Annotated in this window: 49 protein-coding genes and 4 tRNA genes (1 of these 53 running past the window's edge); 14 read left to right on the forward strand and 39 right to left on the reverse strand. The window is 39.4% G+C overall.

Annotated features, from left to right (window positions below; all coding sequences use genetic code 11):
* Window positions 1-351, forward strand: the final stretch of a protein-coding gene (gene rnb / locus INP95_RS08785; RefSeq protein ID WP_197560556.1) for an exoribonuclease II. The gene continues 1,629 nt to the left of window position 1, outside the view; only the last 351 of its 1,980 coding nucleotides appear in the window; its start codon lies beyond the left edge, outside the window; the stop codon is at window positions 349-351.
* 210 nt (window positions 352-561) lie between these two features.
* Here the strand turns inward: rnb and INP95_RS08790 are convergent, their stop codons facing one another.
* The 4 genes from INP95_RS08790 to malQ are packed head-to-tail and all read right to left on the reverse strand — an operon-like array spanning window position 562 to window position 6,811.
* Entirely contained in the window at window positions 562-2,226 is a 1,665-nt protein-coding gene (locus INP95_RS08790) for a PTS transporter subunit IIBC (protein WP_197560558.1), read from the reverse strand.
* Between the two features lie 10 nt (window positions 2,227-2,236).
* The gene (locus INP95_RS08795) at window positions 2,237-3,028 is read right to left on the reverse strand and encodes an endonuclease/exonuclease/phosphatase family protein (RefSeq protein ID WP_197560559.1); all 792 of its coding nucleotides are present in this window, start codon (window positions 3,026-3,028) and stop codon (window positions 2,237-2,239) included.
* 10 nt (window positions 3,029-3,038) lie between these two features.
* The gene (gene glgP, locus INP95_RS08800) at window positions 3,039-5,306 is read right to left on the reverse strand and encodes a glycogen/starch/alpha-glucan family phosphorylase (RefSeq protein WP_049374558.1); all 2,268 of its coding nucleotides are present in this window, start codon (window positions 5,304-5,306) and stop codon (window positions 3,039-3,041) included.
* The gene (gene malQ, locus INP95_RS08805; RefSeq protein ID WP_049374559.1) at window positions 5,306-6,811 is read right to left on the reverse strand and encodes a 4-alpha-glucanotransferase; all 1,506 of its coding nucleotides are present in this window, start codon (window positions 6,809-6,811) and stop codon (window positions 5,306-5,308) included. The genes glgP and malQ overlap by 1 nt, the downstream gene beginning before the upstream one ends.
* Before the next feature lie 195 nt (window positions 6,812-7,006).
* On the opposite strand from malQ, the gene INP95_RS08810 reads away from it, so the two are divergent.
* Window positions 7,007-7,720, forward strand: a complete 714-nt coding sequence (locus INP95_RS08810; protein ID WP_065243505.1) for a GntR family transcriptional regulator — start codon at window positions 7,007-7,009, stop codon at window positions 7,718-7,720.
* Window positions 7,721-7,798: 78 nt separating this feature from the next.
* Here INP95_RS08810 and tehA read toward each other — a convergent pair whose 3' ends face one another.
* A complete protein-coding gene (tehA, locus tag INP95_RS08815; RefSeq protein ID WP_049367403.1) occupies window positions 7,799-8,743 on the reverse strand; it encodes a dicarboxylate transporter/tellurite-resistance protein TehA in 945 nt (314 codons plus the stop codon).
* 157 nt (window positions 8,744-8,900) lie between these two features.
* Complete coding sequence (gene serS / locus INP95_RS08820; RefSeq protein ID WP_049374562.1) at window positions 8,901-10,190, reverse strand: serine--tRNA ligase; 1,290 nt, start codon at window positions 10,188-10,190, stop codon at window positions 8,901-8,903.
* A 238-nt stretch (window positions 10,191-10,428) separates the two neighbouring features.
* Between serS and INP95_RS08825 the strand changes: the two genes are divergently transcribed.
* A complete protein-coding gene (locus INP95_RS08825) occupies window positions 10,429-10,647 on the forward strand; it encodes an HP1242/YdcH family protein (RefSeq protein WP_111315434.1) in 219 nt (72 codons plus the stop codon).
* 51 nt (window positions 10,648-10,698) lie between these two features.
* Here INP95_RS08825 and INP95_RS08830 read toward each other — a convergent pair whose 3' ends face one another.
* Together INP95_RS08830 and INP95_RS08835 are read right to left on the reverse strand one after the other, a co-directional pair.
* On the reverse strand, window positions 10,699-11,577 hold the full coding sequence (locus tag INP95_RS08830) for a DMT family transporter (RefSeq protein ID WP_197560560.1): 879 nt from the start codon (window positions 11,575-11,577) through the stop codon (window positions 10,699-10,701).
* On the reverse strand, window positions 11,577-12,377 hold the full coding sequence (locus tag INP95_RS08835) for an HI_1241 family integral membrane domain (protein WP_197560561.1): 801 nt from the start codon (window positions 12,375-12,377) through the stop codon (window positions 11,577-11,579). The genes INP95_RS08830 and INP95_RS08835 overlap by 1 nt, the downstream gene beginning before the upstream one ends.
* 134 nt (window positions 12,378-12,511) lie before the next feature.
* Between INP95_RS08835 and INP95_RS08840 the strand changes: the two genes are divergently transcribed.
* Window positions 12,512-13,171, forward strand: a complete 660-nt coding sequence (locus INP95_RS08840) for a trimeric intracellular cation channel family protein (protein ID WP_197560563.1) — start codon at window positions 12,512-12,514, stop codon at window positions 13,169-13,171.
* A gap of 15 nt (window positions 13,172-13,186) precedes the next feature.
* Window positions 13,187-14,440 carry a glutamate-5-semialdehyde dehydrogenase gene (proA, locus tag INP95_RS08845; protein WP_197560565.1) on the forward strand — a complete coding sequence of 418 codons (1,254 nt, stop codon included), beginning with the start codon at window positions 13,187-13,189 and terminating at the stop codon, window positions 14,438-14,440.
* Between the two features lie 66 nt (window positions 14,441-14,506).
* Here proA and INP95_RS08850 read toward each other — a convergent pair whose 3' ends face one another.
* From INP95_RS08850 to seqA, 10 genes are all read right to left on the reverse strand, one after another.
* On the reverse strand, window positions 14,507-15,355 hold the full coding sequence (locus tag INP95_RS08850) for a DUF808 domain-containing protein (protein WP_197560567.1): 849 nt from the start codon (window positions 15,353-15,355) through the stop codon (window positions 14,507-14,509).
* Between the two features lie 40 nt (window positions 15,356-15,395).
* Window positions 15,396-17,555 carry a DNA polymerase III subunit gamma/tau gene (dnaX, locus tag INP95_RS08855; protein ID WP_197560568.1) on the reverse strand — a complete coding sequence of 720 codons (2,160 nt, stop codon included), beginning with the start codon at window positions 17,553-17,555 and terminating at the stop codon, window positions 15,396-15,398.
* A gap of 16 nt (window positions 17,556-17,571) precedes the next feature.
* Window positions 17,572-18,114 carry an adenine phosphoribosyltransferase gene (gene apt, locus INP95_RS08860; RefSeq protein WP_005698770.1) on the reverse strand — a complete coding sequence of 181 codons (543 nt, stop codon included), beginning with the start codon at window positions 18,112-18,114 and terminating at the stop codon, window positions 17,572-17,574.
* Between the two features lie 113 nt (window positions 18,115-18,227).
* Complete coding sequence (gene lpxM, locus INP95_RS08865) at window positions 18,228-19,187, reverse strand: lauroyl-Kdo(2)-lipid IV(A) myristoyltransferase (protein WP_197560569.1); 960 nt, start codon at window positions 19,185-19,187, stop codon at window positions 18,228-18,230.
* A 9-nt stretch (window positions 19,188-19,196) separates the two neighbouring features.
* Entirely contained in the window at window positions 19,197-19,964 is a 768-nt protein-coding gene (locus INP95_RS08870; protein ID WP_197560570.1) for a TSUP family transporter, read from the reverse strand.
* 10 nt (window positions 19,965-19,974) lie between these two features.
* On the reverse strand, window positions 19,975-20,847 hold the full coding sequence (gene mepA, locus INP95_RS08875; protein WP_197560571.1) for a penicillin-insensitive murein endopeptidase: 873 nt from the start codon (window positions 20,845-20,847) through the stop codon (window positions 19,975-19,977).
* Window positions 20,848-20,911: 64 nt separating this feature from the next.
* Entirely contained in the window at window positions 20,912-21,985 is a 1,074-nt protein-coding gene (aroC, locus tag INP95_RS08880) for a chorismate synthase (protein ID WP_111386477.1), read from the reverse strand.
* A gap of 15 nt (window positions 21,986-22,000) precedes the next feature.
* On the reverse strand, window positions 22,001-25,342 hold the full coding sequence (mscK, locus tag INP95_RS08885; RefSeq protein WP_197560572.1) for a mechanosensitive channel MscK: 3,342 nt from the start codon (window positions 25,340-25,342) through the stop codon (window positions 22,001-22,003).
* Between the two features lie 13 nt (window positions 25,343-25,355).
* Window positions 25,356-26,708, reverse strand: coding sequence for an o-succinylbenzoate--CoA ligase (gene menE, locus INP95_RS08890; protein WP_197560573.1), 1,353 nt, complete (start codon window positions 26,706-26,708; stop codon window positions 25,356-25,358).
* 4 nt (window positions 26,709-26,712) lie between these two features.
* Window positions 26,713-27,354, reverse strand: coding sequence for a replication initiation negative regulator SeqA (gene seqA / locus INP95_RS08895; protein WP_070592367.1), 642 nt, complete (start codon window positions 27,352-27,354; stop codon window positions 26,713-26,715).
* Window positions 27,355-27,424: 70 nt separating this feature from the next.
* Between seqA and INP95_RS08900 the strand changes: the two genes are divergently transcribed.
* The 3 genes from INP95_RS08900 (at window position 27,425) to fur (ending at window position 29,328) form a co-directional block, all read left to right on the forward strand.
* Entirely contained in the window at window positions 27,425-28,210 is a 786-nt protein-coding gene (locus INP95_RS08900) for an alpha/beta fold hydrolase (RefSeq protein WP_197560574.1), read from the forward strand.
* 123 nt (window positions 28,211-28,333) lie between these two features.
* Window positions 28,334-28,858 (forward strand): flavodoxin FldA, encoded by a 525-nt coding sequence (fldA, locus tag INP95_RS08905; RefSeq protein ID WP_049357621.1) that lies wholly within the window; start codon window positions 28,334-28,336, stop codon window positions 28,856-28,858.
* Between the two features lie 35 nt (window positions 28,859-28,893).
* Window positions 28,894-29,328 (forward strand): ferric iron uptake transcriptional regulator, encoded by a 435-nt coding sequence (gene fur / locus INP95_RS08910; protein WP_197560575.1) that lies wholly within the window; start codon window positions 28,894-28,896, stop codon window positions 29,326-29,328.
* A 107-nt stretch (window positions 29,329-29,435) separates the two neighbouring features.
* On the opposite strand, the gene argG is transcribed toward fur, so the two are convergent.
* From argG to INP95_RS08925, 3 genes are all read right to left on the reverse strand, one after another.
* The gene (gene argG, locus INP95_RS08915; RefSeq protein ID WP_197560576.1) at window positions 29,436-30,770 is read right to left on the reverse strand and encodes an argininosuccinate synthase; all 1,335 of its coding nucleotides are present in this window, start codon (window positions 30,768-30,770) and stop codon (window positions 29,436-29,438) included.
* Window positions 30,771-30,821: 51 nt separating this feature from the next.
* Window positions 30,822-31,652, reverse strand: a complete 831-nt coding sequence (locus INP95_RS08920) for a Rossmann-fold NAD(P)-binding domain-containing protein (protein WP_197560577.1) — start codon at window positions 31,650-31,652, stop codon at window positions 30,822-30,824.
* A gap of 72 nt (window positions 31,653-31,724) precedes the next feature.
* A complete protein-coding gene (locus INP95_RS08925) occupies window positions 31,725-32,585 on the reverse strand; it encodes a phosphoribosylaminoimidazolesuccinocarboxamide synthase (protein ID WP_070775554.1) in 861 nt (286 codons plus the stop codon).
* A 218-nt stretch (window positions 32,586-32,803) separates the two neighbouring features.
* On the opposite strand from INP95_RS08925, the gene prfC reads away from it, so the two are divergent.
* Both prfC and INP95_RS08935 read left to right on the forward strand, forming a co-directional pair.
* A complete protein-coding gene (prfC, locus tag INP95_RS08930; RefSeq protein WP_070775555.1) occupies window positions 32,804-34,387 on the forward strand; it encodes a peptide chain release factor 3 in 1,584 nt (527 codons plus the stop codon).
* 34 nt (window positions 34,388-34,421) lie between these two features.
* Window positions 34,422-34,961, forward strand: coding sequence for a hypothetical protein (locus tag INP95_RS08935; protein WP_197560578.1), 540 nt, complete (start codon window positions 34,422-34,424; stop codon window positions 34,959-34,961).
* A gap of 142 nt (window positions 34,962-35,103) precedes the next feature.
* Here INP95_RS08935 and INP95_RS08940 read toward each other — a convergent pair.
* The 7 genes from INP95_RS08940 to gloB form a co-directional block, all read right to left on the reverse strand.
* A tRNA-Gln gene (locus tag INP95_RS08940) sits at window positions 35,104-35,178 on the reverse strand.
* 47 nt (window positions 35,179-35,225) lie between these two features.
* Window positions 35,226-35,300: transfer RNA gene (locus INP95_RS08945), tRNA-Gln, on the reverse strand.
* A 27-nt stretch (window positions 35,301-35,327) separates the two neighbouring features.
* A tRNA-Leu gene (locus tag INP95_RS08950) sits at window positions 35,328-35,412 on the reverse strand.
* Window positions 35,413-35,417: 5 nt separating this feature from the next.
* Window positions 35,418-35,494, reverse strand: a tRNA-Met gene (locus INP95_RS08955).
* A gap of 123 nt (window positions 35,495-35,617) precedes the next feature.
* A complete protein-coding gene (locus INP95_RS08960) occupies window positions 35,618-36,361 on the reverse strand; it encodes a phosphodiester glycosidase family protein (RefSeq protein ID WP_197560579.1) in 744 nt (247 codons plus the stop codon).
* Window positions 36,345-37,667 carry a glutamyl-tRNA reductase gene (hemA, locus tag INP95_RS08965; protein WP_197560580.1) on the reverse strand — a complete coding sequence of 441 codons (1,323 nt, stop codon included), beginning with the start codon at window positions 37,665-37,667 and terminating at the stop codon, window positions 36,345-36,347. The genes INP95_RS08960 and hemA overlap by 17 nt, the downstream gene beginning before the upstream one ends.
* A 135-nt stretch (window positions 37,668-37,802) precedes the next feature.
* A complete protein-coding gene (gloB, locus tag INP95_RS08970) occupies window positions 37,803-38,504 on the reverse strand; it encodes a hydroxyacylglutathione hydrolase (RefSeq protein ID WP_197560581.1) in 702 nt (233 codons plus the stop codon).
* Between the two features lie 10 nt (window positions 38,505-38,514).
* On the opposite strand from gloB, the gene INP95_RS08975 reads away from it, so the two are divergent.
* Entirely contained in the window at window positions 38,515-39,231 is a 717-nt protein-coding gene (locus INP95_RS08975; protein WP_197560582.1) for a class I SAM-dependent methyltransferase, read from the forward strand.
* On the opposite strand, the gene INP95_RS08980 is transcribed toward INP95_RS08975, so the two are convergent.
* Complete coding sequence (locus INP95_RS08980; RefSeq protein ID WP_049381360.1) at window positions 39,232-39,570, reverse strand: YegP family protein; 339 nt, start codon at window positions 39,568-39,570, stop codon at window positions 39,232-39,234.
* 179 nt (window positions 39,571-39,749) lie between these two features.
* Between INP95_RS08980 and ycaO the strand changes: the two genes are divergently transcribed.
* Window positions 39,750-41,507 (forward strand): 30S ribosomal protein S12 methylthiotransferase accessory factor YcaO, encoded by a 1,758-nt coding sequence (gene ycaO / locus INP95_RS08985; protein ID WP_197560583.1) that lies wholly within the window; start codon window positions 39,750-39,752, stop codon window positions 41,505-41,507.
* 159 nt (window positions 41,508-41,666) lie between these two features.
* Entirely contained in the window at window positions 41,667-44,312 is a 2,646-nt protein-coding gene (gene gyrA, locus INP95_RS08990; RefSeq protein ID WP_014065640.1) for a DNA topoisomerase (ATP-hydrolyzing) subunit A, read from the forward strand.
* A 98-nt stretch (window positions 44,313-44,410) separates the two neighbouring features.
* On the opposite strand, the gene INP95_RS08995 is transcribed toward gyrA, so the two are convergent.
* From INP95_RS08995 to sstT, 6 genes are read right to left on the reverse strand one after another with little or no spacing between them, the layout of a single operon-like run.
* Entirely contained in the window at window positions 44,411-44,968 is a 558-nt protein-coding gene (locus INP95_RS08995) for a TorD/DmsD family molecular chaperone (protein WP_197560584.1), read from the reverse strand.
* Between the two features lie 23 nt (window positions 44,969-44,991).
* Window positions 44,992-45,597, reverse strand: coding sequence for an NAD(P)H-dependent oxidoreductase (locus INP95_RS09000; protein WP_197560585.1), 606 nt, complete (start codon window positions 45,595-45,597; stop codon window positions 44,992-44,994).
* Entirely contained in the window at window positions 45,594-46,049 is a 456-nt protein-coding gene (locus INP95_RS09005; RefSeq protein ID WP_197560586.1) for an NfeD family protein, read from the reverse strand. Before INP95_RS09005 ends, INP95_RS09000 begins: the two co-directional genes overlap by 4 nt.
* 52 nt (window positions 46,050-46,101) lie before the next feature.
* Window positions 46,102-47,016 carry an SPFH domain-containing protein gene (locus INP95_RS09010; RefSeq protein ID WP_049366068.1) on the reverse strand — a complete coding sequence of 305 codons (915 nt, stop codon included), beginning with the start codon at window positions 47,014-47,016 and terminating at the stop codon, window positions 46,102-46,104.
* 45 nt (window positions 47,017-47,061) lie between these two features.
* The gene (gene modF / locus INP95_RS09015) at window positions 47,062-48,510 is read right to left on the reverse strand and encodes a molybdate ABC transporter ATP-binding protein ModF (protein WP_197560587.1); all 1,449 of its coding nucleotides are present in this window, start codon (window positions 48,508-48,510) and stop codon (window positions 47,062-47,064) included.
* A 57-nt stretch (window positions 48,511-48,567) separates the two neighbouring features.
* Window positions 48,568-49,809, reverse strand: a complete 1,242-nt coding sequence (gene sstT / locus INP95_RS09020) for a serine/threonine transporter SstT (protein WP_197560588.1) — start codon at window positions 49,807-49,809, stop codon at window positions 48,568-48,570.
* A 273-nt stretch (window positions 49,810-50,082) separates the two neighbouring features.
* Here sstT and INP95_RS09025 point away from each other — a divergent pair, with 273 nt between their 5' ends.
* The gene (locus INP95_RS09025) at window positions 50,083-50,532 is read left to right on the forward strand and encodes a LexA family protein (RefSeq protein ID WP_075875252.1); all 450 of its coding nucleotides are present in this window, start codon (window positions 50,083-50,085) and stop codon (window positions 50,530-50,532) included.
* A gap of 77 nt (window positions 50,533-50,609) precedes the next feature.
* On the opposite strand, the gene INP95_RS09030 is transcribed toward INP95_RS09025, so the two are convergent.
* From INP95_RS09030 to aceE, 4 genes are all read right to left on the reverse strand, one after another.
* Window positions 50,610-51,161, reverse strand: a complete 552-nt coding sequence (locus INP95_RS09030; protein WP_005695690.1) for an NlpC/P60 family protein — start codon at window positions 51,159-51,161, stop codon at window positions 50,610-50,612.
* Between the two features lie 163 nt (window positions 51,162-51,324).
* A complete protein-coding gene (lpdA, locus tag INP95_RS09035; protein WP_197560589.1) occupies window positions 51,325-52,749 on the reverse strand; it encodes a dihydrolipoyl dehydrogenase in 1,425 nt (474 codons plus the stop codon).
* A gap of 91 nt (window positions 52,750-52,840) precedes the next feature.
* Window positions 52,841-54,739, reverse strand: coding sequence for a pyruvate dehydrogenase complex dihydrolipoyllysine-residue acetyltransferase (gene aceF, locus INP95_RS09040; protein ID WP_197560590.1), 1,899 nt, complete (start codon window positions 54,737-54,739; stop codon window positions 52,841-52,843).
* An 88-nt stretch (window positions 54,740-54,827) separates the two neighbouring features.
* Entirely contained in the window at window positions 54,828-57,494 is a 2,667-nt protein-coding gene (gene aceE / locus INP95_RS09045) for a pyruvate dehydrogenase (acetyl-transferring), homodimeric type (RefSeq protein WP_049384471.1), read from the reverse strand.
* Window positions 57,495-57,671: the final 177 nt, after the last annotated feature.

Raw genomic sequence — 57,671 nt, forward strand, 5'->3', positions numbered from 1 at the left:
ACTCGCTTACAAGAAGCCCGTCGCCAAAATCGTTTGGTTGAGCGTGATATAGCAGACTGGTTATATTGTCGCTATCTTGCTGACAAAGTCGCTGAAAATGCTGAATTTGATGCAGAAGTGCAAGATGTGATGCGTGGCGGTTTACGTGTTCAATTATTAGAAAATGGTGCATCCATGTTCGTACCAGCTTCCACGTTGCATCCAAATAAAGATGAAATGCAAGTGAATGCTGATGAATTAGCACTGTATATTCAAGGGGAACGCCGTTACAAAATCGGTGATTTGGTGAAAGTGAAACTCACCGAAGTTCGAGAAGAAACTCGCAGTATTATCGGCCAATTAATCATTTAATGATCACTTCCCTTCTAACACTAGAAATACCGCTCGTTACATAACGGACGGTATTTTTTTATAGAGCTAAAATTGTGGAAATTTTTTCTACGTTGATAGTATCAAATAAAAAGATTTTTAGGGTAGATTGAAGATGAACAATATAGAAATGAGTTATTGATATAATATCCCCGCCTTCAAGGCGGGGATAAAATAGATATTTAGGTAGAATTACATTTTAGGAATTTCTACGCCCGATGAAAGCACGTCTTGAATATCGGATTTTAAGACATCTGCTTTTGGTCCATAAATCGCTTGGATACCAGAGCCTTTCACGATAAAGCCCATTGCACCTGCTTGTTTCCAACTTGCTTCATCACCCACTAACTCTGGATTATGTACGGTGATACGTAAACGTGTCATACAAGCATCAACATCTGCAATATTATTACGTCCACCAAGTAAGTTGATGATTTGAATAACTTGCGCACTAGCATCCGCCACTTTTGGTTCATTGCTAGAAGCTTCATCTGAACCTTTAGCATCATAGTTACCATTACGGCCTGCTGTCGCAAGGTTAAATTTCTTAATCATAAAGTTCGCGATAAAGAACATAGCCACTGCAAAGAGGATTGATACCCAAATAAAGTTGATCACATCCATACCGATACCGGCTTTAATCGCCATTGGTGTACGTGTTAAGAACTCAATGTTACCGAATGAATGCACACGTAAGTCAACAATATCTGCCATGGCGAAAGCACAACCTTGTACTAACGCATAAACAATATAAAGCGGTAATGCAACAAACATAAACATGTATTCGATTGGTTCGGTCACACCTGTTAAGAACACCGCTAGTGCAGAAGAAAGGAAAATCCCTTTATAGAGTTTTTTCTTGTCTTCATCCACATTGATATACATTGCGAGGGTCAAGCCCATTAAAATACCGGTTGAACCAATCATTTGTCCTACTTTGAAGCGAGCAGGTGTCACAGTTGAAAGAAGTTCATTATATTGCGTTAAATTACCTGCATCTTTAAGGTTGATTAAGTCAGTCACCCAGGCAAGCCAAAGTGGATCTTGACCAAATACTTGTTTACCTTGTTGTGCACCGGTTAAGAACTCATAAGTACCGCCTAATGAAGTGTAGTTCATTGGGATGGTCAACATGTGGTGTAAACCAAATGGAAGCAATAGACGTTCTAAGGTACCATAAATAAATGGTGCTAAAATTGGCGCTGAGTTTTGTGAGTTAGCAATCCATTGACCGAAATGATTAATTCCTGTTTGAACTAAAGGCCAAAATAATGATAGGAAGATCGCCACTAATACAGAACGATAAATGACAACGAAAGGAACGAAACGTTTACCATTAAAGAACGTCAGTACTTCAGGTAATTTACGGAAATTGTAGTAACGGTTAAAAGTGGTCGCCCCCACAAAACCGGCGATAATACCAACGAACACGCCCATATTTAACGCAGGTTGCCCAAGCACATTCACAAAGTAATTCGCCACAGGAATTTCACCGGCCAATACTGTACTTACATGTGCATTTGGATCCGCTAGCATTTCAAGTTTCACACCGAAAAAGTTACCGGTAATTAAGTTAATTAAAATGAAAGCCAGGCCTGCTGCAAATGCCCCACCCGCACGCTCATTTGCCCAGCTACCACCAATCGCTAAAGCAAATAATAAATGAAGGTTACCAATAATCCCCCAACCAATTTGGGCTATAATGTTTCCGACAAGCGCTAGCCATTCCGCATCGCTAATCAAAGGCAGTGAGTTACCAATACTCACCATTAAACCCGCGGCTGGCATCACGGCAATCACAACCATTAGGCACTTACCGAATTTTTGCCAAAATTCAAAACTGAGCATTTTTTTCATATTGATTCTCCTACAAGATGAGAGCTACTTCTACGCCAAAATGGTCGGAAACAATCGGTTTATTTTTGCCATTAAAAATAACCTGACTGGATAAAACCCTTTTTGCTTGGTTTAAAAAAATATAATCTAATCGCTTTTCTTGACTATGGCCTTTCCAACCGTCAATCGCTTTCTCTACAGTGATACCGCTATCCTTCTGCTCTGCCATATCAAAAGTATCGAATAAGCCTAAGGATTTAATCTGCTGGTAAGCTTGCTGATCGCTTATTGCATCAGTATTGAAATCACCCATCAGGATTTTAAGATTCGCACTTTGACTTCGCTCTACAATATAACGAACATTATCAAGTTGGTTTTCTCCATCACAATTTGGCAAATTGATATGACAAGAATAACATTCAATTAACTGGCCTTGATATTCTACCGTCAAGCCAATGATTTTACGCGAGAGAATCGAGTCAAGACGTTGATGTTGGCTACAATAAAACGCATCAACATCATAAACAGGCAAACGCGTTAAAAATGCAATGCCTTCATCATATTTATCGTAACCAATATGCGAATTGCTCCAAACAAGTGAGTATTTCTGTGCAACGCGTTGATTGATTTTATTTAACAGAATGACACCATAGTTATCTTGCTTTAACGTTGGCGAAATAGCAGGAGACGACATCAATTGATTAACCTCTTGTAAGGCAATGATGTCATAGCCCTTTTCGATAATAGTCTCCGCAAGAATCTCTATTTTTTCCGCTTGGTTAGCTTCTAACCAAGCGTGTACATTCAGGGTAAGTAGTTTCATTGCTTCCCCCTTAGCCCTCACAATGCCAAATGTCTGCATTATATTGAGCGATCGTGCGGTCAGATGAGAAGAAGCCCGCTTTGGCGATATTCTGTACCACTTTCTCATTCCAACTATCCTGATCTTCATAATCGGCTAAAATTTGTTCTTTCGCGTCGACATAAGCATTAAAGTCGATTAACGTCATAAACCAGTCTTTATTCAATAATTCGTTATAAAGACGTTCTAAACGTGTTTTATTGCCTAATTTCACTACTGCAGGATTCAGAATAAAATCGACCGCTCTTTTAATATCTTTGTCGTTTTCATAATACGCTTTTGAAACATAACCTGCTGTTTCATAAAGTTTAATAATGCTTTCTGAATCTTTACCGAATGTATAGATATTTTTAGCACCGGCTAATTCTGCAATTTCAACATTAGCCCCATCCATTGTGCCTAAGGTTAATGCACCATTAAGCATAAATTTCATATTACCTGTACCAGAAGCTTCTTTAGAGGCAAGTGAAATTTGTTCTGAAATATCAGTTGCTGGAATGAGTTTTTCCGCCACGCTCACATTATAGTTTTCCACCAAATGTACGTTTAAATACTTATTCACTTCAGGATCATTATTGATTAACTCAGATAAGCAAAGAATTAAGTGAATAATATCCTGTGCAATCACATAAGCAGGTGCCGCTTTTCCGCCAAAAATCACCGTAATTTTACGTTTTGGTAATTTACCTGCTTTAATTTCTAAGTATTTATGAATCACATAAAGCGCATTCATTTGTTGGCGTTTATATTCATGGAAACGCTTAATTTGCGTATCAATGATTGAATTTTCATCTAACTCAATACCTTTATTTTCTTTAAGGTACGCTTTTAGTGCTAATTTATTTTCAAACTTAATTTTCGCTAATTGTTTATGAACCTTTTTATCATCTTTAAAGGCTAACAATTTCTCTAATTTCGTTGCATCATGCAAATACTCATCGCCAATCAATTCTTTAATGTAAGCGGCTAATGCTTGGTTAGAAAACTCTAACCAACGACGGAAGGTAATGCCGTTTGTCTTATTATTGAATTTTTCAGGATATAACGCATAGAATGCTTTAAGTTCTGATTTTTTCAAAATCTCCGTATGTAATGCTGCCACACCATTCACAGAATTTGAAAAGTGGATGTCCATGTGCGCCATATGCACACGTTTTTGTTTATCAATAATTTGTACGGCAGGATCTTTATATTCTGCGCGCACTAATTTATCTAATTTTTTAATGATCACTACTAAATGAGGCACGACTTCATCTAGATAATCGAGTGGCCATTTTTCTAGCGCTTCAGCCAAAATCGTATGGTTGGTATAGCCCACCATATTACGTACGATTTCAACCGCTTCTGCAAATTTAATCTGATGTTTTTCCGTTAATAAGCGAATTAATTCAGGAATCACCATTGAAGGGTGAGTATCGTTGATCTGAACATACGCATAATCCGCTAAATCATGTAAGTTACTGCCACGCGCAATTGCTTCATCAATTAATAATTGTGCAGCATTTGATACCATGAAGTATTGTTGATAAATACGTAATAATTCCCCATTTTTATCTGAATCATCTGGGTAAAGGAATAAAGTCAGATTTTCTTCAATCGCAGTTTTATCAAACTCGATACCTTTTTTAATCAGTTTAGGATTCACTGATTTAATATCAAACAAATTGAGATAGTTCTTCGTATCTTTCTTGTAACCTAAAATATCAATACGATCTAATTTAGAAGTTAGCGTAAATTTCTTAAATGGCACTTCATAGCTAATATCCGTTGGAATTAACCAAGAGTTATCCTCAATCCAATCATTAGGCTCTGCATGTTGTTCATTCTTTTTGAAGACTTGTTTGAACAACCCATAATGATAATTTAAACCCACCCCTTCTGCATTTAAGCCAAGGGTAGACATTGAATCAATAAAGCAAGAAGCCAAACGCCCTAAACCACCATTTCCTAAAGATGGTTCTGGCTCAATATCTTCAATATGGCTTAATGATTTACCCGCACTTTCTAATTCCGCTTTGATATCTTGATACACACCAAGGTTAATCAAGTTATTAGAAAGTAATTTACCAATTAAAAACTCTGCTGAGATATAGTAAACCTTACGTTTACCTGTATTTTTAGGTTTATCTGCTGAGAGTGTTTTTACGTAATTTAATAATTGAATATAAGTTTCTTTATCGCTTAATTGTTCAAGCGATTTATTGGTTTCGTTTTTTACAAAGGTACTAAATTTCATCATTATTTTTCCTGATTCGCACGTTGATATAACGTGGTCATTTTTGCTAAAAAGTCTTTTTTATCTTGCGTTAAATCTGATTGCTGCATTCTCCATTGCCAGTTTCCACCAATTGTTGAAGGCACGTTCATTCTTGAACTGGCTGGCAAATCTAAAACATCTTGCATTGTGGCTATCGCGGTATTGCTAACCGTTGCAAAGAGCTGACGAATCATCGCTTGGCAAATCGATTCATCCTCATGGCGATGCGTATAATCATTGATATATTGCTGCTGTTGTTCAGTCAGGCTGTTATACCAACCATTGGTCACATCGTTATCATGTGTACCGGTATAAACAATGGAATGCGGGATGCAATAATGCGGGCTATCTAAGCTTTCTCCGCTAACATCTTCAAAGCCAAATTGCAGAATCTTCATGCCAGGATAGTTACAGTCTGTAAGCAATTTTCTGGCTTTGTCATCAATATTACCTAAATCTTCGGCAATAATCGGTAAATCGCCCAATTGCTCTTTAACGGCTTTAAATAAGTCATAACCTGGGCCTGGCTGCCAGCTACCATCTTTAGCCACCTCTGCTTTTCCATCTACTTGCCAATAATCAGAGAAACCTTTGAAATGGTCGATACGTAGTACATCATAAATTTTGAAGCTTTCTTCAATGCGGTGAATCCACCAAGCGTAGCCTTGTTTTTTATGTTCTTCCCAAGCGTAAAGCGGATTGCCCCAAAGTTGTCCTGTTGCACTGAATTGATCCGCTGGAACCCCGGCAACAAAAAGCGGATTACGTTCTTCATCTAATTGGAAGAGTTCTGGTTTTGTCCAAACCTCTACGCTATCTGCAGCCACGTAAATCGGCATATCACCGATGATCTGAATGCCTTTTTGATTTGCGTAATTTTTTAATTCAGTCCATTGTTTGAAGAAGAAATATTGCGTCACTTTAAAGTACTGAATTTGCTCCGCTAACATGGTGCGATATTTTTCCAATGCACTTGGATCTCGAGCCACAGCTTTTTTATCATCCCATTTTTGCAATGCTTGATTGCCAAAATGCTCTTTAATTGCCATAAACTCAGCAAAATCATCCAACCATAAACGATTGCTTTTCTCGAAGTGTTTGAAATCAGCTTGGAATGATTGATTCTCTAAAAAATTTTTCACGGCTATTTCTAAAATCGGACGGCGCGCATAGAAGACGCGCTCATAATCCACGCTAGTTGGATCATCACCAAAATTGACTGATGCATAATCAGCTTCTTTCAACAAGCCCATTTGGGTTAATAGATCAAAATCAATAAGATGAGTATTACCTGCAATTGCAGAGAAAGATTGATAAGGTGAATCACCATAACTGGTGGTAGTAAGTGGAAGAATTTGCCAATAAGTTTGTTTAGTTTCAACTAAAAAATCGACAAAATCATAAGCCGATTGCCCAAAGCTACCAATTCCGAATGCATTTGGTAGTGAGGTAATGTGCATAAGAACACCACTTGAACGAGTAAGCATAATATTTCCTCTAGGAAGTTATCATTTTGGCTCATTCTAACCTAAACGTATTTTTATGCAACAACTTATACGTAAAAGCTAATAACATTTTCGTAAATGTGTGACTTTTGTCACATTTTATACGTATAACATTTATGATTTTATGATATGCTATGACGACACCTATGGAACGAACGGTCGATAAAAGGATTAAAAATGAGCAAGTACAAGCAGGTCTATAACGAGATAAAGACCCAAATAAACAATGGTAATTTCGCACCATTGCAAGAACTCCCGAGTGAAAATGAACTCATGCAAAGCTATGGTTTTTCCAAGGATACTATTCGAAAAGCGCTTTCTTTACTTGAAATTGATGGCTACATTCAAAAGCAACAAGGCCGAAATTCGATTGTTTTAGAACATGATTTATCTAAACCACAAATGCTTTCTGAAATTAAAACCGTTAGCGAATTAAATAGTGCATCAACACACCAAGTAAAAACCACATTAACCAGCTTGTATATTGTGCAAGGTGAAGAAGAACTGATGCATATTTTTAATGTCGATGATCAGATCGATTTCTACCGCATTGCTCGTCTGCGTGAAATTGATGGCGAAGCCGTTGAATATGAGGTTTCTTATTTTGATCGCCGCATCGTGCCGTTTATTAGCCGAGAAATTGCTGAACACTCTATTTATCACTATTTAGAAAACGAATTAAAATTAAAAATTAGCCACTCACAACGAAAAATTGTCTTTCGCTATGCGAACGAAGAAGAAAAAAATGCGATCGATCTTGGTGAGTATGACATGGTTGTGAATGTGACGAGTACCACTTATTTGGCTGATGGGCGACCATTTCAATATGGGAGTATTAGTTATCGACCAGATAAGATTGCGTTTACATCAACAGCAAAACGGCATGTCTAGTTTTTTGTAAATGATAAGTTGTGATTAAAAAATTCATAAAAAAAGTGCGGTCATTTTTAACCGCACTTTTTGTTTACACTACTTTAACCAAAATTGTCCTTTGAAAATTTTTCCTAATGTCATCAGCACCAAACCGCTCATCATCAAGTTAGCAAAGATAAATGCACCATTTGCCAATCCGCTCAGTACGTTATGATGAACAAAAGAAACAGCCCCATTCGCTAAAGAAGCTAATCCGAATGAAAAAGCCCAGAACCCAATATTCAGTCCTTTTTCACTAATCCAAGGGAACAGACGAATTAAAAAGAACATTTGTAAAAAACCGTATCCCCATAAGAGTTTAACGAAAAGATCGATCTCTCCTCCATTAAGCGATAAGTAAGCTGACGATCCTACAAATGCCGGTGCGAGAATGATCCCCATGGTTGGACGAAATTGTGGTTCAATCTGCAACACGCGTAAACGTTGGAATAACACAGGTTCATAAATAATCCAAGCAATCATCCCTGCACCTAAGAACAAATAGCCTAAATCTTGATAGCCTAACAAGGCTAATGATGAGGCACTTGTAAAGTTAGTCGCCACAGAGGGCAAATAAAAAGGTGGCAGTGTCGATTTTTCCTCAAATGTGCCATCTTTCCATAACGCACTAATACGCACTGAAGCAAACAATAATTGCCCAATTGTCCCGATCCAAATTAATCCCTCACCAATAAGAGGAAACCAACGATACAGAACATCCCCGCTTAACATGGTTGTAATCGGTATTAATGCGAGAAAAGAAAAACGTATCGGACAACAATATTCATCTCGTACTTCTTGAGAGAAATAAATCATTTTATAAATATAGAGCAAGACGAAAAGTGCCCATACTGAAACAGACGTTACGCCAATAATATCACTCACATTTCGAGAAAAAGAGAGCGTATCGCCCATATGCAACCAGGCTAAAGATAAAGCGCTTAAACCTAATGGAATCGCAAAATACCCTGTTGGTAATGGAAATGGTCGTTTATCAGTCATTATTATTCTCCTAAAAATTGATACCTTATAAGATTACCTCTAAATGCATGAATATTGATGTGGATTTATCTCAAAGACTAGAATAAAAATCTCATTTCTCTAGATGAAAGAAAGGGCTAATAAACATTAGCCCTAAATTGAATTTATATATTTTGGATTATTTGCAGATCACTTCTAATCCGCCCATGTAAGGACGTAATACTTCTGGCACCGTAATTGAGCCGTCTGCATTTTGGTAGTTTTCAAGCACGGCGACTAAAGTACGACCGACTGCTAAACCAGAACCATTTAATGTGTGTACTAAGCGAGTTTTCTTATCCCCTTTCGCTTTGCAACGTGCTTGCATACGACGGGCTTGGAAATCCCACATATTTGAGCAAGAAGAAATCTCACGATAAGTATTTTGTGCAGGCACCCACACTTCTAAGTCGTAAGTTTTGCAAGAACCAAAGCCCATATCTCCGGTACAAAGTAAGACTTTACGATATGGTAGATTTAAAAGTTGTAATACTTTTTCTGCATGTCCTGTTAATTCTTCAAGCGCTTCCATAGATTTATCTGGATCGACGATTTGTACCATTTCGACTTTATCAAATTGGTGCATACGAATTAAACCACGGGTATCACGACCATATGATCCCGCTTCAGAACGGAAACATGGTGTATGTGCGGTCATTTTGATTGGCAATTCTGCTTCATCAATAATCACATCACGTACAAGGTTAGTTACCGGCACTTCCGCTGTTGGAATTAATGCGTAAGGTTGCTCACCTTCTAAAGCTAAAGTATGGAATAAATCTTCACCGAATTTTGGTAATTGGCCTGTCCCATAAAGGGTCGCATGGTTAACTAAATAAGGCACATAGGTTTCTAAATAACCATGTTGTTCGGTATGAAGATCTAACATGAATTGCGCTAACGCACGGTGCATTTTAGCAATTTGACCTTTCATGACCGCAAAGCGCGCACCTGCTAATTTAGCCCCTGCTGCAAAATCTAAGCCATTGGCATCTTCACCTAATGACACGTGATCTTTGATCTCAAAATCAAAGGTACGCGGTGTACCCCAACGTAAAATTTCTTTATTTTCAGTATCATCTTTACCTAATGGCACTTCATCTGCTGGAAGGTTTGGAATGCTTAATGCGATTTGATTGATTTCTGCTAACACCGCATCTAGTAGGGACTTCGCTTCATTAAGCTGTTCGCCCATGTTATCTACTTCAGCCAATAATGGTGCAATGTCTTCACCACGTGCTTTTGCCGCACCAATAGCTTTAGAACGCGCATTACGCTCTGCTTGTAATGTTTCAGTTTTTACTTGTAAATCTTTGCGTTGTTCTTCTAATGCGGTAAGTTTTTCCGTATCAAGAATAAAGTTACGTTTTACTTTTAATTTTTCTGCTACTTCAGCCAGATTATTACGGAGTAAATTTGGATCGATCATTGGAATTCCCTATTTTTCATTATGAAACAGATACCTTTATTCTAGCGCGCTTTCGCCAAATAAACCAGTTAAAAGCCTGATTTTTCTTTTATTAACTCTTTCAAAAACATCAAATTTTATGACCGCACTTTGCCATGATTTAATTTTGTGATCTCTGTCAAATTCTGAGAATGAGACACTAGAAACAGCAAAAAAAAGTTCTATAATGAAAATGAACGTTAACCAAGAGGAGTAACCTATGTTTCCTGAATTCCGCGATTTAATCACTAAGCTTAAAAACAAAGATGCTTATTTTGATCGCTTGTTTGAAAAGCACAATGCATTAGACCAAGATATCAAAAATAAGATTGATAACATAGAACTCGCAACTCATACGGAAATTGAGAACTTGAAAAAAGAAAAATTACGGATTAAAGACGAGCTCTATCAATACTTGAAAAAGAAAGCAGCTGAGTAATTGGTTTAATGTAAAGACAAAGTGCGGTGAAATTTACCGCACTTTTTTATTTTAAGAGGTTTTGCTTTTTTGAGAGCCAAGATAAATTGCGACTAATGTCAGCACTGCCCCCGCCCATTGCCAATGATTGATTGGCTTATCCAATCCAAAATAATCAATCACAAGCGCCACCACGGGTTCAGAAAGCAGTAATAAACCCGTTAAGCCTAACGATAAATAAGGAATGGTATAAGCAATCATGCCCCAGGCGACACATTGCATCACCGCACCATAAATGAAGACTAATCCCCAATCGGTGAAAGTGGTGGGATAAAGATTATCAGGATTAAAAATTAGCGAAGGAATAATTAAGACGAAAGCACCACTCAAGCTCAGAATAAACATGAGTGAGAATAAAGCCGTTGGTTCTTCTTCGTGTACTTTTTTAATCATAACCATTGAGGCGGCAAGCAAGCCAGCAGAAATGAGCCCAATGATAATGCCGTACATGCCTTCAAAATTATGCTGTAGCTCTTCCCCTGAGATTAAGACAACACCCACAACGGCTAAAAAAAGGCTTAGCATTTGTAGTTTAGTTTGGCGTTCGCCAAAGAAAAAATAGCCAATTGCTGCCAAAAAGAAAATCTGCAGGCTATTCAACAAGGTTGAAATGCCTGGCCCTACCGCATAGACACTTTCATGCCAAAAGGATAAATCAAAGGCTAAAAAAATGCCGGCTAATACAGCATACATCATTGCTTTACGGCTTTTTGGAAAACGCTGTCTTTTTAATTTCATTAAAAACCAGAAAATAAAAGAAGCAATAAGTAAGCGCCAGAATGCAATGGCATAACCACCTACTGGCACAAACTTAACAATTAGGCTTCCTAAACCGAATAGTACGCAGCCCACGACTAACATCGGGGCGGCGTAAGATTTTATTTTATTCATTAAATAAACATCGCCCAGACAGCCAAACTCGCCGCCATAAAGAACAAAATGAGTAAGCTGTTATAGCTGAGTTTCCATTTATTCACACTATGTAAAAGCAGAATGCCCGCTATCACTAAGTGAAGCAGGAAATAAATACCATATGCAAAAACAACGGCAAAAGTGACCGCACTTACACCTTGATAAATGATAAAAATCAATACTGCCAATGCATTAAGGGCAAGCAGTAAAATCATCAATAACGGCAGTAATGCTATAAAACCTTGTAAACGATTACGAGAAACAGATAAGCATAAATTCGCTAACAATACCCCCATTAAAGCTTGTGCTAGCGGGTTATATTGCATGAAATTTGGTGTTGGATTGCCGAAGAAAATCATCAAATAGGCAATTACACCCAATCCACTCACCAACGATGACATTAAGAGAAAACCACGGCGAGCGACTTCATCTTTAGGTTGTTTCCATACTGCATATACGGCAGATAACCCGCATAAGCTGACAATATCAGTCATCACGTAATGATATGGTGAGGCCAGGCTCATTCCTAACCAAATGAACCAATAAAGCGCAAAACAGACATTTGCTTTGATTAAACGTCCACGCTGCCCAGGGCAAATTTCCCCTTTAATAAAAGCAACCAAACAAAGCAATTGGGCAATCAGCACACCAAAGGCTAAATGGGGAATCAGTTTTTCAGCAAGTTGCAAAGCTTCTACAAAAAACTCGATCATTAATAGCAACCCAATTGGTAATAGTGCAAGAAATGCTGCCAAGGGTTTGGATTGTTCTTCTGACATAAAATTCTCGATTAGAAAAAGAAGACGTCATTATGCCAAAATTTATGGCTTTTTTTAATGGCTTTCGTGCATTTTGCCTCATTCCCTTTTAAAATAAGCAAAATGATAACCGCACTTTAGGAACCACAAAAAAAATGCTATTAAGCGTACTTTATATTATTGGAATTACCGCCGAAGGAATTACCGGCGCATTAGCCGCTGGACGAGAAAAAATGGATATTTTCGGGGTAATTATTATCGCCTGCGTGACGGCGATTGGCGGAGGTACAGTACGCGATGTATTACTAGGTCACTACCCTGTTGGCTGGGTTAAACATCCTGAATATTTCATCATGGTAGCTGGTGCGGCAGTATTAACCGTTTTTATCGCACCTTTCATCAAACATTTTATGCGCTACTTCCGCACCATTTTCTTGGTATTAGATGCTTTAGGATTAATCGTATATTCCATTATCGGTGCGCAAATTGCCATTGATATGGGCTATGGTTTTACCGTTACATCCATTGCGGCAACAGTAACGGGTGCATTTGGTGGTGTGTTGCGTGATTTACTTTGTAACCGCATTCCCCTTGTATTCCAAAAAGAACTTTACGCCAGTGTATCATTCTTCTCTGCTGCTATGTATATGGCATTCCAATACATTCAATTAGAACACACGCTTTCAATTTTACTCACGTTATTCAGCGGTTTTGCACTGCGTTTACTTGCTGTTAGATTTGGTTGGGGACTACCCGTTTTCGATTTCCAAGAGCAAGAAGAAACAAATGATAAATTACCGAAGAAAACGAAATAATTAAAAGGAATAATTATGTTAGAACAAATGGGCAAACAGGCTAAAGATGCAGCCTTTATTTTAGCGCAGTTAAACACCACTGAAAAAAATCATGCGCTCAGCATTATTGCAGATCAATTAGAACAACAAGCGGAGCGTATTCTTGCCGCAAACCAAAAAGATATTGAAATTGCGAAACAAAATGGCTTATCTGAAGCCTTAATTGATCGCCTTTTATTAACCGAAGAGCGCCTAAAAGGCATTGCGAATGATGTACGCCATGTGATTTCGCTCGCTGATCCTGTGGGTAAAATCATTGATGGTGGTACCTTAGATAGCGGATTAAAGATCGAACGAGTCCGTACTCCACTTGGCGTGATTGGTACCATTTACGAAGCGCGTCCAAATGTAACCATTGATGTGGCAAGCCTTTGCTTAAAAACCGGTAATGCCGTGATTTTACGTGGTGGAAAAGAAACACAACATTCCAACCAAATTTTAGTAGAAGTGGTACAAAATGCCCTTGAACAAGCGGGATTACCACGCCATGCAGTCCAAGCCATTACGGATCCGAATCGTGAACTTGTGATGCAACTGCTTAAATTGGATCGCTACGTGGATATGATTATTCCTCGTGGCGGTGCTGGTTTACATGAGCTTTGTAAACAACATTCTACCATTCCAGTGATTGTCGGTGGTGTGGGTGTTTGCCATCTTTTTGTGGAAGAAAGTGCTGACCAGGAAAAAGCCCTTGCTGTGATTGCTAATGCAAAATGCCAACGTCCAAGCACATGTAATACGTTGGAAACACTTTTAGTTCAACGCTCGATTGCAGAAACCTTCCTGCCAAAACTCGCGAAATATTTAGCCGAGAAAAAAGTGAAATTCCATGCAAAATCGACCGCACTTTCGATTCTTCAAGCTGCAAATGTCGATGTGCAAGAAGTGACTGAACAAGCGCTACGCCAAGAATGGGGTTCACTCGATCTCAATGTTGTGGTGGTTGAAGATATGGATGCAGCAATTGCTCATATCCGTGAATATGGCACACAACATTCTGAAAGTATCTTGACGGAAAACCAACGATTAGCCACACAATTTATCAATCAAGTGGATGCAGCAGCCGTGTATGTTAATGCAAGTACTCGATTTACCGATGGCGGACAATTTGGTTTAGGTGCAGAAGTGGCGGTAAGTACTCAAAAACTTCATGCTCGTGGCCCAATGGGATTAGAAGCCTTAACCAGTTATAAATGGGTCTGTGTTGGCGATTACACTTCTCGCAAATAATCTGTTCCATCCATAAAAAAACCGCACCTTGAAACAATCAAAGTGCGGTTATTTTTTGTCTCGTTTTTAGTGTTTACCGAATAATTTCATCGCGGGCAATACAATCGCACAAGCAATCGCCCCAACAATCACACCAACGACTAACGTTGCCACATTACCGAGTAAGCCATCTGCTAATTGATAATCAGCGAGCAAATGATGAATGAAATCCACATTATGCACAAAAATACCGCCACCCACTAAGAACATCGCAAGCGTACCGATAAAACTAAGTGAACGCATAAATTTAGGCATAATCACTAAAATCGCCTTTCCGATTGACTTCGCCACACCGCCTTTTTTGATAAGGTATAAACCGAAATCATCTGCTCTAACAATCAATGCGACCAAGCCATAAACAAAAATAGTAATTCCGATACCCACTATTGAAAGAGAAATGATGCGAGTGAGCAAGCTCGCTTCGGTTAATTCGCCCAATGCAATAATAATAATTTCAGCAGAAAGAATAAAATCCGTACGAATTGCCCCTTTAATTTTAGCGGCTTCATTAAAGGTTGTTTTTTCTTCGTGCTCTTCATGAGCAATAAATTTATGTAGAATTTTCTCTACACCTTCAAAACATAAATATGCCCCACCAATCATCAGAAGTGGCACGATCAACCAAGGTAAAAATGCAGAAAGCAGTAAAGCAATTGGAATTAAAATGACTTTATTGACTAAGGATCCTTTGGTGACTGCCCAAACAATGGGTAATTCACGATCGGAAGATGCCCCTGTTACCTGATTAGCATTTAAGGCTAAGTCATCACCTACTACACCAACGGTTTTCTTGGCTGCTATTTTGGTCATCAAGGCGACATCATCAAGAATCGATGCAATGTCATCAATAAGAGTAAAAAGAGAGCTAAACGCCATATTCTTTCCTTTATAAAGTTAAAATTTAGAGAAATGAGTTTTAGACTGGTCGAATGCTTTCGACATCCAACTTCGCATCAAACTCTTTTTGTAATAAAAGTAGTTTTTTATCTTGCTGTAAATCCGTACGTGCCTGTTCACGCAACTCCTGATAAACTTTTTTGCGGTAATCCATCGGGGTTAAAACATCGGAATCTTCAACAAAAATCGACAATTTGACTGGCTTTTCATATAAACGTTCAAGATGCTCCAGTAAATTTTTAATATTTCGATCTTGTTTTAAATGCGCTTTTTCAGAATGAAGTCCGAGTTGAATTTCATCTTCTGTTTGCGACTTAATAAAGCAATTTAATGCCAACTCTTTTGAAAAGCCAATCACGCCAGAACGTTCGACAATATCAGTCCAAGGATCTTGTTTTTGCGTAATTTGAATAATTTTCTCACGCAATTCTGGTGTCACATCTTTCAACATTGCCTGTTTAATATCAGAAGGACGCACACCACTATCTACTTTGGCTAAATCCGGATTACTCCACTCCCAACGGTAGGTTTCCGCATCGAGAATTTCTTGCTCTTCCGCATCCATTTCAGCATTGTCATCAATGGTATTTTCAACCGTCTCAATACCTTGCTTTAACTCGTCAGCTTGTTGAGTCATTGGATTTAGTACCGCTACTTTCGTTTGCGTAGCTTTCGTTTGCGCAGCTTTCGGTGGTGTCATCTCTCGCACAGGAAGTGCGGTCATTTTTGGCGAATTTTTTTGCTCATCTAACTCTTGGAGGTGATGCAAGGTTTCTTTCACTGCGGCTTGCTGTTCATCATGATGATGCTGGCGCTCTGATTGCTCAATTATCGTTAATTGATTCAATGCCTCTAGCGCAGCAAGGCTGGCTAAATTCAATGAAGATGAGGTTTGAGTGGAAACAGGTTGAGAAGGTGAAGAATGCACAATCGCCGATTGAGCCATCGGCTTTTGCGCTTGTGCAGAATAATTTGCTTTGATGTTTTGCGACAGCACCGGCATATCCACATAACCAGAAACAGGCTGATTTTCAACCGCACTTTTCTGTGTATTTTGTTCAGGGGATAGCCCGCCTTGTTCAGGCGTTTGTACTGCCGTAAGGAACTTTGGGTGGAATGCCAATGCCCTCAATAATGTCATTTCTGCACCAATTCGACGATTTGGTGCGGTGGCCAATTCTTTTCGACCCGATACAATCACTTGATAGAAAAATTGTACGTCTTCGGGTGAAATATGTTTGGCTAGAAAACCTAAGTGATCGTTTTCATCAGTGGCATTTTTAGCAAGTAACTGCATTAACGCAATTTGATGTAATTTCTCGGCTGTTTCTGCCAATAATTCATCCCAATCGCCCGCTTTTTCTGCCACCGTTTGAATGGTTTTCATTAAACGCTCACCGTTACCTTGATGTAAAGCGTAAATGATTTCAATCGGCTGATCTTCATCTAACAGCCCAAGCATGGTATTCACCACATCGGTGGAAACTTTACCGTTGCCCATGGCAATGGCTTGATCCGTTAAACTTAAGCTATCACGAATACTACCTTGTGCCGCTTTGGCTAATTTATCTAATGCAGGCGCATCAAAAGGAATATTTTCTGCCGTAAGCACGCGATTAAGATGCGCTGAAATTTGCGGTTCATCTAATGCTTTGAGATGAAATTGCATACAACGGGATAAAATCGTAATCGGTAATTTTTGAGGATCCGTTGTAGCGAGTAGGAATTTCACATATTCAGGCGGCTCTTCCAAGGTTTTTAATAACGCATTGAAAGAATGGCGAGAAAGCATATGCACTTCATCGATGAGGTAGACTTTATAACGCCCTACTACCGGCTTATATTGCACGTTGTCTAATAGCTCACGGGTATCTTCTACTTTGGTACGAGAAGCCGCATCGATTTCAATTAAATCAATAAAATTGCCAGCTTCGATCGCTTTGCAGTTTTCACATTCACCACAAGGATCGGCAGTAATACCGTTTATACAATTCAAGCCTTTCGCAAATAAACGAGCAATGGAGGTTTTACCTACGCCACGGGTGCCGGAAAATAAATAAGCATGATGTAAACGGTTTTCTTTTAAACCGTTTTCCAAAGCAGTGAGCACATGGCTTTGCCCCACAACTTCAGAAAAGTTTTTTGGTCGCCATTTTCTGGCTAAAACTTGGTAGCTCATCGCATCCCTTTAAAAATTAATGGCCTTCAAAATTCACTAAGGTGTAGCAATCAATGCCTAAATCACGTAAGCGTTTTTCGCCCCCTAATTCTGGCAAATTAATCACAAAGGCAGCATGTTTCACTTCACCACCTAAACGTTGAACTAATTTCACGGTAGCTTCAACTGTTCCACCCGTTGCTAACAAGTCATCAATGATTAACACATTATCACCTTGCGAAATGGCATCAGTGTGCAATTCAAGGGTGTCTTGACCGTATTCTAATTGATAAGACTGTGCAATCACTTCACGAGGTAATTTGCCCGGTTTACGAACAGGGATAAATGGCAAGCCTAAGGCTAATGCAACTGGCGCACCAAAAATAAATCCACGAGACTCGGTACCTATTACTTTTGTGAGACCTTGATCTTTATACTTTTCAACGATCAAATCGATTGTGGCTTTGAAAGCCGCAGGCACTTCGAGTAAGCTCGTGATATCACGGAAAATGATGCCTTCTTTGGGATGATTTGGGATAGATTTGATAGAAGATTTGATTAATTCAAGTTGTTTGTTCATAAATAATTGCTCAAAAAAGAGTAAGAAAAAATCCTGTTTTTAGGCTCGCATTCTAGCATAGAAAAATACAAAAGTGCGGTGAATTTTGACCGCACTTTTGTAAATAAAATGAATTAATCTGGGTAAATATCTTCTCCGTCTTTTCGAGTACGAAGAAGCTGTAAAATCCAGACATATTGTTCTGGGGTTGGCGTAACGAAATACTCAATTTCCTCGTTCATCGCACGGGCTGATTGCTCAGGATCGTCGCTTAATTGCATCGGTGGGCGAATTTCCATTTCATACTTGCCATTCTTAGCGTTATAGCGTGGAAACATTGGAATAACCACCGCTTTTGCCAATTTCGCCATTTTGTTTAACCCAGGAAGGGTAGCTTTATAAGTGGCAAAGAAATCCACAAAGACACTTTGCTCGGCACCAAAATCCTCATCTGGAAGATAGTACCCCATTTGACCTTGCTTGATGTGCGCTAAAAACGGCTTAATCCCATTTTGGCGAGCATGCATTTTTCCGCCAAAACGTTGACGCGCTAAAGTCCATAACCAATCCACCAACGGATTTCGGTGTGGGTTATACATTGATGTCATAGGCATGCCGTGTGTATGTAAAATAATGCCAGAGGCATCAATCGCCCAACCATGCGGTACCATCAAAATGATGTTATGCCCTTCGGCTTTCGCTTGCTTGATATGCTCAAGGCCAATGAATTCGCTACGTTTTTGTAAATGTTTTTTAGAACGAATGGCAATTTCTCCAATACCAAGCATGACTTGTGCGACCGTCACAAACATGTCTTCAATTACTTTGTTACGTTTCTCATCTGTCCAATCTGGGAAACAGAGTTTCAAATTAATCTCGGCACGAATACGTGGTTTACCAATTTTTTTCGCGAGTGCACGAGCCAGTTTCTCGGCCATTTTATCGCGTAAACGAAACGGCACAAAAGCGAGTAACAAAAGCACAAAAATACCAAGCCAAATACCCCAATTTTTCGGGTGCAAATATGACCATGAAAAATGTGGCTCATAGCCCGTTCGTGCCGTAATACGTAATTTTTTCTGAGAATCTGTCATAATCAATTGTTAAAAATGAAACCAACCTTGATCATACGCCATTTTTATCGTCATGATAAATGACATAATCACCACCATCGGTCTGATCAGTTGTTTGCCTTTTGCCATCACCATTTTAGCCCCTAAATTGGCACCTATCAGGCTTCCTGCCATCATCACTAAACCGACAGTCCAAATCACATGACCACCAATTAGGAAGAAAATTAATGAGGCTAAATTTGAGGTTAAATTCATGACTTTAGCATGCGCCGTCGCTTTAGTGAGGTTAAATCCTAGTAAGGTCACACAAGCTAGATTCATTAATGAACCAGTTCCCGGCCCAAAAAAGCCGTCATAAAAACCTAAAAGTGAACCAAAACATAACGCAAAAACAGAGTAAGAAATTCGTTGTTTACGATCACTTTCACCCAATTTAGGCGTAAATAAAAAGTATAAACCGATCGCTAAAATGAGAAATGGAAGCCCTTGTTTAATTAATGACGCATCTAAATTTTGAATGAGTAACGTACCAATCACCGAGCCGATAAAAATCACCAGTAAGATGAAAGAAAACTCCGATAAATTGACCGCTCTTTTACGCAGAAAGTAAATACTTGCCGACAACGCGCCACCAAACGCTTGTAATTTATTTGTACCTAATGCCATTGCTGGTGGCATACCTGTCATTAATAAGGCAGGGATTGTAATTAAGCCTCCGCCACCCGCTATCGCATCAATAAATGCGGCAATAAAGGCAGCTGCAAAAAGCATGGCTAATATATCAATCCCCAACTCCATGATTTCACTCCTACTCTAACCATTCGCTACTATTTGGCGAACTCAACACTTGCTGACATAAAAACGGTTCTGGTGGTGTCGCTTTTGGTTTCGGCGATCCTGAACCTGGTTTTGCGGGTTCAAACCAAGAATAAAGTTCATCACCACATCCATCGCCTGCTGGTACAGGTGCTTGATCTTCACAATAAGCGGCATCTTTCGGACAAGCAATGCGCACGTGGAAGTGTGAATCATGTCCAAACCATGGGCGAATTTTGTGTAACCACGCACGATCATCACCCGCAGTTTGACAAAGTTTTAATTTAATCGCGGGGTTCACAAAAATACGGGTCACTTTTGGATCTTGCGCTGCCAATTTAATTAGCGTTGCATGATTGTTATTCCACACATTTTCATCAACACGTTGTGTTTGACGGTTCACCACGAGCAAACCTTTTCCATCAGAATTTAGCGCTTCGCTGTCTGTCATGGTGCCCATTCGCAACCAAATATCCGCATCTAATCCCATTTGATGGCTTGCATGCCCTGTTAAAAAGCGACCACCACCCGGCATAGCAATATCCCCAACTAACATCGTTGGTAAGCCTGCAGACTTCGCCTTTTGTCCAAGACGCTGTAAGTAAGCAATCATATCCGGATGACCATAATAGCGGTTTTTATTCATACGAATGACTTGGTATCCCTCACCTTTATAAGGCAATGGCTCCGCCCCGATAATACAACCATTCGAATAGCTACCAATTGGATTCGCTTTACCATCTGCTGCAGGAATTGGACGTTTAATACGTTGCCAGTCTTGTGGTGAGGCTGTTGTTTGTAACGAGAAAAAAACACTCCCTAAAACAACCGCACTTGAAAGTAATTTTGCTAAAGATTTATTCATAAGATTTCCTAAAACGAATGACCTTATCTTCAATAAAAGAGAAAATAAACTTAATTTAAAAGAGTTATCTGCATTGCGCCTTAAAACGCAATAAATGGTCGAGTAACACAATCGCGACCATTGCCTCTGCAATAGGGACTGCTCGGATACCGACACAAGGATCATGACGGCCTTTTGTCACCACTTCGACAGGATCACCTTCTAAATTAATCGAGCGTCCTGGAATGGTTATACTGGATGTTGGTTTTAGTGCAATGGTCGCAATAATTGGCTGACCAGAGCTAATGCCCCCTAAAATACCGCCAGCATGGTTGCTTTCAAAACCATTTGGTGTCATTTCATCACGATGTTCACTTCCACGCTGTTCAACTACGGCAAAACCATCGCCAATTTCTACACCTTTAACGGCATTAATCCCCATTAAAGCATGGGCTAAATCTGCATCAAGTCGATCAAAAACAGGCTCACCTAAGCCAACAGGGACATTTTCTGCAATCACCGTTAGTTTAGCGCCAATCGAATCCCCTTCTTTTTTCAATTCACGGATTAATTCATCAAATTTTTCGATCGCACTTTCATCTGGACAGAAAAATGGATTGCTATTCACTTTATCCCAATCAATTTTGCCGACAGTTTGTGGCGCAATCTTCACTTCGCCGATTTGGCTTAAAAAACCACGCACTTCAATGCCAAACTGCTCACGTAAATATTTCTTTGCAATCGCACCCGCCGCAACACGCATGGCGGTTTCTCGTGCAGAAGAACGTCCACCACCACGATAATCACGAATACCGTATTTTTGTTGATAGGTAAAATCTGCATGCCCTGGACGGAAACGATCCTTGATATCGCCATAATCTTGTGAACGTTGATCACCATTTTTAATGATCATTCCAATACTGGTACCGGTTGTTTTACCTTCAAATACCCCAGATAAAATCTGCACTTCATCGTCTTCACGACGCGGTGTGGTATAGCGTGATGTACCCGGTTTACGACGATCTAAATCAGGTTGAATATCGGCTTCCGATAATTCAAGATTCGGTGGCACACCATCAACGATGCAGCCTAATGCAATACCATGTGACTCCCCAAAGGTTGTCACACGAAAAAGTTGTCCGATAGTATTCCCTGCCATATTGTCTCTCTTTAATTAATGATTTTGGGCTAATTTTGCCACATCAATAAATGGAATTTCTTCGCCTGTATCCTTATTCTTGATAAAGATATCTAATTGGTTGAATGCAATATCAATATTATTTTCTGCAAATAACTCATTCACGCGGCGGTTGAGCGCATCAAGCGTATCATTTCGCTCAGACACTTGACCCACATAAACGCGTAATTCGTGATCTAACGTACTTGCCCCAAAGGTTAAGAATAATGCTCTTGGTTCTGGATCTTTTAAGACGCTTGGTTGCTCATGTGCGGCTTGCAATAATAAGCGTTTCACTAAGTCTAAATCAGAACCATATGCCACACCAACGGAAACCACTAAACGAGTAACGGTATTAGATAATGCCCAGTTGATCACTTGACCTGTTACAAAGGACTTATTTGGCACAATCACTTCTTTTCGATCAGGATCAATCATGGTAATCGCACGAATACGGATTTTCGCCACCGTACCTGTCACGCCATTAATTGTCACGGTATCGCCCACACGAATTGGACGTTCAAATAATAAAATGATACCCGAAACAAAGTTTGCAAAAATTTCTTGCATACCAAAACCGAGACCAACGGAAAGGGCTGCAAACAACCATTGTAATTTCGACCAAGACATCCCGAGTGTTGAGAATGCCCATGCTCCACCAACTGCAACAAAGATGTAGGTTAATAAGGTGGTAATGGTATAAGGTGTACCTTGTGAAAGTTTCACTCGAGAGAAGATTAATACTTCTAAAATACCCTGAATGTTACGCACCAAAATATAGGTAATCACGACAATGATTAATGCAACAATCAAGTTAAAGAGTGAAATCGTTTCTGTCACCACGCCCGCTTCAGTTGTTGAAGTTTGTTGCCACAAGGTAATATCACGCAAATAACTTACAACGGTCACTAAATCTGACCAGACATAATAGAAGATGGCAAAAAGTGCGGTCCAAATAAAGAGATCGGCAAAGCGTAGTAACTGGCTACGCACTTCATTTAAGGCTAATCCCTCTTCTTGTTCGGTAATCACGACCACATCATCAGAGGCTGAAGTATCACTTGAATCTTGTTGTTTTTGCTGACGTTTTTCTTGTAAACGTCGATAAGCTAAACGTCTTGATGCAACCGTAATACCACGATAAATAGTATGACGCACCAACGACCACACCACCCATGCAATGTAGGTATTAATAATATGCGTAATTAAATTTAAGGCGGTGTAATAATAGCCTAAAGCAACTAGTGCAATTAAAATAACAGGGACCAATTGCAATAAAACGCGCATAATTTTTAAAAGCGTTCTATCACGCTGATCCGTTACGCTTGAATTCAACGATTTTTCTGTGCGAACAAAACGTGGCGCAATAATCACAATACAGAAAAGCAAGGCAACAATCGTATTAATTTCGCCGAGGACGTCATTGGCTAAACCTGTATCCATGACATTACTGAAAATTGATGTATTCAGTAATAACACAACAGAAACAATAATACGTTTCGTAACATCTTGTAGGCTAGCTGCACTCTCTTTAGCAAAACCAAAATGGCGCACTAAAATACCATTCGGACGAAGAATAGCTAAAACAAAACTAAAGAACCACCAATAGCCCGCCATACTGAGCGACCATTCCCAAAACTCTTGTGGATTTTTTACAAAGAAAAAGCCTAAAAGTTGGCAAGCGGCTAAGAACCAGAGTGTGCCCGATAACGATAAAAATGCCGTATAAAATAACGCAAGCGGCGTATGCCATTGGCTATCAGAACGAAGCGTATTAATTTCGCCATTAATCACGCTCAAACGTTGTTTAATTGATTCTTTAAATTTGAAAATCAATCCACCAATCACAAACAAAATAAAGACATAAGTGAGTAAATACGGCAAATTATCAAAATTTGTCGGGAAGCCGATTTTCTTTCCAATGCCATCAAATTGTGCCTTGAGTGACATTGGCAGCTTTTTGATCCAATCTAAATTAATTGGATTGTTACTTTTTACCCAGAAACTTTGTTGATCAAGCTTAGACTGAATTTGATTACTGATTTGAGTAATCTGTTGTTGGGTTAGCTCTAAGGAAATTGCCAAATTCAACTGATTATTCAATGACTTAATTAAATCTGACCCTACTTTACGACGTTCAGTGAGTAAATTGGTTAATTGTGTTTTTTCTGCCGGTGTAAACGATTTATTTTCATCCTGCTCTATTTTACTGATGTAAGCATCAATATCATAAAGCTCATTACGTTTCTGCGTAATATCGAAGATCTGTACACGCAAATCCGCAATTTGCTTTGAAAGACCTTGAATATTTAAATTGGTCGGTAATTTTTGTTTTTGTTGCTGAATAATGCGAGAAAGCACCAACGTGCCTTGTAATGCGCTGATTTGCTCATCAATGGTACGTTGTGTCTGCGTTAAGTTATCCAACACATTTCGCATGCGTAATTCATCTTGCGTTAATGTATTGGTTTTCTCTGTTTGCTCAAGTAAATATTGGCTAAGCTGCGCATTCAAATTCAATTCTTTCTGAATCAACGGATTTTGCTCAACATTTTGGCTTTGTTGTTGTGCTTGCTCAACTTGGTTTTGTGTTTTAGCCAAATTCTTTTGATTAATCGCTTCTTGAATGGCTGCAATTTGTTGCTGCAATGCTTGAACACGAGTATTTAATAACTCATATCGACTTCGATAAAGCACAGTCAACTGATCGCTATTTTTTAATAGCACTTGATTATAGATATTTTTTAGCTCAATCAGTTGTAATTCAAGCTGAATTTGCTGTTTTAATAGTGAACTTGTCGTTGGATCAGCTAATTTCTGATTCAATTCTTGCGTACGTTTAACATTATCTGTTAAGGCTGTTTGAGCACGTTCCGACACAGAGCTCTGCCCTGCAAGTTGCGTATTCACCGCACTTAATGCAGATTGGGCATCTTGTTGTTGATTGGTCAGTTTCTCAACCTGAGCCTGTAGATTAGCTAAACTTTGTGAAGCATAATCGGTGTTATTTGGTGAGCTCAGCTGTTTTTTGAGATTTTGTAGATCGCTATTGTTCTTCTGAATTTCAGAATCTGCATCAATAAGCGTCTCTTGCAGCTCATTATTGCTTTTTTGCTGCGTTTGAATTTGTTGTAAGAAATCGAGTGACGCCTGAATTGTAGCCACTTTACTTGTTTTTTCATCACCATCCGGTAACTTTTCCGCCTCAGCTAATTCACTTTTAAGTGTTTTTTCAGTTGGTAAATCAGCATTATTCTCTGCCCAAACAGGCTGAGAAAGTGCCAGAGTAAAAACAAATGAAAGACCAAGTGCGGTCAAAACACGAGAGATTTTTTTCATTAAACTAACTTTCCTATTGTTGCGACAGCCAATCGGCCAGTGCTTTGCGAGAAATCTTTATTGCCCCTTGGATTAAATTCGTCGGGAGTTCATAGTAGGCAATAGGTTGCTTAAATCGTTCCAATCGCCCCTGTAAAAAAACGTTGAGAGATTCAACCACACTTTCATTAAATAAGGTATGAAATTCAACAATCGCGACAGGACGATGGCCAAATTCCTCATCATGTTTAGGTAAAACAAAAACTTGTTTCACCAAATCTGATTGTGCAATCACTTTTTCAATTTCTTCCGGCTGAATATTTTCACCTCCGGAAATAAACATATTATCTAATCGGCCTTGGATGACTAATTCATTATCGAGCCATTGACCTTTATCTTTGGTTTGGAACCAGCCTTCGTGATTCGTGAGTGGTTCTATACATCCATCGCGCCAATATCCCATGGCAAGCCCTGCACCTTTTAACCAAACTTCTTCATTCATTAACTTAAACTCTCGACCAAGCAAAGGTTGCCCTACACCAATTTTTCCATCCGATTGCTTAGCGAATGCAGTAGAAGCCATTTCAGTCATACCATAACCTGAATAACTTCGAATCCCTAATTCATTTAACGCTTGAGTTAATTTAACAGGGATTTGCGTTCCCCCCAATAATACTGCTTGCGTATGAATAGATTGAGGATGCTCTACCAAATAATCAAACCAACGTTGTAATTGCGTTGGCACGAGAGAAACATGGGAAACCTCACCAATAGATTGATAAAAATCTTCTTTCGGTAAAACTAAGGTTGCACCTGCGTAAAGCCAGCGCCACACAATACCTTGTCCGGAAACATGATAAAGCGGCAAAGAAAGTAGCCATGACTGCTCTTTGCCAAAATTCATTAAGGCACAAACGCCTTCCGCATTAGTTAAATGAGCAGAAACATTATGCACAACAGCCTTAGGCAAACCAGTCGAACCCGATGTGAGCGTCATCGTGGCTGCTTTTGTAAAATTCGCTTTATGTTCGGGTAATGCTTTAACAGCTAAATAATGAATATCTTCGGTTTGATAACAAAAATCTACCCCATACACTTGGCACAATTCTTCTCTTTTTTCTTGAGGAAATGCAGGGTTGATACCTAAAATTTTTGCGCCTAGCTGAATAACGGCTAAATAAAGAAATAAGATCTGTTCTGAATTTTTGCCGCAAAAAGCGACCACACTTTGCGTCGTCACGCCTTGTTGTAAAAGAAAGGCTTCCACTTGATTAATTTTCTCAGCAAGTTCGACCCAAGTAAAAGGATCGCCCTGCGAATTTCGCAACGCGACCTGATTTGCATACGCTGAATTTTGGGCAAATGCTTGCCAAGGGAATTTTTGCATCGAATTAGTTGCTAACGAAATAAGGGCGAACTTCGTCAATTAAATATTCCGGCAAATGCATAGATTGCATCGCCCCTTCTAGCATCAGCATCTTACGACCACTATTGGTATTGGTAATCACCCAATATGGCGTGTCAGGAATTTGTTTCGGTTTCGTGTGATTACCCGCCACAAGCAAAGTCCCTTCGTCACGAGCAAAATAAACACGAGTACGACCTTGTAGGCTTTCTGTTGCCTGTGCGAAACTTTCTGGATTGGTACGATAAAGCGTCCGTAATATACTTAAAAAACGCACCACTGCTTTTGGCTCTTCTTTGAACTCAGCAGAATTCAAGAGTGCACGCACTTTATCAACAATATGATTGATTGCTTCATCCGATTGTTTTTTCACTGCTTTTGGCGGTTCAATAGGTTCAACTTTTGGTTGAGATACTTCGGTTGTTTTTTCCGTTAAAACAGGCTCAGAATGCACCGCACTTTTTGGCGTTTCAGCTGATGTGACTGATTCAAAGAAATCAACCGAGCTTGCTGCATGAGTGGGTAAATTCAACAAACGGCGAAGAATATCAGACGCACTTTCTCCAATAGATTGAGTTTGTGCCGCAATGTATTGATATAATTCTTCATCGACTTCAATTATCTTCATTTTTTTCTCTCCGTTTGCTAAAATTTTCGTCCATTATAACGATTTCTAACCAAATTCTCACGCAAAATATATGTCATCTTCCCAATTATTAAACCATCAATTTCACCAAGTAAAACAATCAATTAATTCACCTACCTTAGTTTTCATTCATGGCTTGTTTGGAGATATGAATAATCTTGGTGTAATCGCCCGTGCATTTAGCGATAACTATAATATTTTACGCGTAGATTTACGCAATCATGGACATAGTTTTCATTCAGAAACAATGAATTACGATGCCATGGCTGATGATGTATGGCAACTTATCGATCACCTTCAATTAGATAAAGTGATCTTAATTGGTCATTCAATGGGCGGAAAAACAGCAATGAAAATGACCGCACTTCAGCCGCAGCGTGTGGAAAAATTAGTTGTCATTGATATTGCACCTGTGGCTAATAGCAGTGCGGGACATGATGATGTGTTTCGTGGTTTGTTTGCCGTGAAAAAAGCGCAGCCACAAACTCGTCAACAAGCTAAGCCTATTTTAGAAAGTGAAATTGCCGAGCCTAGCGTGGTGCAGTTTATGTTGAAATCTTTTGAGCCGACTTCAAGCGAATATTTTCGTTTCAATTTGACCGCACTTTTTGAGCATTATGCGGAACTGATGGATTGGCAGGAAGTTTACGCTAATACGCCTACTCTCTTTATTAAAGGTGGGCTTTCATCTTATATTAAACCTGAATATACAGAAATTATTCTAAAACAATTCCCGAATGCAACCTCGTTCACTATCAATGGTTGTGGGCACTGGGTTCATGCAGAAAAACCTGATTTTGTGATACGTGCAATTGATAGGTTTCTAAATAAGAATTAATCGCTTTAAATGAGAATTATTCTATTCAAATGAGAATTCATTTGTGGTATAGTTCGCACAAATTGTAGGGCTTTGCCCCTAATTTTTTCTATTCACCTAATTTTATTTCAAAAGGAAAGAACAATGGCAGTTGTCGGTTTATTTTACGGTAGTGACACGGGTAATACAGAAAACATTGCAAAAATGATTCAAAAACAATTAGGCAATGAATTAGTCGATATTCGTGACATTGCAAAAAGCACGAAAGAAGATATCGAAAGTTATGATTTTTTACTTTTTGGTATTCCGACTTGGTATTACGGTGAAGCACAAGCTGACTGGGATGATTTTTTTCCTACCTTAGAAGAAATTGATTTTACTGACAAGTTAGTCGGTATTTTTGGCTGTGGCGATCAGGAAGACTACGCAGATTACTTCTGTGATGCGATCGGTACAGTACGTGATATCGTTGAACCACGTGGTGCGATTATCGTGGGCAATTGGTCAACTGATGGTTACACCTTTGAAGCATCAAAAGCATTATTAGACGACGGAAACTTTATCGGTTTGTGTATCGATGAAGATCGTCAACCAGAACTCACAGCAGAACGTGTAGAGAAATGGACGAAACAAATCTACGATGAAATGTGTTTAGCAGAATTGGCTTAACCATCTCTATTTAGCAAATTAATTAAGGGAACATTATGTCTGAAGAAAACATCAAATTACTCAAAAAAGCAGGGTTGAAAATCACCGAACCCCGGCTGACTATCCTTGCGTTAATGCAAGAACATAAAAACGAGCATTTCTCAGCTGAAGAAGTGTATAAAATCTTGTTAGAACAAGGTAGTGACATTGGTCTTGCAACTGTATATCGCGTACTTAATCAATTTGATGAAGCACGTATTTTAATTCGTCATAATTTTGAAGGTAACAAGTCTGTTTTTGAACTTGCACCAACAGAACACCACGATCACATTATCTGTGAAGATTGCGGTAAGGTATTTGAGTTTACTGATAACATTATCGAACAGCGTCAAAAAGAAATCAGTGAGCAACATGGTATCAAATTAAAAGCACACAGTTTATACCTCTACGGTAAATGTAGCGATATCAACAAATGTGATGAGAAAAAGTAATTCTTGCTAAAAAACGAAAACCTTAGGCTAAAACCTAAGGTTTTTTATTATCTCAATCAAAAGTGCGGTCAAAATCGACTGCACTTTTTCCAATTTAAAAGAGAAAATTATTTTTTACCTAATTGTGGTAAAACGGAATCTTTCCCTGCAGTTAATAGACCTACTTGAGAGTAGATACTTAATTTTCCGCGTGTATCTGCTACGTCTAAGTTACGCATAGTTAATTGACCAATACGATCGATTGGATCAAATGGTGCATTTTCCACTTTTTCCATACTTAAACGTTCTGCCGCATAAGTTAAGTTTGGTGATTCAGTATTTAAGATTGAATAATCATTACCACGACGAAGTTCTAATGTCACTTCACCAGTCACCGCACGAGCGACCCAACGTTGTGCTGTTTCACGTAACATTAACGCTTGTGGATCAAACCAACGACCTTGGTATAACAAACGGCCTAAACGTAAACCGTTGATACGATATTGTTCAATAGTATCTTCATTATGAATACCCGTTACTAAACGTTCATAAGCGATATGGAATAATGCCATTCCCGGTGCTTCATAAATACCACGTGATTTTGCTTCAATAATACGGTTTTCAATTTGGTCTGACATGCCTAAACCATGGCGACCACCAATGCGATTTGCTTCTAAGAAAAGATCCACCACGTTATCAAATGTTTTACCGTTTAATGCAACTGGCACACCTTCTTCAAAACGAACAGTCACCACTTCTGGTTTTACTTGAACATTTTCATCCCAAAATGCCACGCCCATAATTGGTTTCACAATTTTAATACCGGTGCTTAATTCTTCTAAGTCTTTCGCTTCATGAGTTGCACCTAACATATTAGAGTCAGTTGAATAGGCTTTTTCTACCGACATTTTGTAGTCAAAACCATTTGCGATTAAGAATTGTGACATTTCAAAACGACCACCCAACTCATCGATGAATTGTTGATCTAACCACGGTTTGTAAATTTTTAAATTTGGATTGGTTAATAAGCCATAACGGTAAAAACGCTCAATATCGTTACCTTTGAAAGTTGAACCATCACCCCAGATATTCACATCATCTTCTTTCATTGCTGCAACAAGCATCGTACCTGTTACCGCACGACCAAGTGGTGTGGTATTGAAATAGGTTGCTCCACCAGTAGAAATATGGAATGCACCACATTGAATAGCCGCAATCCCTTCATGGGCTAACTGCGCACGACAATCCACTAAACGAGCATTTTCCGCACCATATTCCATTGCTTTTCTGGGAATTGCATTGTAATCATCTTCATCTGGTTGACCTAAGTTTGCTGTATAAGCATAAGGTACTGCACCTTTTTGACGCATCCAAAGTAATGCCGCACTGGTATCTAGCCCGCCTGAAAAAGCGATACCAACTTTTTGACCTTTAGGTAAATGTTGCAGAATCGTATTTGACATATTTTATTTCCTTCATTGTGGTTATGGTGAGTGAGTCTTTAAAAAGTGCGGTCAAAAATCACTGCGCTTTTCTAACATATCATCGGGATTTGGATAACGATAAGCGAAGCCTAAATCTCGACAAATTTTATCTGCCATAATGATTCGTTTCGGATCCGAATCACTACATTCAAATTGTGGTATGGATAAATCATAAAATACCGCTGCTTTTGTGTAATATTCTGCTCGAGTAGGATGAATTGGAGCACAAAGATGGTAAGTTCGTAATCCATTTGAATTCATGAGTAAGGCAGTAATAGCTTGAATGCAATCCTCTAGATACACCAAATTAACAGGCGAATAGCCCTGTTTTAAATTGTGTTTTCCTGCTAAGAATTTAACCGGATGGCGTTGTTTACCAATTAATCCTGCAAGTCGAAGAATATCGCAATGCAATATTCCTGATTGGAACAAGCACTGTTCTGCTTGTATCAGTGTTTTACCCATTTCTGTTTCAGCTGAACGTTGAGAACTTTCATCAAATTGCCCCGAAATATCAGGAAAAACAGAAGTTGAACTGGTAAAAAGTACATGTTGTACACCTTGTTTCTTGGCTTGATTGGCTAAAAAAGCAAGATATTCACAATACTGTTGAGAAGAAAAACGGCTAGGTGGTAGGGTGATAATGAGAGCATCTACATTAAAAAGAGGGCGAATATGGTCTGGTAAACGTTTCATTTCGTCAGAAAGCGAAAAAGGATAAGTTTCAATGCCTAGCTGATGCAATTTCTGAGCATCATCAGGGGATTGTTTTGAGCCTTTTACACACCAACCAAGCTCTTTTAAGTGCAGCGCCAGCGGTAAGCCTAGCCAACCTAAACCAACTATCGCAACAGATTTCATACTCTTTTATTCACAATATTTTATCCATAAAAATCCCTGCTATTCTAAAGCATAGCAGGGAGTTTGTTAATGTTATTTTGTTAATAAATCCAACGCCTCTTGATATTTAGCCACTGTTTTTTCAATCACTTCTTTTGGTACTTTCGGTGCTGGCGGTTGTTTATTCCAACCACTTTGTTCTAACCAATCTCGTACAAATTGCTTATCAAATGACGGTGGATTTGTTCCTTCTTTATAAGTATCAACTGACCAAAAACGGCTAGAATCCGGTGTTAATACCTCATCCATTAAAGTGAGCGTGCCATTTTCATCTAAACCAAATTCAAATTTGGTATCACAAATAATAATACCTTTAGTCAGCGCATATTTTGCTGCCTCAGTATAAAGTGCAATCGCTTTTTCTCTCACTTGTGCCGCTAACTCTGCGCCAATAGCTTTTTCACATTGTTCATAGCTGATATTGATATCGTGATTACCCAATTCTTCTTTACTTGATGGCGTAAAAATCGGTTCAGGTAATTTACTTGCCTCAACTAATCCTTCCGGTAATTTCAAGCCACAAATGGTCCCTGTTTGCTTATAATCTTTTAGCCCGCTACCTGTTAAATAACCACGCACGATAGACTCAATTTTAATTGGATTCAAACGTTTGCAAACCACTGCGCGATCTTTTACTAAATCAGCTTCTTCTTTTGGTAACACATCATAAACTGAATCACCCGTAAAATGATTCGGCATAATATGGGCTAACTTATTGAACCAGAAATTGGAAATTTGAGTCAGGATTTCACCTTTACGTGGGATAGGATCATCTAAAATCACATCAAATGCGGACAAACGATCACTGGCTACCATTAGCATTCGTTTATCATCGATCTCATAAAGATCACGCACTTTTCCCGAATAGATTTTTTTTAGACTAAGTTGTGTCATTGCTTGCACCTTTAATTATAAGAATAAAAAATCGGTAGATATTGTACCGCACTTTTTGCGCAAACGTTTGCTTTTTTTTATTAAAATTTTAAAGAAAAGAAATTACAGAGTTATACCCAAAAATAATCAATAGATAATAAAAGAAAAACAATTTAATTTGAGCTCAATCTGAAAATCAGCGACAATACAGCATTATTTAAAACAGAAGAAACAAGACAATGAGTTATCCATTAGAAGAAGTGAATAAACGTCGCACATTTGCGATTATTTCCCACCCTGACGCGGGTAAAACCACCATCACCGAAAAAGTATTGTTATACGGCAATGCCATTCAAAAAGCAGGCTCAGTAAAAGGTAAAGGCTCTGCACAGCATGCAAAATCTGACTGGATGGAAATGGAAAAACAACGTGGTATTTCCATTACGACTTCCGTGATGCAATTCCCTTACAATGAATGCTTAGTGAATTTATTGGATACCCCAGGGCACGAAGATTTCTCCGAAGATACCTACCGCACTTTAACAGCCGTGGATAGCTGCTTAATGGTTATTGACTCGGCAAAAGGGGTTGAGGAACGTACCATTAAATTAATGGAAGTGACCCGTTTACGCGATACGCCAATTATCACTTTCATGAATAAACTTGACCGTGATATTCGCGACCCAATGGAATTGTTAGATGAAGTGGAAAGCGTATTAAAAATCCATTGTGCACCGATTACTTGGCCAATTGGTTGCGGTAAATTGTTTAAAGGGGTTTATCATTTATATAAAGATGAAACCTATCTTTACCAAAGTGGGCAAGGCTCTACAATCCAAGAAGTACGTATTGTGAAAGGCTTAAATAGCCCTGAATTAGACGCTGCTGTTGGTGATGACTTAGCCCAACAACTGCGTGATGAATTAGAGCTTGTAAAAGGTGCAAGTAATGAATTTGATTTGGATTTATTCCTAAGTGGTGAATTAACACCTGTCTTTTTCGGTACTGCATTAGGTAACTTCGGTGTTGATCATTTCTTAGATGGTTTAACCGAATGGGCGCCTGCACCACAAGCTCGTCAAGCAGATACCCGCAAGGTTTCAGCAGAAGAAGAAAAATTCACTGGTTTCGTATTTAAAATCCAAGCCAATATGGATCCAAAACACCGAGACCGCGTAGCTTTCCTACGCGTAGTTTCTGGTAAATATGAAAAAGGCATGAAACTTAAACACGTGCGTATCGGTAAAGATGTAGTCATTTCTGACGCACTCACCTTTATGGCGGGGGATCGCACTCATGCCGATGAAGCTTATGCTGGTGATATTATCGGTTTGCACAATCATGGCACTATTCAAATTGGTGATACCTTTACGCAAGGTGAAGAGCTTAAATTTACCGGTATTCCAAACTTTGCCCCTGAATTATTCCGTCGTATCCGTTTGAAAGATCCTCTCAAACAAAAGCAATTGTTAAAAGGCTTAGTACAACTTTCTGAAGAAGGTGCTGTGCAAGTATTCCGTCCATTAAGCAATAATGATTTGATTGTTGGCGCGGTCGGTGTGCTACAGTTTGATGTGGTCGTTTCTCGTTTGAAATCAGAATATAACGTTGAAGCCATTTACGAAACGGTCAATGTCGCGACGGCTCGTTGGGTGGAATGTGCGGATAACAAAAAATTTGAAGAGTTCAAACGCAAAAATGAGCAAAATCTCGCATTAGATGGTGGCGATAATCTTACTTACATTGCACCAACGATGGTTAATTTAAATCTTGCACAAGAACGTTATCCTGATGTGACCTTCTTTAAGACAAGGGAACATTAATTACCATTTTCTACCCTTAACAAAAGGAAAAATTATGAAAAAATTGATGCTTATCAGTACAGCAGCGTTACTACTCTCGGGTTGTGTAAACACTGAGCTGTCAAATGCAGGAAAAGCTTATAACCCACAAACTGACGCACGTATCCGTCTATATGGACAAAATGGTCGATATACCGAGATGGAAGTAAAACAGAATGGAAAAACAGAAAAAGTAAATGTTGGAGGTGGATGGGGGCAATCCTTCGGCTCAATGCTTTACCTTAAAGGTAATGAATCGCTAGGAATGCCAGATACCGAAGCGAGTAAAAAACCAAGCCAATTCAATAACTTTGGTTCAAGTACTTTCTTTAAAGAGTTTGTTATCCCTGCGGGCGCTGAAATCACCCTAAAAAGTGAAATAGTAACCCCAGATAATACTTATACGGATTATGCAAAAGGTATTAAATATACACAACTAGGTTACAGCTGTTCTGGTAAAAAACTCACATTCACGCCTCAGGCAGGAAAAGATTATGAAGCATTACCTGCAGCATCAACAGCCCAATGTAATTTAACTTTAGTAGAACTAAAATAAATCAATGTGAAAGGTCACCGCAAGGTGGCTTTTCTTTTATATAAAGACATTAAAATTGTAGCTAATAACAACAGACAGATAAAACAAAGTGCGGTTAAATTAATCGCATTTTTTATATAAAAGAAATATAGAGAAAATAAGATGGCTGGGGTACTAGGATTCGAACCTAGGGATGCCGAGATCAAAACCCGGTGCCTTACCGCTTGGCGATACCCCAACAGAAATTCTTTGATTGGAAATAAAGAAGATTTTATTTAGATAGTATGGCTGGGGTACTAGGATTCGAACCTAGGGATGCCGAGATCAAAACCCGGTGCCTTACCGCTTGGCGATACCCCAACTACTATTTGACTGCAAGCTGATAAATGGTGCGGGACGAGGGACTTGAACCCACACACCTCTCGGCGCCAGAACCTAAATCTGGTGCGTCTACCAATTTCGCCAGTCCCGCAAATTTGGTGGCTACAGCGAGATTCGAACTTGCGACCCCAACATTATGAGTGTTGTGCTCTAACCAACTGAGCTATGTAGCCATCATTTGCTTTACCTTATCGGCTTTGCGGGGCGTATTATCCTGATTTGACCTATTCTCGTCAATCATTTTTTTGCAAAAAACGGATTTTTTGATTTAGTTGATTATAAATAAAACGCTTTTGCTATTTTTTGTTCACATCAAGAACAGAGATCATTCCAACAAAACGCTTCCAATGCAAGGTGTTAAATTGCCCTGGAATGTACCAATTAGATATTGTTCCATCAAGATATAAGGCGTCATGACAACCTATTTTCAGCAAACCTTGGCTTAAGGTATAAAGGTTAGGTTCACCTTTTATCGTCATCAAGAAAAGTAATTCATTTTGTTTTGTCAAACACACTGCATTACGCTTATGATAGCTTTCTAAGCTTGCTCGAAATTGTGGATTCATTTTTCCATGAATAATTAACATCGGGCCTGATTGCAATGCAAAGTCTGGCTTGAGTTTGCTTTTCTGATACGCGGCGGTTGTTAAAATGTAGGGTTTATTTCCAGCAATAGCGAATACCCCATTGGGCTGCACATGGAAATTACCTTTGCCTGCTTTTGTATTTAACGCATTGAGCTCTTTTCCTTGCTCAATCCATAACCCTGCAGGCACATTATTCATGCTATAAATGCCCGCATTCATGACCATTTTGACGTTATAGCTATCTTCTAAGGCATTTTTGAGACGCGTTAAACTTTGATAATCGTTACCTTCAGCATCTTTCCAATGTAGCTGCACTTCTTCAGGTTTAGCTTGGAAAATCCCGTAAGTAATATTGCCATCATTAAAGGTTCGATATTCAGCTAGGGCTGACACACTCATCAATAGCGATGAGCTACCTAAAAGTGCGGTCAAAAATCTAATCGTTTTTTTCATTTAAAGGATGGGTTAAATGCAAAGCATTGGAAAAGGCATGCAAACCTTCCGCATTACCAGATTTCATCATGGCTTGCATGGTTTGGGTTGGTGCATGAATGAGTTTATTCATTAATTTATAACTCAATTCTTGCAGAATTTTTTCAGCATTCTCACCTTGTTGAATTTGGTGTAAGGCTTTTTCGAGTAATTCTTGGCGAGTATTCTCCGCTTCATCACGATAATGACGAATCAAATTGGAGAATTGATGAACCTTCAACCACTCAAAGAAATCCGTGCATTCTTGTGTAATGATGTCTTGCGCTTGCTCTGATGCTTGCTCACGTTGAGAAAGATTGCGTTGAATAATATCTTGCAAATCATCTACGGTGTAATGATACACACTTTCTAATTCTGAGACGTTTTCATCAATATCACGTGGCACCGCAATATCCACCATCAAAGTCGGTTTAAATTGGCGTGCTTTTTCCGCAATTTCAGCCATCGCTTTGGTGATTAAAACATTCGGGCTGCCTGTTGAGCTGATGACAATATCGGCTTGATTTAGTGGAGTTTGCAACTCATCGAGAGAATACACTTCAATCGGCGTATTGGAGGCTAAAGTCTCGACCAACTGTTGAGCGCGAGATAAAGTGCGGTTAGCAATCATCAATTTTTTTACACCATGGCGTAATAAATGACGGCTCACCAATTCAATGGTTTCCCCTGCCCCAACAAGCAAAATTTGTAATTCACGTAAAGATTCAAAAATTTGACGCGCTAAACTACAAGCCGCATAAGCTACCGATACAGCACTTTCACCAATATTGGTTTCAGTGCGTACACGTTTTGCCGTAGCAAAGGTTTTTTGGAACAAACGAGAAAGCGTGCTTGAAAGCGGAATATTCGCCGCTTGATAATAATCTTCAGTGATTTGGAAAGCTTGTTTCACCTGTCCCAAAATTTGCGGCTCACCCAAAATTAATGAATCCAAACCACAGGCCACGCGCATTAAATGATTCGCTGCTTGTTGATTTTGATGTGTGTAAATACTTTTATTTAATTCATCTACAGAAAGCTGATGAATGTTAGCAAACCAATTTGTACAGTTCGTTTGCCATTGCTTACTCTCTTGGGGTGAAATTTGACGATGGTGAAGATAAATCTCGGTACGGTTACAAGTAGAAAGAATAACCGCACTTTCTGCCAAATCTTGCTGGTGAATTTGTTGTAAGGCAAGCTGCCGCTTTTCTTCAGAAAAAGCGACTTTCTCACGAACAGCAACAGAAGCCGTTTTATGATTGATGCCTAGAACAAGAAGGGTCATAAAAACCTAATAAAAACAACCGCACTTTTATGAACATGCGGCTTAAGTAGAAAGTAAAAGTTTCCCTATTTTAATGAATTGTTGAGAATTGAGCAAATTTCAAGAGAAAAAACTCAAACAAATAACTAAAACGAGTTAAAACTTATCTTTAGCTAAACGCCATTGCGTAAATTCGTCTAAATTTTTTGCTTGTAAAAACGGGTTAATTTGTTTCTCTAATCCAATTGTTGTTGGCAAACTCGGTTTACCCTCTGCTCGATAACGTTCCACCAAAACACGTTGATTTTTGACCGCACTTTTATCCACCAATATGGTTTCCGCAAAAGCTAAATTACCCCGCGTATATTCATGAGCCGGACAAACCACGGTTTCATTCGGTAATTGCTTAAAACGCTGCATGGTTTCAAACATTTGAGCAAAATTTCCCGTGAACACGCGACCACAGCCCGCAGAAAATAACGCATCGCCACAAAATAGATGCCCATCCACCAAATAGCTGACATGCCCTGACGTATGACCACCGCTTGGCAAAACTTCAATATGATAATGTGCCGTATTAATCACACCACTATCCACGATATTGGTTGCCCCTTTATTTGCACATTCTGTTGGACCGAAAACAGGCACATTAGGATAATATTGCTTAAACTCCGCGACACCTTGCACATGATCATCGTGATTATGGGTTAATAACACCGCTTCTACGTCTAGCTTATTCGATTCTAAATACGGAATTAAACGGGTTATTTCTGGGATATCGATCACAATTACGGGGAAATTTTCTCGTCTATAAAGCCAAATATAGTTATCATTGAGTGCAGGAATAGGAACTAGCATAAATTACCTTATGAAAATAGGATTAACATTGAATTGGAAAGCCAAATGGTACAAACCACTTCTTTCACCTGAAAGTTGGCAAGCGTTACCACAAGGTGAAGCCTATTGTAACGTATTAACACATTATTTTGTCCAATGGACACCAAAAATTTTAGGCTATCAAATTCTGAAAGTCGGTGCCTTAAGTGGCGAAATTGCCTTTGAATTGCCTTTACGTCATCAAATTGTGTTAGCTGAAAAAACAGCACATTTTCCTACCGCACTTTTAAATGAAAGTGATAGCTTACTCCAAGCATCGCCATTAGCCTTGCCTTTTATTGAAAAAGAAATGGATGCCTGCTTGTTGGCAAACACCTTAAATTTTGCGCAAGATCCTCATCAAATATTGCGTGAAGCACATCGCGTTTTAAAGGATGACGGCTGGATTTTCATCACATTATTTAGTCCAATGAGTCCATTACTTTTCAAATCCAAATTGGGTGACTTTAAATTCCGACAATATGCCACTTGGCGAGTCATTGACTGGCTATCGTTATTAAACTTTGATGTGATTGCAGAAGAAAGACTATCCATAAAACAAGAGAAGAGCTCGCTCTGCTCTCCGCTCACTGTGATCGTTGCCCAAAAACGAACTTATCCCTTAACACTGAATCCGGAGAAAGCGCGATCAAAAATGCCGGCGTTTTTAGAGCCGGCAAGTGCATTTAAAGAAATCAGAACAGAATAATTATTCTGTCACTTCTTTGATTACTGCAGAAGATGCATTATTCATTACAGACTCAACGCCTTTTTCTGCTGCAGCTTGAGAAGAATAATATTGGCTACGGCCAATTTCTTGATGATTAGCCGCTTTTAAAATGAAGTAAGGTTTGTCATTTTTCGCTACGCGATATTCAAAGTTTTTCGCATCCACACCATTTTTTTGCACTGATGCAATGCCGTTTTCAGCTGATGCTTTTGTTTTATAAAGTTCGCTAGTTAAAATAACTTGTCCGTTTGCTGCTTTTAAGTTGAACATAAATTGTCCGTCTTTAGCCACTTTTAATTCATAAAATCCTTGAGCCATGATGTCTCCCAATTGATTGATTTGTTTATAATTTTACCTACACAGAAAATGCCTTTCTGCGCCGAGTTAATTTACCCTTAAAAATCAAGGAAAACAAGAGCTAAAGTGCATAAATTTTATGCTTGCCTAGCATCTCAAACTCCCCTATGATCCGAAAGTTTTTTATAACAGGAACAATTATGAACGGACAAACATTTATTCCCGGCAAAGATGCCGCACTTGAAGACAGTATTTCAAAATTTCAACAAAAATTGACCGCACTTGGTTTCAATATCGAAGAAGCCTCTTGGCTTAATCCTGTGCCAAATGTATGGTCTGTACACATTCGTGATAAAGATTGCCCACAATGTTTTTCTAACGGTAAAGGCGCGAGCAAAAAAGCCGCATTAGCGTCTGCATTAGGTGAATATTTCGAACGTCTTTCCACCAACTATTTCTTTGCTGATTTCTATTTAGGGCAAGAGATTGCCAATGGCGATTTCGTCCATTATCCCACTGAAAAATGGTTTCCTATTGAAGATGAAGCCCTTTTACCACTAGGGATTTTAGATGATTACTTATGGGATTATTTCGATCCAAATCAAGAACTAACCCCAGAATTGCTTGTGGATCTGCAATCTGGTAATTACGATCGCGGTATTGTCGCGATGCCTTATGTGCGTCAATCCGATCAAGAAACCGTCTATATTCCACAAAGTATCATTGCGAATTTATACGTATCTAACGGAATGTCTGCCGGTAACACAAAAAATGAAGCTCGAGTGCAAGGGCTTTCAGAAGTTTTTGAACGTTACGTAAAAAATCGCATTATTGCAGAAGCAATCAGTCTTCCTGAAATTCCAAAATCTGTGATGGAGCGCTATCCATCTATTCAAGCTTCCATTGCAAAATTAGAGGAAGAAGGCTTCCCTATTTATGCCTTTGATGCGTCACTAGGCGGCAAATATCCTGTCATTTGCGTGATATTACTCAACCCAAATAACGGCACTTGCTTTGCTTCTTTTGGTGCACATCCAAACTTCCAAGTGGCATTAGAGCGTACCGTAACGGAGCTTTTACAAGGTCGCAGCTTAAAAGATCTCGATGTATTCTCTCCTCCATCATTCAATAATGATGATGTGGCGGAGCATGCTAACCTTGAAACACACTTTATTGATTCTAGCGGTTTAATTTCTTGGGATTTATTTAAAAATACGCCAGATTATGAATTTGTAGATTGGGATTTCTCAGGTTCAACGCAAGAAGAATATGAAAACTTGATGGCAATCTTTAATGCCGAGGAAAAAGAAGTCTATATCATGGATTATAACCATTTAGACATTTACGCTTGCCGTATTATTGTTCCAGGCATGTCTGATATCTATCCTGCTGATGACCTCATTTATGCCAATAACAACATGGGTATGGACTGGCGCGAGATTTTATTAGATTTACCACACCATCATCATGATGCTGAAACTTACGAAGAGTTGTTAGCAGAATTAGATGAGCAAGATATTGATGATGCTACACGCGTTCGCGAATTTATCGGTATCGTTGCACCAAAAGCAAGCGGTTGGACAACATTACGTGTTGGTGAACTTAAATCCATGCTTTACTTAGCATTAGGTGAATTAGAATTAGCCTTAGATTGGGCAAACTGGACGATAAATATGAACAGCTCTGTGTTTACGCCTGAGCGTGTGAATTACTATCGTGCCTTAATCAGCATCATTGAATTGCATTTAGACAATACTCGCGATCCACAACAATATCGTACTGTATTTGAAAGAATGTATGGCAAAGAAGCCGTTCAACAAGCTTGGGCTGCGGTAGTAGAAAAAGGCAACCCATTCTATAACTTGCCAGCCAGTGATGAAACGCTTAGAAACTTTAAAGAACACCAAGCTTTACTTGGTGCTTATGCTAAATTACAAAAAGCCAAACGAGAAAATTGAAAATAGACGATTTTCTCTCAACCATAAGGCGGACTTAATGTCTGCCTTATTTATTTCCGCATTAAAAAACTGCTTTAAAATCAACCACACTTTTCACACAAAAACGCTTAAATTTATGCTATAATCCGTCACAATTTTTTGATCAAAAAAGGAATAAAAATGACGGATTCAATCCATTCCTCTATTACCCCAGTCAATATTGAAGAAGAACTCAAATCTTCTTACCTTGACTACGCCATGTCGGTGATTGTTGGGCGTGCTTTGCCCGACGTACGTGACGGTTTAAAACCGGTGCATCGACGTGTGCTTTTCTCCATGGATCAATCTGGCATCACTGCCGGCAAAAAATACGTAAAATCTGCCCGTGTGGTAGGTGATGTAATCGGTAAATATCACCCGCACGGTGATTCTGCGGTGTATGACACCATTGTGCGTATGGCACAGCCGTTCTCATTGCGCTACATGTTGGTAGATGGGCAAGGTAACTTCGGTTCAATCGACGGTGATGCGCCAGCGGCAATGCGTTATACCGAAGTACGTATGCAAAAAATCACCCAAGCGTTATTAACTGACTTGGATAAAGAAACCGTGAATTTCTCGCCAAACTATGATGGCGAATTAATGATTCCGGATGTATTACCAACCCGTATTCCTGCACTTTTAGCAAACGGTTCTTCCGGTATTGCGGTGGGGATGGCAACGAATATTCCTCCACACAACTTAAATGAAGTTTTAGATGGCTGCTTGGCTTATATTGATAACGAAAACATCACCATTGATGAGTTAATGCAATATATTCCAGGTCCAGACTTTCCAACAGCGGCATTAATTAATGGCCGTAAAGGGATTGAAGAAGCTTATCGCACTGGCCGCGGCAAAGTGTATGTTCGCGCTCGTGCAAGCGTAGAAACCACAGATAAAGGCAAAGAGCAAATCATTGTGACCGAATTGCCTTATCAGGTGAACAAAGCCAAATTGGTAGAAAAAATTGCTGAGCTTATCAAAGATAAAAAAATCGAAGGCATCAGCAATATTATCGATCTTTCTAACAAAGAAGGGATCCGCATTGAAATCGACATCAAACGCGATGCCGTAGGCGAAGTGGTATTAAATCATCTCTATGCGCTTACCCAAATGCAGGTGACCTTCGGGATCAACATGGTGGCCTTAGATCACGGTCAACCACGTTTATTCAACTTAAAACAAATCATTGAAGCCTTTGTGATGCACCGTCGAGAAGTGGTGATTCGCCGTTCTTTATTTGAATTGCGTAAAGCCCGCGAGCGTACTCATATTTTAGAAGGTTTAGCGGTTGCGACATCAAATATCGATGAAATCATCGATATCATCCGTCAATCGAAAGAGCGTAAAGAAGCGGCAGAAAAATTAATTTCTCGTCCTTGGAAACTGAATAACGAAATTTTAGGTTTGCTTGATGCAGCGGCACGTCCAGCTGAGTTAGCGGCTGAATTTGGTATTAAAGGTTCGGATTACTACCTTTCTCCAGAACAAGTTGATGCAATCTTAGAACTTCGCTTACATCGCTTAACCGGTCTTGCTACCGAAGAAGTGATCAATGAATACAAAGAGTTATTGGTTAAAATTGCAGAACTTCTCCACATCATCAACAGCCCTGAGCGCTTGATGGAAGTGATTCGTGAAGAACTTGAACAAGTACGAGCACAATTTGCCGATGAACGTCGTACTGAAATTACTGCGGCTTCCGGTGATATTGATTTAGAAGATTTAATCGCTCAAGAAGATGTAGTAGTGACCCTTTCTCACGAAGGTTATGTGAAATATCAACCGCTTACCGACTACGAAGCACAACGTCGTGGTGGTAAAGGTAAATCCGCAACGAAGATGAAAGATGAAGACTTCATCGAAAAACTCTTAGTGGCGAATACTCACGATACGATTCTCTGTTTCTCGAGCCGTGGTCGCTTATATTGGTTGAAAGTCTATCAATTACCACAAGCTAGCCGTGGTGCGCGTGGTCGTCCGATTGTGAATATTCTACCGTTGCAAGAAAACGAGCGTATCACCGCAATCCTACCAATCTCTGCTTATGAAGAAGATAAATTCGTCATCATGGCAACGGCTGGTGGTATTGTGAAGAAAATTGCGCTAACCGAATTCAGCCGTCCACGTTCAAGCGGTATCATCGCCTTGAACTTACGTGATGAAGATGAATTAATTGGTGTGGATATTACCGATGGTTCTAACGAAATCATGTTGTTCTCTTCACAAGGTCGCGTGGTGCGTTTTGCTGAAAGCGCAGTACGTGCAATGGGTCGTTTAGCAACAGGTGTACGCGGTATTAAACTTGCTCTAACCAACGACATCGCTGACGATGAAAGTGCGGTCGAAATTGAAGAGGTTTCTGATGATAATGCAGAAGAAACACTCGATCTCAACATCGATAAAGTGGTTTCCTTAGTTGTGCCGAAAAATGACGGCGCAATCCTTACGGCGACGCAAAACGGTTACGGTAAACGCACACAATTAAGCGAATACCCAACCAAATCCCGTAATACCAAAGGGGTGATTTCGATTAAAGTGAGCGAACGTAACGGTAAAGTCGTTGCGGCGACACAAGTGGAAGAAACCGACCAAATTATGCTTATCACTGATGCGGGTACCTTAGTGCGTACTCGTGTAAGTGAAGTGAGCATCGTTGGCCGTAACACCCAAGGGGTTCGTTTAATTCGTACCGCAGAAGATGAGCACGTAGTCAGTCTTGAACGTGTTTGTGATGTGGATGATGAAGACGAAGGCACTGAAGATGTGACTTCTGAAGAATAATTGATCTTCCATTAAATAAAAGCCCCGCGTTTTGATTCGCGGGGCTTTTTTATTGCTCTCTAAAAATCTCTTTTAGGGATCTATTCTATTAATGAAAACTACTCGCCTTCTTCTAATTCATCAGCCATTGCAGCTAAGATTTCACGGGTTAAATACGCTAATGAACGATAGAAAGGAAGCGTTGCATAAGTTTCCACTTGGGTTAAGAATTTCGCTGCACAAGGCAATAAGAAATCACCGAATAAATCTTGTTGAGCGGATAGTGATTCCGTGTTGTCTTCTAACCAAGAAGCAGTAAGCAATAACAAAGCGAAATGATCCACATGCTCTGCCTCAGGCACATTACGAGTATTGCGGAAATCCACAAAACGTTGTACATCTATATCATAACTTGAAATAGCCGTTGGTACGTTACCGTTTGGACCAAACAATTTTTGATATTCTTGATCAAGCAACGTTAAATCAATTTTCATCTGTAAATTATCAATGGCCGCTTCGCTTTCTTTATCCGTAGAAAGTGCCCACACTTGACTTAAACCTTGTTGTTGCAGCCAATCAAATACCCCACTCAAAATGGGATCCGTAGGGCTGCGATAAAATAAATTGCCGAATAAACGGCTAATTAAAGAGAAATTATTAACTTGAGTTTCTGACATCTGTTGCTTTCCTATGATTGTGCTCAAGATTGAGCTAAAAGTGCGGTCAATTTTGCTGTTGTTTTTTCGGCAGCTTCATCAAGCATCGCTTGGCGAGCAGCATTATCGATAATATGAATATCACCGAACAAAGTGTAATCCACATTCTCGATACCGCAATAATTAAACAAACCATTGATCAAACAATGATTGAGGGACTTATCCACGCCGTATTCTTGATATTTTGCTACGCTACTCCCTATGGTGATAAATTGTTGCATCGCTTTATCTTGAAGCAGACCTTTGGATTCACCATTTTCTGTTTTATAAGCAAAACCATGGCTTAATACACGATCCAAATAGCCTTTCAATATTGCGGGAAAACCCATCCACCATAAAGGATAAACCATCGTAATCAAATCTGCTTGGCGAATAAAATCATGTTCCAGCTGAATTTCCGCCGGGATAATCCCCTTATTGGCCGATTGTAATTCTTCAAAGGAAATAATCGGATTAAATCCCATGGTATAAAGATCGCGCAAATGAGTTTCAACACCAAGCTGTTGGCTTGCTTTTACAACGCGATCTACGATGGCACGACCAAAACTTTTTTGGCTATTGGGATGTGCAAAAATAATTAAATGATTCATTCTGTTACCTTTTTAACTAACAGTGTAATGCCATCAACGCGTTCTACCACCACTAGATCATTCACCGCTAAATGCTCACCTTGAATACGCCATGTGGTATCGCCAAAAGCACCACGACCAATCCCATTAGAACCAATTTCTAATACCGTGCCTTTTTTACCTAACAAAGTATGATCTCGTTGGTTTAAAGTTGTACGTGATTGGTCCTGATTATCTTTACTATGCTGGTATTTCCACCAAAGCAACGAGAGAATAATCGCTAAAATTGCATAAAAAACGGCTAACGCGGTTAAGGATAAACTCGGCACCAATGCCATTACACCTGCTGCCACAATCGCAGCCAAGCCCCACCACAATAAAAATACGCCGGGTACAAGGGTTTCAGCAATTAACAATACAAAACCTAATACCAACCAATGCCAAACCGACCAAGTTGTTAACCAATCTGCCATATCAACTCCTTGAGAGAAAAAGTGCGGTCATTTTTAACCGCACTTTAAGAAATTACGCTTTTTTGTCGCCTTTTAATAGTTCGGCAATGCCCGCTACTGAGCCAATTAAATTACCTGCCTCAAGTGGCATCATAACCACTTTGCTGTTCGGTGAACCACCAATTTGTTTTAAGGCTTCTGTATATTTTTGTGCGATGAAATAATTGATCGCTTTGGTATCACCGCTAGCAATCGCTTCTGACACCATTTGGGTTGCTTTCGCTTCCGCTTCTGCTGCACGTTCACGCGCTTCTGCTTGTAAGAAGGCTTCTTGACGCTCCCCTTCCGCTTTCAGAATACGGGCTTGTTTTTCCCCTTCTGCACGTAGAATTTCCGCCTGACGAATCCCTTCCGCTTCCAAGACTTCCGCACGTTTATTACGTTCTGCCTTCATTTGCGCATTCATGGAATCAATCAATTCACGTGGTGGACGCACATCACGAATTTCAATACGGGTAACTTTAATCCCCCAAGGATTGGTCGCTTCATCCACAATTGCCAACAAACGACCGTTAATGGAGTCACGTTGGGAAAGCATTTCATCCAATTCCATCGAACCTAATACGGTACGAATGTTAGTCATGGTTAAATTAATAATCGCCTGTTCTAAATGATTCACCTCATAAGCAGCACTACGGGCATCAATCACCTGAACAAAACAGACCGCATCAATAGATACGTTGGCGTTATCCTTAGAAATGACTTCTTGTGATGGAATATCTAATACCTGTTCCATCATATTGATCTTACGGCCAACACGATCCACAAATGGTACGACAAAGTTTAAGCCAGGCATTAAGGTGTGGGTATAACGCCCAAAACGCTCAATCGTCCAGTTATAACCTTGCGGTACAGTTTTGAGTGCTGAAAATAGCACCACAACAACTAATACAATAAAGACGATTGCGGCAATAGATAAACCTTCCATAGATTGCTCCTTAATGATGAAGAAATATAGGAAAAGTCTATCAAATTAGACCGCACTTTGTACATAAATATATTTACCGTTTTCTCTTATAAATTCAAAAAGATGCGTAATGCAATTCGGGGCATCTAAATCTTGATGAGAAACAAATAAAAGCTGTGTTTCACTATTATTAACGAGTTGCTCAATAAAATGTTTTACTAACTTGCGATTTAACCCATCAAGCCCTTGAAAAGGCTCATCTAAAATTAAAACAGGTGGATGCTTCACCATCGCTCGTGTAATTAAAAGCAAACGTTGCTGTCCCCAAGAAAGTGAACGAAATGGCTTTTTTGCTAAATGAGTCAGATTTAAACGAGCTAACCATTGCATGGCTTTCAAACGAATTGCCTCTGGCACTTGTTGATAAATCCCAATACTGTCAAAAAAACCTGAAATGATCACATCTAGCACGGAACAATTCACACGATAATCTAAATGCAGTTGGCTGCTTACGTAACCCATTTTTTGTTTGATATCCCAAATGGTTTCGCCTGAACCACGTTGTTTACCAAAAATCACCACATGATTCGCAAAGGCTTGAGGATGATCACCTGTAATTAACGAAAGTAAGGTTGACTTCCCTGCTCCATTTGGTCCTTTAATCCACCAATTTTGATTTGGTTGAACAACCCAATTTAAATGATCCAAAATCACTTTATCGCCATACTGAACTGTAACATTTTTAAGTTCAAAGTACGGTTGGTTTTCAGACAGTTTTAGTAATGGTGAGGCCGGCTCAGGCAACGCAACATCAACAGACTGTTCCGCATACACTAATTGTTGATAAATACTTTGTTGCTCAATGGATTGGCGTACACCTTCTAATACTAACTCTAAATTTTCCAACATAGCTAAATGAGTCGCTTCAGCCGGAATATCTGCCAAACGATTAACGATTAGAACGATAGCACATTCTTTTTTTAGTTCGCTCAACATCACCATCCAATCTTTTACTGATTGCTGATCTAGCCCTTCAAAAGGTTCATCTAAAATTAATAAATCGGGCTTTTGCAATAATGTTTGTGCCAATAAGACTTTTCGTGTTTCCCCAGTAGAAAGTTTGATAAAGAAACGATCTAAGAGATAAGTAATCCCTAATTTTTCTGAAATTTGTTCACAAAAAGTGAGTTCCGTACTGCCATTTAAAATGGTTTCTCTTGCCGTTTTACCAAAGAAATCTGGATCGGTATCATCGTTGTTTAAATTCTTTAATGTGGCTTCAAGAATTTCTCGTTGTTTTTCAAAAGAAAAGGAGTGAACACGTTTGAAGGAATTATGGTACTCCCCTTCCTGTAAAGGTAACTCATTTTGCAAAGCTAAAGCAAACGCCGATTTCCCACTCCCATTACTGCCTACCACAACCCAATATTGTTGTGGCTCAATCGCAAAGTGCGGTAAGTTTAAGGTCTGTTTTTGATAAAGCTTAAATTTTGCTTGCTGAATTAAAAGTGCCATTCTCTTTCCTTTAAAAACAAAAGGCGAGCAATTGCCCGCCTTATTAGATTAATTTAATTAACCGTTTTTACGCTCTTCTTCCATACATACTGCCGCAGTAAATAATACGTCAGTTGAAGAGTTTAGCGCGGTTTCTGTTGAATCTTGTAAGATACCAATCACGAAACCTACACCGATCATTTGTGCCGCGATGTCATCAGAAATACCGAATAAGCTACAAGCTAATGGAATTAATAACAATGAACCACCAGCCACACCAGAAGCACCGCACGCACAAAGCGCTGCAACAATACTTAATAACACTGCACTGATGAAAGATACTTCGATGCCTAATGTATGAACAGCTGCTAACGTTAATACAGTAATTGTAATTGCCGCACCCGCCATATTGATATTTGCACCCAATGGAATTGCCACAGAATAGGTTTCTTCATCAAGATTTAAGCGTTTTGCTAATTCAATGTTTACAGGAATGTTTGCTGCAGAGCTACGTGTAAAGAATGCCGTTACACCACTTTCGCGCACACAAGTCCACACTAATGGATATGGATTACGACGAATTTTCCAATAAACGAGAATAGGATTAAGTACAAAGGCAGTAAATAGCATTGTACCGATTAACACGAATAATAAGTGAACATATCCACCTAACGCAGATAAGCCTTTGTCAGATAATGTTTCAGCCACTAAACCGAATACACCGAAAGGTGCAAATGAAATAATCACGTGAACAATTTTAGAAATGCCTTCTGCAAAATCAGCCACAACCTGTTTAGTTGCATCTGATGCATGACGAAGGGCTAAACCTAAACCGATAGACCACGCTAAAACACCGATAAAGTTTGCTTTGAAAATTGCATTTAATGGGTTATCCACCACATTCAATACTAACGTTAACATGACTTGACCAACAGATTGAGGTGCTGAACTCGCATCCTCTTTTACTGCAAGAGCCACATCTGATGGGAATGCCATACTTGCAATTACTGCAGCCACAGCCGCTAAGAACGTACCCAAAAGATAAAGCACGACAATTTCTTTCATGTTACTTTTAGAGCCCACTTTCTTATTAGCGAGCGCAGCCATAACAAGGAAGAAAATCAAAATTGGTGCAACAGCACGCAATGCTTTAACAAAGATTTGACCGAGCACTCCAAAGCTAGATGCAAGATCAATACCTGCTGAATTTTTTACACTCTCATTCACCAAGGCAACAAGGATCCCGAGTACCAAACCAACGGCAATTCGTTTTACCAAATTACCTTGGAATAAAAAATGAAATAAACGTGTTGTATTCATAATAGTTTTAAATGAAGATTAAGTTGAATTTCAGATCGTTACGATCCACCGAAACAAGATAAAGATAGCTCAAATTTTATTTAAAAGAAAATTTTTTCTTTATTATTTTGTTAAAAAATTGAACTTTTTCAGTAAGGAATGAATTTTTTCTAAAATTTTCGCCTATAAAAAAATTTTTTCTATGCCCTATTGACATACTGTATCTAATACCAGTATATTACAACTGTATAAACAACCACTAATTAAAAACACACAAACTAAAAGGAACACAAGATGATGAACTACGCAAATACAGTTGCACAAAATGATATGACGTTTTCTTATCATCCTATGCCATTTTTCAATGATGTTGAAAGCAAATCGACATTTAATAAAAAATTAGATCTCAACCTTTATTGCATCAAACGTCCACAACAAACTTGTTTTATTCGTGTTACCAATCCGAATATGCTTGCTTGGGGAATTGAAATGGGCGATATGTTAGTGGTTGAAAAAAATGATAGCCTTTTCATTGGTGATCTTGTCGTATTAGAAAAACAAGACGAATTCCATATTTATGAATTTGCTGGTGTAAGCGGTAATGAATTTGTATTCATGGCATTAGATTCTAAAGTGGAAAATATTAAAACAACACAATGGACAAACCTTCCATTAGTTGGCACGGTGACGAATACTATCCATCAAATGAAACCAAGAAGAGACTTAATGAAATTTGCGGCTTAAGCCAATAATCAGATAATCTAAATAAAGAAAAAGTGCGGTTAAAATTAACCGCACTTCTTGTTGAAATAAAATTGTCATTACATCACACGACGAGATTGTGTATAAGTTCTTGACCAGTAATCTTCATCTAATGAACTAATTGTTACACCTTGGCTTGTACTTGCATGCATAAACTGGTTATTACCAATATAAACGCCAACATGATTGTTGCGACGGAAGAACACCAAATCACCTTTACGTAATTCATGTTTTTGGATTTGGCGACCTAAATAGCGTTGTTCTGAAGTTGAACGTGGAAGCTCCATGCCATAAGCATCAAGAAAAGCAGTTTGCATAAATGCAGAGCAATCAATACCATGTTTTGAAGTCCCCCCCATTCTGTAACGAGTTCCCACCCATTCGTTATAAACTTGAGCAAGCGCTTTATCACCAATTAAACCTGATTTAGGACGGTTAGTTCTTAATTTAGGGTAAACGCCCCCTTTTTTCCCATCTAAACCAGCAATCAAACCCGTTAACTCAGCATCATCACTTTCACTAATCATGCCGTTTTGTGCCTGCCCCGAGTTGTTAGAGCAGGCTGTTGTCAAAACAGCCAAACCTACAATAATCAAAATCTTCTTTAACATAGCTTTTAAATAATAAAAAAATATAAAAATAAAACTGGTCGGATTTTATCAAAAAGTCATTATGCTCGCCAGTTTTTATTGAATTTTTATGCAATTTTGTGAGTGAGATCTCAAAAAAAATAAGGACTACTCAATGAGTAGCCCTTAAAAGGATTAGAATTGATTATTTTTTCTTCGCTTTTGCATTTGGAAGATCGGTAATTGAACCTTCAAATACTTCAGCTGCAAGACCCACAGACTCATGAAGTGTTGGGTGAGCATGAATCGTTAATGCGATATCTTCCGCATCACAACCCATTTCAATCGCAAGACCGATTTCACCTAATAATTCACCACCGTTAGATCCAACGATTGCCCCACCAAGTACACGGTGAGTATCTTTATCGAAGATTAATTTGGTCATACCTTCAGCACATTCTGAAGCAATCGCACGACCTGAAGCAGCCCATGGGAATTTAGCCACTTCGTAGTTTAAACCTTCTTGTTTACATTCTTTCTCAGTTTTACCGACCCAAGCCACTTCTGGTTCAGTATAAGCAATAGAAGGAATAACTTTTGGATCGAAGTAATGTTTTTTCCCTGCAATCACTTCTGCCGCGACGTGACCTTCATGAACACCTTTATGTGCTAGCATTGGTTGGCCAACGATATCACCAATTGCAAAGATATGAGGCACATTAGTACGCATTTGTTTATCAACATGAATGAAACCTCGCTCATCTACTTCAACACCTGCTTTACCTGCATCAATCAATTTACCGTTTGGTGTACGACCGATTGCGACTAATACTGCATCATAACGTTTAGTATCGTTGCATGCTTTACCTTCCATTGAAACATAGATACCATCATCTTTTGCTTCAACGGCAGTCACTTTAGTTTCAAGCATTAACTTGAATTTTTTCTCAACTTGTTTGGTATAAATACCTACCACATCTTTATCTGCCGCTGGAATCACTTGGTCAAACATTTCAACCACTTCGACTTCAGAACCTAATGCATTATACACGGTACCCATCTCTAAACCGATGATACCACCACCCATGATTAAAAGTTTTTTCGGTACTTCTTTTAATTTAAGTGCATCTGTTGAATCCCAAACACGTGGATCTTCATGTGGAATAAATGGTAATTGAATTGGGCGAGAACCCGCTGCGATAATCGCATTATCAAATTTAATTGTGGTTGGTTTACCATCACGATCACGTGCCACTAATGTGTGTGGATCGGTAAACGCCGCTAAACCTTCAACAACGGTGACTTTACGTTGTTTAGCCATGCCTGCAAGACCGCCTGTTAATTTCGCCACAACCGCTTCTTTACCTGCGCGCACTTCATCTAAATCAATGCGAGGCTCAGCGAAATACACACCGTTTTTGCTTGCGTGTTTTGCTTCTTCAATTACTTTAGCAACGTGAAGTAATGCTTTAGAAGGGATACAACCTACGTTTAAACATACCCCACCTAATGTTGAATAACGTTCAACAAGTACTGTTTCTAAACCTAAGTCCGCACAACGGAATGCCGCTGAATAACCTGCAGGACCAGCACCAAGTACCACAACTTGGGTTTTAATTTCTTTACTCATTTTTACCTCGTAAAAACGTTCAAATTTTTGACCGCACTTGCGATCCTTTCTGTAAGATGTGAGCCTAATCACTCACATCTTACCGTGTTAATTACATCACTAAGCGACGTAAGTCAGCTAATACGCCATTGATATAGCTTAAGAAACGAGCACCATCAGCACCATCGATCACACGGTGGTCGAAAGATAATGATAATGGAAGCATTAAGCGTGGCTCAAATTCTTTACCATTCCATACCGGTTGCATTTCTGATTTAGACACACCTAAAATTGCCACTTCTGGTGCATTTACGATTGGTGTAAAGTGAGTTGTACCAATACCGCCTAAGCTTGAAATAGTGAAACAACCACCTTGCATATCAGAACCTGAAAGTTTACCGTCACGTGCTTTTTTGGAGACTTCCATTAATTCACGAGAGAGTTCGATAATACCTTTTTTGTTCACATTTTTAAATACAGGTACAACAAGACCGTTTGGTGTATCTACCGCTACGCCAATGTTGATGTATTTTTTAAGTGTTAATTTTTGACCGTCTTCAGAGATAGAGCTATTGAAACGTGGGAACGCTTCTAATGCTTTCGCTACCGCTTTCATAATAAACACAACTGGTGTAATTTTCACATCCAATTTTTGTTTTTCAACAATCTTGTTCTGTTCTTTACGGAATGCTTCTAAATCGGTGATATCTGTGCGATCGAAGTGAGTAACATGTGGAATCATTACCCAGTTACGATGTAAGTTTGCACCAGAGATTTTGTTGATACGGCTTAATTCAACTTCTTCTACTTCACCAAATTTGCTGAAGTCAACTTTCGGCCATGGTAATAAGCCTAAGCCTGCGCCATTTGCCACACCATTACCTGCGGCTGCAGAAGAAACCGTGCCGGTTTCAAATGCTTTAACAGCGGTTTTTACATAAGCTTGGATATCTTCTTTTACCACTCGACCTTTACGACCGGTACCTTTTATACGATCAAGGTTGATACCGTATTCACGTGCTAAACGACGAATCACTGGAGTTGCATGTGCATAGCCTGCACTTGCTACAACTTGTTCTTGGCTTAAGCCAGATACATTACCTGGTTGTGCTACCGGCGCCGCTGCAGGTGCTGCTTGAGGCGCTGGAGCTGACGCTACTGGAGCCGCTGCAGGAGCAGGTGCTGCACCCGCCACTTCAAATTTCATAATTAATGAACCAGTTGAAACTTTATCACCTGATTTCACTAAAATTTCTTTTACCACACCCGCGAATGGAGCTGGCACTTCCATTGAGGCCTTATCGCCTTCAACGGTGATTAAAGATTGCTCTTCAGAAATGCTGTCGCCAACTGCAACCATGATTTCAGTTACGTTGACTTCATCACCACCAATATCAGGTACATTCACTTCTTTAATGGCTGAAGCTGTTGGTGCAGCTGCAGGTGCTGCCGCCTGTTGAACTGGCGCTGCGGCTGGTGCTGCACCGGCCACTTCAAATTTCATGATTAATTTGCCAGTAACAACTTTATCGCCCACGTTGATTAAAATTTCTTTTACGACGCCAGCAACTGGAGCAGGCACTTCCATTGACGCTTTATCACCTTCAACATTGATGATTGATTGGTCAACTTCAACAGTATCACCGACTTTCACCATAATATCTGTCACGTTTACTTCGTCTGAACCGATATCTGGTACATTAACTTCAACTACACTTGCAGCTGCTGGTGCGGCTGCCGGTGCAGGTGCTGCTGCCGCTGGAGCAGGCGCTGCCGAATCCGCTGACTCTAAAACAAGCATTGGTGTGCCAGTTGTGACTTTATCACCCACTTTTACTAATACTTCTTTTACTACACCAGCTTCTGGTGCAGGGACTTCCATTGAAGCTTTATCACCTTCAACATTAATAATGCTTTGATCTGCAGTAATGGTATCACCTACTTTCACCATCACTTCTGTGACGGTAACTTCATCACTACCGATATCAGGAATTTGAATTTGTTTTGACATGTTATCTTACCTTTAAAAAACGCAGTTAAAATCAACCGCACTTTATTTGTAGATGCTCCTGTGTGCTCTCACACACAGGATGTTTTTATTAAGCGTAAAGCGGATTTAAAATTTCAGTTTTTAAACCAAATTTCGCGATTGCATCAGCCACCACTTTCGCATCAAATTTGCCTTGTTTTGCAAGCTCATGTAATGCTGCAACCACAACATAACGCGCATCCACTTCGAAGTGTTCACGTAAGTTTTCACGGCTATCTGAACGACCGAAACCATCTGTACCTAATACGTGATAGCTTTGTGCAGGAATGAATGCACGAACTTGTTCTGCGAACAATTTCATGTAGTCAGTAGCCGCTACAGCTGGTGCATCGTTCATTACTTGTGCGATATAAGGTACGCGTGGCGTTTCTGTTGGGTGTAACATATTCCAACGTACGGCATCTGCACCTTCACGAGCGACTTCAGTGAATGAAGGCACGCTATATACATCTGAGCTTACACCATATTCATTTGCAAGGATTTGTGCTGCTTCACGAACGTGACGGAAGATCGCACCTGAACCTAATAATTGAACATGACCTTTGTTGCCTTTCGCTTCAACGGTTTCAAATTTATAAAGACCTTTACGAATACCCTCTTCTGCGCCTTTTGGCATTGCTGGTTGTTCGTAAGTTTCGTTTAATGTAGTGATGTAGTAGAACACATCTTCTTGTTTTTCACCATACATACGGTTGATACCATCTTGTAGGATAACTGCCACTTCATAAACGTAAGCTGGGTCATAAGATACACAGTTAGGAATAACAAGAGATTGAATATGGCTGTGACCATCTTCGTGTTGTAAACCTTCACCATTTAATGTTGTACGGCCAGAAGTACCACCGATCATGAAACCACGTGCTAATTGGTCACCTGCTGCCCACATTAAGTCACCCACACGTTGGAAACCAAACATTGAGTAGTAGATGAAGAATGGAATCATCGGAAGGTTATTTACAGAGTATGAGTTCGCTGCCGCTAACCAAGATGATGCTGCACCTAATTCATTGATACCTTCTTGTAATACTTGACCATCTTTCGCTTCACGGTAGTACGCCACTAAATCGCGGTCAGAAGGCACATAGTTTTGACCATGTGGGTTGTAAATACCGATTTGACGGAATAAACCTTCCATACCGAAAGTACGTGCTTCGTCAGCAATAATTGGCACAATTTGTTGACCAATGTTCTTATCTTTCAATAAGGTATTTAAGAAACGTACAAATGCCATTGTAGTTGAAATTGGACGAGCTTGTTCTTCCAATAATGGTGCAAATTCTTCCAATGATGGCACTTTAAATTCAGTGGTGAATTTTGGTAAACGTTTTGGTAAATAACCATTTAACGCTTTACGTCTGCCGTGAAGATAATTGTACTCTTCCGAACCTTCTGGGAAGGTGATGTATGGATAGTTAGGAATATCTTCATCTTTAATATCTAATTGGAAATGATCGCGGAAAGATTTTAAGCTTTCGAGAGACATTTTTTTCGATTGATGCGCAGTATTTTTACTTTCTGCTTCAGGAATTTTATAACCTTTAACCATGTGCGCTAAGATCACAACAGGTTTACCTGCAGTTTGCGCTTTATGGAATGCGGCATAAAGTTTTTCTGAATCGTGACCACCACGTCTTAATGCCCAGATTTCATCGTCTGTCATATCCGCCACTAATGCAGCGGTTTCTGGATAACGACCGAAGAAGTGTTCACGAACGTATGCACCATTCTTAGATTTGAAGGTTAAATAGTCACCATCAAGCACTTCCATCATTAATTGGGTTAATTTGCCGGTAGTATCTTTTGCAAATAATTTATCCCAGCCACTACCCCACATGACTTTGATCACTTCCCAACCAGCACCAGCAAATAAACCTTCTAATTCTTGAACGATTTTGCCGTTACCCGTTACAGGACCATCTAAACGTTGCAAGTTACAGCTTACAACGAAGATTAAGTTATCTAAGCCCTCACGTGCTGCGAATGTTAAATCACCTTTTGCTTCGATTTCGTCCATCTCTCCGTCACCAAGGAAAGCATACACTTTTTGATCTTTGGTGTCTTTTAAACCACGGTTATCTAAGTATTTTAAGAAACGAGCAGTACGGATCGCATTTACAGGACCTAAACCCATAGATACGGTCGAGAATTGCCAGAATTCAGGCATTAATTTCGGGTGTGGGTAAGAAGAAAGACCTTTGCCTGGTTCACATTCTTGACGGAAATTATTCATTTGATCTTCAGTAATACGACCTTCAACAAATGCACGAGCATACATACCTGGTGCTGCGTGGCCTTGGAAGAAGACTAAGTCACCGCCGTTTTTATCAGTCGCCGCTTTGAAGAAGTGGTTAAAACAAACTTCATACATGCTTGCTGCAGATTGATAAGTTGAAATGTGACCACCTAATTCAAGATCTTTTTTCTGGCCACGTAATACCGCCATGATCGCATTCCAACGTACAGCACTACGAATACGACGCTCAATAGCTTTATCACCTGGGTATGCTGGCTGTTCAGAAAGTGGGATGGTATTAACATAAGGGGTTGTTACGCCACCTTTTGCAATGTTCACACCACCATTACGTGCCTGATCAATCACTTGATTGATAATGTAATGCGCTCGCTCTACGCCTTCTGCACGAATTAATGAATCAACAGCTGACAACCAATCCTGTGTTTCAATTGGGTCAATATCGTTTACTAAGGTATCTGACATAGTCTTTCCTTATTTTACTGAGTGAAAATGAAGTTTGGTCATGACCAAACACGAAAATCAAGCTTGTTAATCAATGTTACAAACATTTAACAAAATCCTGTAAATTTTAGAAGATTTTTTGCAAGAAAGATAGTAGATTTTCACTGTTCTCATGCATTTCTTCCTGTTATTGCAATA

It is taken from the genome of Haemophilus parainfluenzae (genome assembly GCF_014931375.1).
Classification (GTDB): Bacteria; Pseudomonadota; Gammaproteobacteria; order Enterobacterales; family Pasteurellaceae; genus Haemophilus_D.

Excerpts from the sequence above, each read along its gene's own strand:
- INP95_RS08790 (WP_197560558.1), bottom strand. The coding sequence starts at position 2,226 with ATGAAAAAAATGCTCAGTTTTGAATTTTGGCAAAAATTCGGTAAGTGC.
- INP95_RS08795 (WP_197560559.1), bottom strand. The coding sequence starts at position 3,028 with ATGAAACTACTTACCCTGAATGTACACGCTTGGTTAGAAGCTAACCAA.
- glgP (WP_049374558.1), bottom strand. The coding sequence starts at position 5,306 with ATGATGAAATTTAGTACCTTTGTAAAAAACGAAACCAATAAATCGCTT.
- malQ (WP_049374559.1), bottom strand. The coding sequence starts at position 6,811 with ATGCTTACTCGTTCAAGTGGTGTTCTTATGCACATTACCTCACTACCA.
- INP95_RS08810 (WP_065243505.1), top strand. The coding sequence starts at position 7,007 with ATGAGCAAGTACAAGCAGGTCTATAACGAGATAAAGACCCAAATAAAC.
- tehA (WP_049367403.1), bottom strand. The coding sequence starts at position 8,743 with ATGACTGATAAACGACCATTTCCATTACCAACAGGGTATTTTGCGATT.
- serS (WP_049374562.1), bottom strand. The coding sequence starts at position 10,190 with ATGATCGATCCAAATTTACTCCGTAATAATCTGGCTGAAGTAGCAGAA.
- INP95_RS08825 (WP_111315434.1), top strand. The coding sequence starts at position 10,429 with ATGTTTCCTGAATTCCGCGATTTAATCACTAAGCTTAAAAACAAAGAT.
- INP95_RS08830 (WP_197560560.1), bottom strand. The coding sequence starts at position 11,577 with ATGAATAAAATAAAATCTTACGCCGCCCCGATGTTAGTCGTGGGCTGC.
- INP95_RS08835 (WP_197560561.1), bottom strand. The coding sequence starts at position 12,377 with ATGTCAGAAGAACAATCCAAACCCTTGGCAGCATTTCTTGCACTATTA.
- INP95_RS08840 (WP_197560563.1), top strand. The coding sequence starts at position 12,512 with ATGCTATTAAGCGTACTTTATATTATTGGAATTACCGCCGAAGGAATT.
- proA (WP_197560565.1), top strand. The coding sequence starts at position 13,187 with ATGTTAGAACAAATGGGCAAACAGGCTAAAGATGCAGCCTTTATTTTA.
- INP95_RS08850 (WP_197560567.1), bottom strand. The coding sequence starts at position 15,355 with ATGGCGTTTAGCTCTCTTTTTACTCTTATTGATGACATTGCATCGATT.
- dnaX (WP_197560568.1), bottom strand. The coding sequence starts at position 17,555 with ATGAGCTACCAAGTTTTAGCCAGAAAATGGCGACCAAAAAACTTTTCT.
- apt (WP_005698770.1), bottom strand. The coding sequence starts at position 18,114 with ATGAACAAACAACTTGAATTAATCAAATCTTCTATCAAATCTATCCCA.
- lpxM (WP_197560569.1), bottom strand. The coding sequence starts at position 19,187 with ATGACAGATTCTCAGAAAAAATTACGTATTACGGCACGAACGGGCTAT.
- INP95_RS08870 (WP_197560570.1), bottom strand. The coding sequence starts at position 19,964 with ATGGAGTTGGGGATTGATATATTAGCCATGCTTTTTGCAGCTGCCTTT.
- mepA (WP_197560571.1), bottom strand. The coding sequence starts at position 20,847 with ATGAATAAATCTTTAGCAAAATTACTTTCAAGTGCGGTTGTTTTAGGG.
- aroC (WP_111386477.1), bottom strand. The coding sequence starts at position 21,985 with ATGGCAGGGAATACTATCGGACAACTTTTTCGTGTGACAACCTTTGGG.
- mscK (WP_197560572.1), bottom strand. The coding sequence starts at position 25,342 with ATGAAAAAAATCTCTCGTGTTTTGACCGCACTTGGTCTTTCATTTGTT.
- menE (WP_197560573.1), bottom strand. The coding sequence starts at position 26,708 with ATGCAAAAATTCCCTTGGCAAGCATTTGCCCAAAATTCAGCGTATGCA.
- seqA (WP_070592367.1), bottom strand. The coding sequence starts at position 27,354 with ATGAAGATAATTGAAGTCGATGAAGAATTATATCAATACATTGCGGCA.
- INP95_RS08900 (WP_197560574.1), top strand. The coding sequence starts at position 27,425 with ATGTCATCTTCCCAATTATTAAACCATCAATTTCACCAAGTAAAACAA.
- fldA (WP_049357621.1), top strand. The coding sequence starts at position 28,334 with ATGGCAGTTGTCGGTTTATTTTACGGTAGTGACACGGGTAATACAGAA.
- fur (WP_197560575.1), top strand. The coding sequence starts at position 28,894 with ATGTCTGAAGAAAACATCAAATTACTCAAAAAAGCAGGGTTGAAAATC.
- argG (WP_197560576.1), bottom strand. The coding sequence starts at position 30,770 with ATGTCAAATACGATTCTGCAACATTTACCTAAAGGTCAAAAAGTTGGT.
- INP95_RS08920 (WP_197560577.1), bottom strand. The coding sequence starts at position 31,652 with ATGAAATCTGTTGCGATAGTTGGTTTAGGTTGGCTAGGCTTACCGCTG.
- INP95_RS08925 (WP_070775554.1), bottom strand. The coding sequence starts at position 32,585 with ATGACACAACTTAGTCTAAAAAAAATCTATTCGGGAAAAGTGCGTGAT.
- prfC (WP_070775555.1), top strand. The coding sequence starts at position 32,804 with ATGAGTTATCCATTAGAAGAAGTGAATAAACGTCGCACATTTGCGATT.
- INP95_RS08935 (WP_197560578.1), top strand. The coding sequence starts at position 34,422 with ATGAAAAAATTGATGCTTATCAGTACAGCAGCGTTACTACTCTCGGGT.
- INP95_RS08960 (WP_197560579.1), bottom strand. The coding sequence starts at position 36,361 with ATGAAAAAAACGATTAGATTTTTGACCGCACTTTTAGGTAGCTCATCG.
- hemA (WP_197560580.1), bottom strand. The coding sequence starts at position 37,667 with ATGACCCTTCTTGTTCTAGGCATCAATCATAAAACGGCTTCTGTTGCT.
- gloB (WP_197560581.1), bottom strand. The coding sequence starts at position 38,504 with ATGCTAGTTCCTATTCCTGCACTCAATGATAACTATATTTGGCTTTAT.
- INP95_RS08975 (WP_197560582.1), top strand. The coding sequence starts at position 38,515 with ATGAAAATAGGATTAACATTGAATTGGAAAGCCAAATGGTACAAACCA.
- INP95_RS08980 (WP_049381360.1), bottom strand. The coding sequence starts at position 39,570 with ATGGCTCAAGGATTTTATGAATTAAAAGTGGCTAAAGACGGACAATTT.
- ycaO (WP_197560583.1), top strand. The coding sequence starts at position 39,750 with ATGAACGGACAAACATTTATTCCCGGCAAAGATGCCGCACTTGAAGAC.
- gyrA (WP_014065640.1), top strand. The coding sequence starts at position 41,667 with ATGACGGATTCAATCCATTCCTCTATTACCCCAGTCAATATTGAAGAA.
- INP95_RS08995 (WP_197560584.1), bottom strand. The coding sequence starts at position 44,968 with ATGTCAGAAACTCAAGTTAATAATTTCTCTTTAATTAGCCGTTTATTC.
- INP95_RS09000 (WP_197560585.1), bottom strand. The coding sequence starts at position 45,597 with ATGAATCATTTAATTATTTTTGCACATCCCAATAGCCAAAAAAGTTTT.
- INP95_RS09005 (WP_197560586.1), bottom strand. The coding sequence starts at position 46,049 with ATGGCAGATTGGTTAACAACTTGGTCGGTTTGGCATTGGTTGGTATTA.
- INP95_RS09010 (WP_049366068.1), bottom strand. The coding sequence starts at position 47,016 with ATGGAAGGTTTATCTATTGCCGCAATCGTCTTTATTGTATTAGTTGTT.
- modF (WP_197560587.1), bottom strand. The coding sequence starts at position 48,510 with ATGGCACTTTTAATTCAGCAAGCAAAATTTAAGCTTTATCAAAAACAG.
- sstT (WP_197560588.1), bottom strand. The coding sequence starts at position 49,809 with ATGAATACAACACGTTTATTTCATTTTTTATTCCAAGGTAATTTGGTA.
- INP95_RS09025 (WP_075875252.1), top strand. The coding sequence starts at position 50,083 with ATGATGAACTACGCAAATACAGTTGCACAAAATGATATGACGTTTTCT.
- INP95_RS09030 (WP_005695690.1), bottom strand. The coding sequence starts at position 51,161 with ATGTTAAAGAAGATTTTGATTATTGTAGGTTTGGCTGTTTTGACAACA.
- lpdA (WP_197560589.1), bottom strand. The coding sequence starts at position 52,749 with ATGAGTAAAGAAATTAAAACCCAAGTTGTGGTACTTGGTGCTGGTCCT.
- aceF (WP_197560590.1), bottom strand. The coding sequence starts at position 54,739 with ATGTCAAAACAAATTCAAATTCCTGATATCGGTAGTGATGAAGTTACC.
- aceE (WP_049384471.1), bottom strand. The coding sequence starts at position 57,494 with ATGTCAGATACCTTAGTAAACGATATTGACCCAATTGAAACACAGGAT.